Genomic DNA, 57,671 nt, shown 5'->3' with positions numbered 1-57,671 from the left:
TTGGCGCATCAAATGCAGCTCTGATAATAGCATCTTTTTCTGTTTTTTTTCTGAAATTTGTAAAAACATCGGGTATATCTTTTATTGAAAACGGTAAATCTTCTGCATGATATAAAGTACTTGTACTAAAAATTTTAAGTTCGCATTTTAGCTTAAATAATTCTTCCTGAACTTTGGCTTCGGTTTGCTTTTCTTCATACGAAACTTCCTTTTTGGCAAATACTTTTGTAGCTTTATATTGCTGAACAATTTTTGGAATTTCAACTTCGGGTCTTCCTTTTATAATCAATAAACCAGAACCTTTTGCTCTCAAATTTCTATCTAAATCTATAAGCGATTCTAATAAAAATTGTGCTCTAAAACTTCCTGTTTTTTTAAATCCAAATTCAGTGGTAACAAAATTTGATTCGTCAAAACAATACACCGGAATTATTTCATCACTTTGTGAAATAGCTTTGATAAGTGTTTCATTATCATGTAATCGTAAATCAGTTTTAAACCAAACTATTGATGTTTTCATATTTTTACTTTTTTTTCCTGTAAGGTTTTAAAAACCTTGTAGGTTTGATATTTATTTAGAATACCTACAAGGTCATAAAGACCTTGCAGGATTTACAATTCATTTATATTTTTCAAATAAAAATCGGCTTGTTGCAACAACGCTGTTTTGTCTTCAGGTTTCATTTTCCGCCAAACATTGTACATCATTCCGATTCGTGGATTTTTGCCTAATTTCTTTTCATTTCTATCATAAAAATTCCAATACAAGCTGTTAAAAGGACATGCTTTTTCGCCTGTTTTTACAGCTTTTTTATAAAAACAACTTCCACAATAATGGCTCATTTTATCGATATAGGAAGCCGAACTTACATAAGGTTTTGTTGCTACAATTCCGCCATCGGCAAATTGGCTCATGCCGCGAGTATTGGTAATTTCAACCCATTCAAAAGCATCAATATAAATTCCCAAATACCAAGCATCAACTTCATCTGGATGAATTCCAGCTAAAAGAGCAAAATTTCCAGTTATCATTAATCGTTGAATGTGATGTGCATAAGCGTAATTTAAAGATTGAGTAATCGCATCTTTCAAGCAATTCATTTTGGTTTTTCCTGTCCAAAACCAATTGGGTAATTTTTCTTGATTGTTGAAAAAATTGAGCTTAGCAAATTCGGGCATTTTGTTCCAATAAATACCTCGCATGTACTCACGCCAACCAATTATTTGTCGCACAAAACCTTCTAATTGATTGAATTCTATTTCACTTGGACGTTTTTTCCATTCTTCAATACATCGATCTATAACTTCTTGCGGCGAAATCATTTTTACATTCATCGAAAATGAAATTCTAGAATGATACAATGACCATTGGTTTGGTGACATTGCATCTTGATAACTTCCAAATAGTGGCAAACATTCGGTAGCAAAAAAATCTAAAAGTTGTAATGATTGCTCTCTGTTTATTGGCCAAACAAAGTTTTTAGAATCAATAGTTCCAATAGTTTTTACATCGGTTTTTGCTAATTCATCATAAATATTTGAAACATCATTATTGAAAACTAATGGCGAAGTTGATTTGTGATTTTTGGGTAATTTTTTTCTATTTTCTCCATCATAATTCCATTGACCTGTTAATGGTTTATCACCTTCCATCAAAATATTGTGTTTCTTTCGCATCGCACGATAAAAACTTTCCATTAGATAGATTTTCTTGCCTTCAAAGAAATCTCCAAGTTCGCTTCGAGTAGTAAAAAAATGCTCAGAATCTACAACAGAACTCGAAATTAAAATCGATTTACAAAGTTTTTTCAAATCCAAATCTACTCGATATTCATCGGGCAATTGGTATTCAAAATGAGTAAAATTTTGCTTAAAATTAGATTTTGAATATTTTTTTCAAAGGATTCTAAGTTATCATTATCATTTAGATAAACATAGATAACATTATGATTTTTAGACAATAATTCATTTTTAAATTCTTGCATTGCAGCGAAAATTCCAACAACTTTTTGAATATGATGATTAGCATAATCTGTTTCTGAACGAATTTCCATCATCACATAAGTAACCGAATCATCAATAGTTTTAAACCAGGAATGATTACTGTTTAATTGATCGCCGAGAATTAATCGTAAGGTTTTTGACATTTACTTTTTTTTGAACCATTAAGGAATTAAGAAAAATTAAGTTTTAAAAGTCTTAATGGAACTTAATATCTTAATGGTTTTAAATTATTTATTCATTCTGCATTTATCACTACAATACTTGACTTCGTCCCAAACTTTTTCCCATTTTTTGCGCCAAGCAAAAGGCTTTTGGCAAACAACACAGATTTTATTTGGAAGGTTTTGCTTTTTTACTCCTCGCATTTTTTGGTTTATTTGGATTACTAACGTGCTTTTTTAAAATTCTTTTTCCTTCTTCCTTTACGTCATCTTTCTTTCTAAAACTCCACACAATATCGCTTGCTTTTTTTCGAGTTTCATCAATATCTACTATTGGAAACGGATAATCTTTTCCTATTTCGCAGTTGTAAAATTGTTGTTCAATAGCGTTTAATTTCCAAGGTTCATGAATGAGTTCTACTGGAATTTCTTTTAATTCTGGAACCCATTTTTTAATAAAAATTCCATCAGCATCATGATCTTCAGAGTTTTTGATTGGATTGTAAATTCTTATTGTATTAATTCCGGTTGTTCCAGACTGCATTTGTAATTGAGGATAATGAATTCCGGGTTCGTAATCTAAAAATTGTCTTGCTAAAAAATGTAATTCGCGCCAATCTTGCCATAAATTGAAGGTGAAAAACGAAACCACCATAGCTCGCATTCTAAAATTTATGTAACCCGTTTGAACCAAACATCGCATGCATGCATCAACAATTGGAACTCCAGTTTTGCCTTCTTGCCAAGCTTTTATGTAAATTTCATTTTTAGGTTTTATCAAACCATCATAAGCTCTATTTACATTTTCAAATTCCATTCGGCATTCGTCTTCAAATTTTTGTATAAAATGACAATGCCAATGCAAACGAGAAACAAAGTTCAACATCGCTCGTTTGTTGGGCGAAGTTTCATAAAACTGATTGGTATATTGATAAACCATTCTCATACTAATGTTTCCATAAGTAAGATAAGGCGACAAACGGCTGCAACCAGTTCGGCTCAGGTTGGGTTTGGAAATAGACTTGCTATAATTTACATGACGTTCTTTTACAAAACTATCAAGATAACGCCAAGCCCAATATTCGCCACCTTGTTGGAAGTTTTTATTTCGGGTTGTAATCTCTTTTGGAAGTTCTATTCTTTTTAAATTTTGATACAAATTGTCTTCCAAATTTTCAAATTGAAACGAATTTAAATCAATTATTTTGGGTTCGGCACGCATTACTTTTTCCCAACGTTTATCCCATTCGCTTCTTGATTTTAACTTGCGTATCACACCGTGCATTTGAGATTGTTTCCATTGAATTTTATAATAATCAAAAAAGTTTTGCATAGCAATATCTCTATCAAACGTAATTTTATTGCCAATTTCTTGATGCGAAAAAACAGTTTTGATATCAAATATTTTTACCAATTCTTCAAAAACAGAGTGAACTTCGTTATGAAAAAAATAAATTTCAGTTCCAATTGATTTTAATTTAGTTCGCATTTCTTGCAAAGCTTCATAAATAAAACGCCAATGACGTACATCACTGTCTTCATAATTCATTACCGAAGGTTCAAAAAAGTAAATCAATAAAACCGGAATTTCTTCATTTTTAGCCAAATAAAGTGGTTCGTGATCTGTAAAACGTAAATCACGCTTAAACCAAACAATATTTATAGTTTTTTTTGTCAATTTTAAAGTAATGAAGTAATTTCTTTATCGGGTTTTGCGTAGCTTAATCGGTCTAATTGAATGGTTTTGTGGTAACTGTCTAATCCTGAACACGTGATAGTGTTTGCTTTTTCTAAATCAATAAATCCGTCTTCATGTAAACAATTTTCTGGTAAATAAATTTGAACAATTTCCCCAATAATAATTGTGGTGTTGTTGATTGAAATATCAATTTTTTCTTTAAAATCAATTCCTAATTGTAGATGACTCTCTGAAACAAATGGTGCAAAAAAATTATTTTTATATACCGGTTTTAAACCCGTTACATCAAATTCAGAAATATCTTTATCATATCGAGCCGATGTTTGATGTGCTTGTTTGTATAAATTTTCGTTGATATGATTTATTGTATAAAATCCTGTTTCTAAAATATTTCGCATAGTATCACGCTCTGGTGGACTTGGGCGAAAAATCATTCCAATCAATGGCGGATTGGCACCAATGTGAAAAATTGAACTAAAAATAGCAAGATTGGTTTTTTTATTTTCATCTGCTGTTCCTACCAAAGCAACACTTTTAAATCCGCCCAAACTATTGATTAAATGAACACGTTTTTGTTTTTCTAATTGTTCAATTTCTGCTTTATCTATATACATTTATCAAATTATTTTAATACAAAATACGAACCCATTTTTTTTCACTATTCAATTTAAAAGTTCCTATATGCTCTTTGTTCCACTCATTTGGTGCAATTAATGAAAGAACATTTGTTCCATCATTATTAGAATATAAATGATAAATTTCTCCAATTACTGGTTCAAACGAAAATTTTGCGTTATAAACCAATTCATTCCATTTGTATTCAATCATTAAACTTTCATATTGCTCTTTAAGCTCATTAAATTTATTTTCAAATTCCTTATTTACGTTGTTAATTCCTCTGCTTTTCCAAGAAACAACATCATCCATCTTTATAACTGGTGCGCCAACATTGGTTGAATAAGGCAATAAACTTGCATTGTAACCTTTGTCTTCTGAAAAAACAACGTTATCTGGTATTTTACTTTTCATTATATTAACGTTTTGATATTTTATTGTTGGAGATAATTCTTTGCCTATTACATTTAAAACGGTCAATGTTTTCATCACGTTTTGCAACGTGTTTCGTTTTACAATTTTCAACGCGTTCTCGCCACAATTTGTAACTGCTAAACTTTAATTCTTTTTTCATCAACGCTTTTACATCAGCTTCGGATAAACCAAATTGGAACTTTATTGCATCAAATGGAGTTCGATCTTCCCATGCCATTTCAATTATTCTATCAATCTGAATATCAGAAAGATTTTGTTTAATAGTATTTGATATTATTGGTTTCAAAATACAATTTGTTTAACTTTTAATAAAAATAATTAAACAAAATTACATAATTTATCTCAATTTAAAACTTTTTATTGATTAAGTTTTCCAAAAAATTTAATTTCAACTAAATTATAATATACTTTTGTTCGAAATAATTATTTTAATGAAATCAATTGAAGCAAATGGATACACAGTTTTTTTTAACAAAAATGGATACACTTCTTTAAACCATTATATTACCCAAAAAAACTATTCCACTATTTTTATAATTTCGGATACCAATTCTAATGAAAAATGCCTTCCAAAGTTTCTTCCATTGCTTGAAACAGACAAAAGTATTGAGATCATAGAAATCGAATCTGGCGAAACTGAGAAAAATATTGCAACTTGTGTTGAAATATGGACTATTTTAACTGAACTTGGTGCTGATAGAAAATCGCTTTTACTCAATATTGGCGGTGGCGTCATCACAGATATTGGCGGATTTATTGCTTCTACTTTTAAAAGAGGAATTGATTTTATAAATATTCCAACAACTCTTTTAGCGATGGTTGATGCCTCAATTGGTGGAAAAAACGGTGTGGATTTAGGCAACTTAAAAAATCAAATTGGCGTTATCAATGTGCCAAAAATGGTTGTTATCGATACTGATTTTTTAACAACTTTACCACAAAACGAAATGCGGTCTGGTTTGGCAGAAATGCTGAAACACGGATTGATTTTTGATAAAAATTATTGGAACGAATTCAAAGATTTAAGTCAAAAAGATTTTGCTGATTTTGACCAATTAATTCATCGTTCGGTGGAAATAAAAAACGAAATCGTACTACAAGATCCAACCGAAAACGGTATTAGAAAAGCATTAAATTTTGGACATACACTTGGACATGCAATAGAAAGCTATTTTCTTGAAAATGAAAACAAGAAAACATTGTTACATGGTGAAGCAATTGCGATTGGAATGATTTTGGAAAGTTTTATTTCTTGGAAAAAACAACTTCTTTCTGAAGACGAATTTAATGAAATTAAATCAACCTTAAATTCAATTTTTGAAATCATCCATTTTGAAGAAAACGACCTTCAACCGATACTAGATTTACTCATTCATGATAAGAAAAATGAAAATGGTGAAATTCAATTTGCTTTACTAGATGGAATTGGAAAAACACGCTTTAATCAAAAATCTGACAATGAATTAATTACACAAGCATTTGAAAACTATAAAAGTTAATATTTTTTTCATCTAAATTGTTGTATTTCGAATTAATTATTTTTTACATTTGCCCTAATGAAAAAATCGGTTAAGACTTCTGATTACAGTAACTACAGCAAGGAAATTAAACTTAATTTCAACACTTATACTACACATTTTTTTAGTTTAAAAAATGTAATAGGTTCACTTTGTTCAGAAATTGAGTTTCTATTCCAAGAAAAATTACCTATTATTTATGCTAACATTAGAGTTTGAATGATGGATTATTTTGTTTTTTTAAAATATCATAATCCTTTATAAATTTCAAATAACACTAATGAATACTAAATATTTCGACCTTATCAACCAAACTTACTATTTTCCACAAGAAGAGTTTACTTTAAACAAAGATAGTGCGTTACTATTTCATAACATCGATTTAATGAAACTGGTTGAACAATATGGAACGCCATTAAAATTCACTTACTTACCTCAAATTTCCAATAACATAAAAAAAGCCAAAAATTGGTTTAGAAATGCTATGGAAAAAAATGCTTATGAAGGTAAATACTATTATTGTTATTGCACAAAAAGTTCTCATTTTGAATATGTTATGAATGAAGCTTTCAAAAACAATATTCATGTAGAAACATCATCAGCATTTGACATCAACATTGTTGAAAATTTACTAGAAAATGGTAAAATCAACAAAAGCACATACATTATTTGTAACGGTTTCAAAAGAGATCAATACATTACTAATATTGCTCGATTGATTAACAATGGTCATAAAAATACTATTCCGATAATTGATAATTATGAAGAGTTAGATTTACTTCAAGCGGAGATTAAAGGTAAATTCAAAATCGGAATTAGAATTGCTGCCGAAGAAGAACCAAAATTTGAGTTTTATACCTCTCGATTGGGAATAGGTTACAAAAATATTTTAGCTTTTTATAAAAAACAAATTCAGGAAAATGATAACTTGGAGTTAAAAATGCTTCACTTTTTTATCAATACTGGAATTAACGATACGGCTTACTATTGGAACGAGTTGGTAAAATGTATTAAAGTTTACATTCAACTTAAAAAAGAATGTCCTTCACTTGATGGTTTAAATATTGGTGGCGGATTTCCAATCAAAAATTCTTTAGCATTCGAATACGATTACCAATACATGATTGATGAAATCATCAATCAAATAAAAATTGCTTGTGAAGAAGCCGAAGTTGATGTTCCAAATATTTTTACCGAATTTGGTTCGTTTACCGTAGGTGAATCGGGTGGCGCAATTTATCAAGTTTTATATCAAAAACAACAAAATGATAGAGAAGCTTGGAACATGATTGACAGTTCATTTATCACTACTTTACCTGATACATGGGCAATTAACAAACGATTTATCTTGCTTGCTATTAATAGGTGGAATGATACGTATGAACGCGTTTTATTGGGCGGAATGACTTGTGATAGTGATGATTATTACAATTCTGAACAAAATATGAATGCTATTTATCTGCCAAAATACAACAAAGAAAAACCTTTATACATTGGATTTTTCAATACTGGTGCTTATCAAGAAACTATAGGTGGATATGGTGGTTTACATCACTGTTTAATTCCACAACCAAAACATATTTTGATAGATAGAGACAAAAACGGAATTATAGCAACAGAAGTTTTCTCTGAGCAACAAACTGCCGAAGATGTATTGAAAATATTAGGTTACGGCAAAAAATAGTTCCATAAAAGAGTGTTATTTTTAACAGAATTAAATTATAAAAACTGTTTGCGGTTATAGAAAAAAAGTTTTTCTTTGAGCCATAAACTAAAAACATCCGAAGCAAATCCAATGAATTGGAATACAACGGAATAAAAAAAAAGAAGATGAGTAAAGGACCAATTAGTCAGTTTATAGAAAAAAATTACCTTCATTTCAATGCTGCGGCTTTAGTTGATGCTGCAAAAGGATATGAAGAACATTTGCTTGACAACGGAAAAATGATGATTACATTGGCTGGAGCAATGAGTACAGCCGAACTTGGAAAATCATTAGCCGAAATGATACGTCAAGACAAAGTGCATATTATTTCGTGTACTGGAGCAAATTTGGAAGAAGATATCATGAACCTTGTTGCTCATAATTCTTATAAAAGAGTTCCAAATTACAGAGATTTATCGCCACAAGAAGAATGGGATTTATTGGAAAACCACTATAATAGAGTTACCGATACTTGTATTCCAGAAGAAGAAGCTTTCCGTAGATTGCAATCACATTTATATGACATTTGGAACAATGCCGATTCAAAAGGAGAACGTTATTTTCCACATGAATTTATGTACCAAATGATTAATTCAGGCGTTTTACAACAATACTACGAAATCGATCCAAAAGATTCATGGATGGTTGCAGCAGCCGAAAAAAATCTACCAATTGTAGTTCCAGGATGGGAAGACAGCACAATGGGAAATATTTTTGCTTCCTATTGTATCAAAGGTACTTTCAAACCTACTACAACGAAAAGCGGAATTGAATACATGATGTGGTTAGCTGATTGGTACACAAACAATTGCGAAGGAAAAGGGATTGGTTTCTTCCAAATTGGTGGTGGAATTGCAGGTGATTTCCCAATTTGTGTCGTTCCAATGCTTTACCAAGATATGGAAATGCACGATGTTCCGTTTTGGAGTTATTTTTGCCAGATTTCCGATTCAACCACAAGTTATGGTTCTTATTCTGGAGCAGTTCCAAATGAGAAAATCACTTGGGGAAAACTAGATATTACAACACCCAAATTTATTGTAGAATCTGATGCAACAATCGTTGCACCATTGATTTTTGCATACATACTAGATTTATAAAAGATTTTTTTATGAGAAGAATTATTGTAGATTATGCTAAACTAACTGGTGATATTTTAAACCTATTAGTAGAAAAATTTCCTGAAGGATATGACGATTCAGATATTATTCGTTTTAGAAATGCCCAAAACGAGTTGATCGAAGCTGTTGAAGTTAGAACCGAAGACACTATTTATTTAGTGAAAGTAAGTACTAAATTGGCTAGCCGAATGGAGAAATTTGACGAAGAAGATGATCTTGATTCAGTAATCGAACCAATTGAACCAATTAAAGGTTTAGACGATGATGATTTGGCTTCTGATGATGACGATGTAGAGGTTGATCCGTTAAAAGACAAAGGCGGTTCTGACGACGACGATGATGATTTTACTGATAGCGACAACTTTGACGATGAAGACGACGAAGAATAAACGTTAAAATTCCAATATTTTAAGTCCCAAATTCCGATTGATAATTTACTCGGAATTTGGGATTTTTGTTTTATAAAACCTTTAAGTTTTGGATTTTTTTAATTGGAATTTTGTAGAAGATATCTTTCCTCAAAAACCTTTTGATGATGATTTTGATGACCAATAATAGTAAATCCCAAAGCACGAACTGACATTGGGTTATTTGACGCAATTCCTTTACATAGCAATTGTTCTTCCGAAAATGATTTAAACAAAGTCAAACTAGCTTGTCGAACAACCAACAATTCGGTTAACAAATCCTGAATGCTTCTTTGATTGGCATTGGCTTCGTCCACATAACTATTTTCGTCAAAACCTGGCAATTCGGTTTTATCGTTTCGAGCAAAACGCAAAGCTCTGTAAGCAAAAATTCGCTCGGAATCAATTAGATGCAACAATATATCTTTAATTGTCCATTTTCCTTCCGCATAGCGATAATCAAACTTGTCCATAGGTATTTCACGAACAAATTTCACCAATCGATGTACCGAAATTTCAAGTTCTTCAACCAAAGTATATTCATCTGAAACTTGTGCTAAATAATTAGCGTAAAACTGACCGTATTCGTCAGATTTTAATTGGAATATTTTCATAAATTTATTTTTTTAAGCCGAATTTCTACTCGCATTGGTATTCCCAAATAGCGAACGCGTTACTAATTTTTCATAAACTTCATTCAACGGTGCGTTATTTCCATTGCGGATTTGGGATAAAGCATACTGCTGAATTGTCAATAAAGGACGAACAATTTGTTCTCTCATGATAATGGAAGCTTTTCCGTCGGGATAGTTTTCCATTAATTCTTGATGACCAGCAATTTTGAGTAATAATCGTTTGGTTTCTAGGAATTCATCGTAAATAATTTGCCAAAAATCACCAAAAACAGCATCATCTTTCATGTAAGAAGTCAATGGAAAAAATGATTTTGCCAACGACATCATACTGTTTTCCAGCAATGTTTTAAAAAAAAGTGAGTTATCATACAACGACTGTACTTTTTCCCATTGATTGGTTTCCTCAAAATGTTTTAATGCCGTTCCAACGCCAAAAAATCCGGGAACATTCTGTTTTAATTGGCTCCACGAACCCACAAAAGGAATAGCTCGCAAATCGGCAAAGTCCAATTTATCATCTGCATTTCGCTTTGAAGGACGACTTCCAATATTGGTTTTTGAGTAATATTTCAGCGTACTCATTTGCTCCAAATAAGGCAAAAACTTCGGATGATTTTTAAAATTACTATATTTTTGGTAACCAATAGTTGCCAATTCATCGATTAAACTTTTATCCGAAGTCGATAAATTATTTTCATCTTTATTAAAAATTTGATTGGTAACGCCAGCACTTAAAAGATTTTCCAAATTGTGTCGGCACGAATCCAATGTTCCAAAATTAGAACTAATCGTTTGCCCTTGAACCGTTAACTGAATTTCTTGATTTTCAATGGTTGAACCTAGTGAAGCGTAAAATTTATGTGTTTTTCCACCACCACGAGCTGGCGGTCCGCCGCGACCATCAAAGAAAATTACTTTTATTCCATATTTTTTTGAAATTTCGGTAATGGTTTCTTTGGCTTTAAAAATACTCCAATTTGCCATCAAATATCCGCCATCTTTTGTTCCATCCGAAAAACCTAACATCACGGTTTGTTTGTCTTTTCGTTGTTTTAAATGACTTCGATAGCTTTTATTGGTGTATAATTGTTCCAAAACCAAGTGTGCTTTTTGTAAATCATCTACCGATTCAAAAAGCGGTACAATATCAACTGAAGGATTTTGCCAACCTGACAGTTTAAACATCGCAAAGGTTTCCATTACGTTCAAAGCACTTTCATTATTACTGATTATGTAACGATTTGCACCAAGCTCGCCATTTTTTTCCTGAATGGTTTTAATTGCTCGAATAGATTCTAAAGTAGAAATTGTTAATTCATCCTGAAAAATAGTTGGTTGCAAATCACAATTTATTTTTTCTAAAACCAAAAACTTTTCGTTTTCATTCAATTCAGAATAATTATTCGGAAAATCACTTTTAGTATTGGTAACAAAATGATTTACAATATTTTTAAAAACTTTGTTGTGAATTTTACTATTTTGGCGAATATCAAGCGATGCAAAATGAAATCCGAAATTATTCACTTTTTGTATCAGCGAATTCACTTTGTCAAGATACAACGATTGATGATGATTAATGATAATTTCACGGATTTTGAACAACTGATTTTTAAGCTCATCAATCGTGATAAAAATTTCGCCTTGAGAATAAAAAACGGAGCGATACAACTTATTTTCCAGTTCAAAAACCAAAGTATCAACACCATTAAATGTCAATTTTCTTCTTAAACTTCTGATTTCAAAATAGTAACATTTCAAAATAGAAGTTCGAAGTCTTTCGGCAACTTTTAATGTAATTTCAGTTGTCACAAACGGATTTCCATCTCTATCACCGCCAGGCCAAAATCCTAGACTAATGATTGAATTGTCTATAATTTTATTGTCGTAAATATTTTTTTGTAAATATTGCATCATTTCGCCAACGGTTTTATAAAACACGTTTTCGAGATACCAAATCAGGCTGACAGCTTCATCAAAAGGCGTTGGCTTTTCTTTTTTGATGAAAGGTGTTTTTCCTAATTGAGCTAAAAGTTGTTTTATTTTAATCAAATCGTTTTGACGAACAGCTTCGGTTAAATCGGTTATAATTCCAAGAACTGAACCTGGATAAAATTGTGTTGGATGAGCTGTTAAAACGGTTCGAACTTTAAAATCTTCTAGGAATGAAATTAGTTCTTCGCGTTTATTTTTGGCTTCGGTTTTTTCTTTTACATCTCGAAGCGAACCTCGACCTTCCATATTATTCACCACAGGAAAAGCGGCATCTTCAATTGCATCAAAAAGTACAATTTGTCGTTCTACATATTGTATAAAACGAAACATGAGATTGATTTTTTCTTCTTCGGAAGCATTGTCCAAATATTTTTCGGCAAAAAAATCTACTATTTGCTTTGGTGTCCAATTATTCTTGAAACCGTTATCGCAAACTTCTGCAAACAACGGTAGCAAAACTCCTGTATTATCAATGGCATCAAAAGGCAACGTGATAAAAACACTATTATAAATGTGGTATTTAGACAATACATTTTGATTGAAACGCTCGATTTTTGGTAAGGTATACATGGAAAATAATTTTGGCTTAAATTACTAAAAAAATCAATGCTTTAAATAATGGAGCAAAAAAAACTCCCAAACTTTCGTTTAGGAGTTCACTTATTTAGTTATACATTTTTTTTCTCAGTTCTTGAACTTTATCATCTTCAAGATATTCGTCAAATGTCATGTATCGGTCGATAACGCCATTTGGAGTGATTTCTAAAACTCTGTTGGCAACGGTTTGTGCAAATTCGTGGTCGTGAGTAGTAAACAAAACCGAACCTTTAAAGTTTTTCAACGTATTGTTGAAAGCCGTAATGGATTCCAAATCTAAGTGATTGGTTGGTTCATCAAGCATTAAAACATTGGCACGCATCATCATCATTCGAGATAACATACAACGTACTTTTTCTCCACCAGAAAGAACGGTACATTTTTTCAAAGCTTCTTCTCCTGAGAAAATCATTTTTCCTAAAAATCCACGAATATAAACTTCATCGCGTTCTTCTTCAGTTTTTGCCCATTGACGTAACCAATCTACCAAATTCAAGCTTCCGTCTTGAAAAAATTCGTGATTTTCATTTGGCAAATACGATTGAGTAGTAGTGATTCCCCAATCAAAAGTTCCTTCATCGGCTTTGATTTTTCCATTTAAAATTTCATAGAAAGCAGTTGTTGCACGAGAGTCTTTGGAAAAAACGACAACTTTATCGCCTTTTGCCATATTCAAATCTACATTTTTAAACAATACTTCACCATCAACTGATGCTGCTAGGTTTTGAACATGAAGAATTTGATCTCCAGCTTCTCTTTCTACATCAAAAATAATGGCTGGATATCTTCTACTTGACGGTTTAATTTCGTCAAGATTTAATTTTTCAATCATTTTTTTACGAGAAGTAGCTTGCTTTGATTTTGCCACATTCGCACTAAAACGACGAATAAACTCTTCCAATTCTGCTTTTTTCTCTTCGGCTTTCTTATTTTGTTGTGCTTTTTGACGAGCTGCTAGCTGACTAGATTCGTACCAAAAAGTATAGTTTCCAGAATAATGATTTATTTTTCCAAAATCAATATCAGAAATATGAGTACAAACCGAGTCTAAAAAGTGTCTGTCGTGAGAAACTACAATTACTGTGTTTTCATAATTTGCTAAGAAATTTTCTAACCAAGTGATGGTTTCAAAATCCAAATCATTCGTTGGCTCATCCATTACCAAAACATCCGGATTTCCAAAAAGTGCTTGAGCCAAAAGTACACGAACTTTCATTTTTCCTTCCATTTCACTCATTGAAGTGTAATGAAAATCGGGAGAAATTCCAAGGTTTGATAACATTGCGCCAGCTTCTGATTCAGCATTCCAACCGTTCATTTCTTCAAACTGAACTTGCAACTCACCTATTCTATCGGCATTTTTATCATCATAATCGGCATACAAAGCATCCATTTCAGTTTTTACGGCATACAGGACTTTGTTCCCCATCATTACTGTTTCCAAAACGGTATGCTCGTCAAACATGTTGTGATTTTGATTTAAAACCGACATACGTTTACCTGGTTCAAGAATAACTCGTCCCGAAGTTGGATCAATATCACCAGCAAGAATTTTAAGAAATGTAGATTTACCAGCACCATTTGCACCAATAACTCCATAACAATTGCCTTGCGTAAAGGTTGTATTTACTTCGTCGAATAAAATTCTTTTGCCGAATTGTACCGATAAATTAGAAACTGTAAGCATGAAATATATTTTATTAAATTTTGTGCAAAAGTACACATTAGTGATTAGTTTTTAGTGATTAGTGATTAGTTTTTTTAGGTTAATTTGTGACTTAAGCTGTATAACTTTAACTAATGCTTAACAGTAAAATCCATTTGGTCTAGATATTTTTGTTTACTTGAATCTATTGGAATGAAAATCAATTTTCTAAAAAAATATTTGTGTTTTACCACTATACTAGCGAGTTTAATTTCTTGTAACAGTAACAAAGAAGCTGAATTCGTTGCTTATTTTGGTGGTGAAATCATTAATCCAAATAATCCTTATGTGCTTTTTTGTAAAGACAACGAAGTGATTGATTCTATTAAATTGGATAATAATAATCGTTTCTTTATAAAATTTGATTCGTTAGCTCCAGGATTATACAGCTTTAAACATGAACCTGAATATCAATATGTTTTTTTTGATAAAAACGATAGCATTATGGTTCGTGTAAATTCAAGAGATTTTGACAACTCAATTGCGTTTTGTGGTCGTGGTGATTTAAAAAATAACTTCTTGATTGATTTATTTTTGAAAAATGAAAAAGATCGTAACAATATGTTTGACGTTTTTGGCTATGATTTGAATACGTTTACGCAAACAATTGATGCTTCAAATAAAAAAATTCAAACTTTTTACACCAATAAAAAAAATGAAATCAAATGGAGCGATGAATTTGATGTTATTGCTAAAGCTGCAGTTGATTTTAATTATTATTCAAAAAAAGAATTGTATCCAATGATCCACAAAATCAGAACAGGAAATGATGTTTATGAAACCATTCCAACTGATTTCTATAGTTTTAGAAAAAATATCGATTTCAATTCTGAAACGCTTTCAAGTTATTCTCCTTTTGTAATGTATTTATCGCACATGCTTAACAACATGGGCGGAATAAATTATCATAATCATTTTACCGAAGCAGATTTGGCATTAAAAACCAATATTAACAAACTGAACATTGCCGATACATTAATCAAGAATGAAAAACTAAAAAATGTTATTTTGAATAATATTGCTTTCACTTATTTGCTGGAAGATCAGAATATGGTTTATAATCAAGAATTTTTGAAAACTTATCATAAATTTTCTACCGATAAAAGCCATAAAAACGAGATCAGTAAAATTGGTAATGCGATTCAATCGCTAAAAGTTGGCAACACATTACCTGAAGTAGAATTAGTCGATAATACCGGTAAAATTGTTTCTTCAAATACTATAATCAACAAAAATACCGTAATTTTCTTTTGGACTTCCAGAGCAAAATCTCACCTTGAAGCAGTTCACAAAAAAATTGTTATCCTAAAAAAACAATATACCGATTATCATTTCATTGGAATTAATTTGAATGATTCTCAAGAACAATGGAAAAAAATTCTTTCCACATATCGTTTTAATAATGTTACTGAATTGCACGCGCCAAATTTTGAAGACATCAAATACAAATGGGCTATTAATAAAATTCACCGAACTATTATTTTAGATAAAAATGGTAAAATAAAAAATGCATTTACCAATATATTTGATTCACAATTTGAAGAAAATTTATAATAAAATCATCTTACTTTTATAAATAATAAAAACGGCTTTCAAAAATTGAAAGCCGTTTTTATTTTAAAATATCTTATTTTGAATTATTGATTTCCTTTAGCGTAATCAGCCAAAAACTGAGCTAATCCAATATCAGTTAATGGATGTTTTAATAATCCAAGAATTGATGATAATGGTCCAGTCATAACGTCAGCACCAATTTTAGCACAATTTACAACATGCATTGTGTGACGAACTGAAGCGGCAAGAATTTGAGTTTCATATCCATAATTGTCATAAATCTGACGAATTTCTTCAATCAAAGCCAAACCATCCGTTGAAATATCATCCAAACGACCAATGAACGGTGAAACAAAAGTTGCTCCAGCTTTTGCAGCTAATATTGCTTGACCAGCAGAAAACACCAAAGTAACGTTGGTTTTAATTCCTTTATCAGAGAAATATTTACATGCTTTTACACCTTCTTTTGTCATTGGTAATTTTACCACAATTTGCTCGTGTAATTCGGCTAATTCTTCACCTTCTTTAATCATTCCGTCATAATCGGTAGCGATAACCTCAGCGCTAACTTCGCCATCAACAATGTTACAGATGTCAACATAATGTTTTAAAATGTTATTTTTTCCGGTAATTCCTTCTTTAGCCATCAACGAAGGATTTGTTGTTACGCCATCCAATACACCAAGTGATTGTGCTTCTTTAATGTCGTTCAAATTGGCTGTGTCAATAAAAAATTTCATAGTTGTATTTGTATAAAAGTTGTGTTTACGTTTTTAACGGTGCAAAATTACGAAATCCATTTCAAAAGTCAATTACAATGTCAAAATTCAATTTCAATCTCAAAAATCAACTTTAATTACAAAAATCAATATTTGTGTTTTCAATTTTTAAATTTGAAGTTGATTTTTGATATTGTTATAACTTGTAATGGTTCATCAGCATTTTTTCATAAATTCTATCGGGTAAAACACGCTTTAGAACAATGGAAAACTTTTGCATAAAAGCACCAACTTTATAATGCAGTTTTGGATTTTTATCATTGATAATTTGATAAATTGCCATCGCCATTTCATCTGGATTACTTCCGCTGTCAACGTGTTCGTTCATTTGTTGTAGCGTATTTCCATAAGGTTTTTCATAAGCCGAACCTTGAATAACTGGTGCATGATAACGTCCAGAAGCAATATTGGTTGCAAAATCGCCTGGCGCAACATTAACTATGTTTACACCAAAGTTTTTCACTTCCATACTAATGGCTTCGGTGATGATTTCGAGTGCGCCTTTTGATGCCGAATAAACGCCGCGATAAGGCAAACCCATATAACCCGCAATGGAAGTAATATTGATTATCAAACCTGAATTTTGCTCACGCATTTGTGGCAAAACCGCTTTGATAACTTCTATTGGCCCAAAGAAATTGGTTTCAAAATTATTTTTGATTTCTTCTGATGAAATTTCTTCAATTGGTCCAGTAATTCCAACTCCAGCATTGTTTATCACTACATCAATTCGCTTTGAAATTGAAGTTACTTTTTCTACCGCATTAACGATACTTTCTGTATTTCGAACATCTAATGCTATCAATGGAAATAACGAATTGGTTATTTTTTCAGGATTTCTACTCGTTCCATAAACTGTAAAACCTTTGTGAAACAAAAATTCCCCAATAGCTTTTCCTATTCCTGATGAACCGCCTGTAATTAAAACTACTTTACTCATAAAAATTGTGTCATATCTTGTGCAAATTGGAACGAATATCCATTATTATCAAAAATGGCAAACTCTCTCATTCCCCATTCAAAAGTTTCAATCTCACTACAAACTTCGGCTTTATCTTTAATCGAATACCAAAGTTCGTCTATATTATCAACCATGATATAAAATGTTCCCGAAAAACCTGGTTGTCCAAACGGTTCGTTACCTTCTGGAGTTGCTACTACAATTTCGCATTCATCTCTAAACAAATGTATCCATGGGTTGTTTTTATTAGTTTCATCAAAGGAAAAACCTAAGATATTACAATAGAATTCAACAGTTTTGTCGAATTCATTTGTCCAAATTATAGGCAGAATGGGTTGAAATTTCATAGAAAAAAATTTGTGCGTAAAGATAACTTAGTAACCGAAACGAAAGTAGTAAAAACAAAAAAATCTTCCTTTATTTGGAAGACTTCGTTTTTTAAAAAAAATGGCAAGCGACCTACATCGCACCGCTCAACCACATACCTTTGCTATGTTCCCATCCTGGAGGATTTTGCAGGAGCTGGTCGTGTAGGACTTGCCGTTGCAAATATACAATCTTTTTATTTTTTTGCAAGAATTTAAGAGCTTTATAAATATATTTGTGTGGATTAAATTATTTGACAAAAAATGAAAAAACATAACCTACTAATAACCATTTTATTAGGATTAACATTAGCCAATTGTGGCGACGACCGAAAAACAATAGAAGGCTATTTTAGCTTCAACGAAACCTCTTTTAAGCCAAAATATACCCAAAACGACAAGGTTGATTTGGAAATTTTAAATACCAAAGAAAAATCAATTGATAGTATTATTTTTTATGCTAATGACGAAAAAGTATTATCAGTAAAAGGAAATACAAAATCACAATTGGATTTAAGTAGAAAAAAATTAGGTTATCAACATTTGAAAGCTTTGATTTATTTTGAAGGCGATACTGTTTCTACCAAATCTCGTATTGAATTGGTTGCTGCAAATGCTCCAAAACTATTAAAATATGAAATTGTAAATACCTTTCCACATGACGTAGGCGCGTTTACACAAGGATATGAATTCTACAAAGACACTTTGATTGAAAGTACTGGTCGAGAAGGAACTTCTTATGTGGCAAAAACCGATTTTAAAACGGGAAAAGTTTATAAAAAAGTAGATTTAGACCAACGTTATTTTGGCGAAGGAATTACGGTTCTTAATGACAAAATTTATCAGTTGACTTGGCAAAATGTTGAAGGTTTTGTCTATGATGCAAAAACGATGAAAAAAATAAAATCGTTTCAATATGATAAAAAAATTGAAGGTTGGGGTTTGACCAATGATGGAAAATACCTTTATCAATCGGATGGAACAGAGAAAATATGGAAAATGGATCCAGAAACCTTGAAACTAATTGACTACGTTAACGTTTATACGAATGACAGTAAAATAAAAAGTGTAAACGAAATTGAGTGGATTAACGGAAAAATCTACGGTAATATTTGGCAAAGAGATGCAATTGCTGTAATTAATCCATCAAATGGTGCTGTGGAAGCTGTTTTAGATTTATCAGCTTTACGTGCAAAAACATCCGCTACAATTGATGATGTTCTGAACGGAATTGCCTATAATCCAAAAACAAAAACCATTTTTGTGACCGGAAAAAATTGGGATAAAGCATTTGAAATTAAGGTGAGTGAATAATTTTGCATTCTTTTATTTAGAATACAGATGATACTTATTTAACTTATTGTCATAGAATTATATAAAAAAGTCCCGAATTTTGATGGTAAAATTCGGGACTTTTTATTCTTTATTATTATTTCTTTTTCTTCATCTCAACAAATTCTTGTTTTGCTACATCATACGTCCAATTGTTTTGTTGTGTTTTGCCCTTTTGAGCAACTGAGCCATCAGGATTTAGAATGAATTCAAAACCTTCTCTTCTCACCTTTTCCTGTGTTTCAGAAGCTGTTTTATTTCGATCTAAGAAAACTTTTTCAACAATATTCGTCGTTTTTTGATAGTTTGAAAACACTTGTTTTTTATTAGGAATTTCATAAATCACCGAATAAATCGTCGTAATGTCTTCTGTTTTTATATCGGTTTTTGTATTACTTTTTTCTGTCCATTGCAATAAATATAATTTTGTTCCGCTTGAAGTAAAACTTGATAATTTTATATCTGAAGGTTTTACATCGCCAACCAATTCTTTTACGGTGATGGCGTCAGGTGCTTTTCCTTTTTCGGCAATGGTTAATTGAAATGCATTTCCTTTGATTTCGGCAGTCAAATTATCCACTTTAGCTGTAGAAGATGTAGTAGCGGTTTTGGTTGATTTTACAGGTGTTTTTTTATTTTGTGCAAAACCTGTAGTTGTTGATAATGCAATAGCTAAAAGAATTAGTAGTCGTTTCATAAATGGTTTTTATTTTAATAGATTGCCAATATACAAAATTATCTTTTCGACTATTGTTAAAATAAAAAAACCGAGCTATTGCTAACTCGGTTTTAAAATTAATCAATTTAAAAAACTAATTAGGTTGTGATTTGACAGCTAAATTGTATATAACCAAACCAAAACCTATCTTGTTTATTGCATCAGCAATATTATAAGCTACATCAACACTACCTGAACCTAATAGACTTGTGTACCAACCATCAGTTCCTAGCATGTAACCTAATGGATAAATTGCCCATCCAACTAATACGAACCAACATAAAATCTTGTGCGCCGCTAAAACGTTTCCACCAGCTGACTTTGCCAACTTCGAAGCTGCTCCAAGCCAAATGTCGTAAACAATAATAAAGTAAGCGACACCAGAAATAAAACCCCATAATGCTGCGCTTTCAGGAAATACAGCTTCTCCTAAATATCCTGTTACTAACATTACTACTGATAAGAAAATCATTCTCCAAAGTAGATTTGTTTTTGCACCAGCAACTTTTAAGATTAAATAAAATTCCAAACACATTAATGGAACTGTTAAAATCCAATCCACATACCTGAAAAATGTTGGTGATTCCTGAAATGCTGCCCAATAATCTCTCATGTAATAATAATGAACAGCAGCAATGAAAGTAATCAAACCTGAAACAAGAACAGACGTTCGCCATTTCCTATCAAATTGGTTTAACGATAAAAAGAAAAAAGCGGATGCAGCCATCATAGCCATACATCCGACAAAAAAAGTAAATCCTACATAATCAGTAGGCAACAATTTTGAAATTGTTGATTGAATTAGCAATAAATTTGTCATGGTAAAAATTTTTAAAAGTTAATTTGTTTAATTAATACTTCATAAAGTTAAACAAAAAATCATTTTGTTTAATTATATTTGAAATTATTTAAACAAAACAAAAGTTAAAATAAAGTGAAAAATCATTCGATATCAATATTAACAAGCTTTCTTGGACTTTGGTTAACTTCTTTTTTACAAGAAGAAAATCAAATTATAGTAGGAATTATACTTATTTTAACTTTCGGGATTATGCATGGCGCAAACGATATTGCCATTATAAATAAAATAAATACTGACAATAAAACATTAAATAGTTCAAAAATGATATTCAATTATGTTTTGACTGTAATAATTTCTGCTGTATTATTTTTTTACATTCCATTATTCACTTTGATTTTATTTATTACAGCAAGTGGATATCATTTCGGCGAGCAACATTGGAGTAGTATAATTTCAAATGAGACTTCAAAAATCAAAAGTGCTTTTCAATTATCTTATGGTTTATTTATTTTGTTACTGCTGTTTTATTTCAACAGTGCAGAAGTAATTATCATAGTAGAATCAATAGCATTACATAAATTAAATTCTAATGTAATAGAGTATGCATTTTATGTTTTACTAGTTTTATTAGCATTAAATTGGATTTATTTGTACACAAATGATAAAATCTTCAAATCGAATGCTATAGCTGAACTTCTTTATTTGATTGTTCTTTCAATTCTCTTCAAAGTATCAAGTTTAATTTGGGGTTTTGCAATATATTTTATCGTTTGGCATAGTGTACCATCATTAGTAGATCAAATAAAATTTCTTTATGGCGGATTTACAATAAAAAAACTACTTCAATACATAAAAACAGCTCTTTTATATTGGATAATTTCGCTCGTTAGTTTGGCAATATTTTACTCATTGTTTCATTCCACAAAACTTTTTGAGGCACTTTTATTTTCATTTTTAGCAGCAGTAACTTTTCCTCATACAATTGTCATTTTGAATATGTTTAAAATAAAAAAAGCCGAGTAACTAATTACTCGGCTTTTCGATATGATACTGAGAGTATTACTTCACTTCTTCAAACTCTACGTCTTGCGTATTATCGCCTTGAGCATCAGTTTGTGGTTGTGCTTCTTGTGGTTGACCTTGTTCGCCTTGAGCGTACATTGATTCTGTAGCAACTTTCCAAGCGGCATTAACGTTATCAAGACCTTTTTGAATTGCTTCTAAATCTTGATTTTGGTGTGCCATTCTTAATTCAGTTAAAGCTGCTTCAATTCCCACTTTATGATCATCAGATAATTTATCTCCTAATTCTTTTAACTGACTTTCTGTTTGGAAAATCATACTGTCAGCTTCGTTTAATTTATCTGCTTTTTCTTTAGCTAATCTGTCGCTTTCAGCATTCATTTCGGCATCTTTCTTCATTCTTTCGATTTCTTCTGCTGTTAAACCAGATGAAGCTTCGATACGAATATCGTGAGATTTTCCTGTTCCTTTATCAGTTGCAGAAACTTTGATGATACCATTAGCATCAATATCAAAAGTAACTTCAATTTGAGGAACACCTCTTGGTGCTGGTGGAATTCCATCTAAGTGGAAACGACCGATTGTTTTATTGTCTGCAGCCATTGTTCTTTCACCTTGAATAACGTGGATTTCCACACTTGGTTGATTGTCAGTAGCTGTAGAGAATACTTGCGATTTTTTAGTTGGAATAGTTGTATTTGACTCAATTAATTTTGTCATCACATTACCCATTGTTTCAATTCCTAATGATAAAGGTGTAACGTCTAATAACAATACATCTTTTACATCACCAGTTAAAACTCCACCTTGAATTGCAGCTCCAATTGCCACTACTTCATCAGGATTTACTCCTTTTGATGGTTTTTTACCAAAGAATTTTTCAACTTGTTCTTGGATAACTGGAATTCTTGTAGAACCTCCAACCAAGATTACCTCGTCGATATCTGAAACAGATAAACCTGCATCTTTCAAAGCTTTAGCAACTGGATCCATAGAACGTTTTACTAAAGTTTCAGCTAATTGCTCAAATTTAGCACGAGTTAATGTTTTAACTAAGTGTTTTGGACCTGTAGCTGTAGCAGTAACGTATGGTAAGTTGATTTCTGTTTGCGTTGAAGATGACAATTCAATTTTAGCTTTTTCAGCAGCTTCTTTCAAACGTTGTAATGCCATTGGATCTTTTCTCAAATCAATTCCTTCTTCAGAATTAAATTCGTTAGCCATCCAATCGATAATTACTTGGTCAAAATCATCTCCACCTAAGTGAGTATCTCCATTTGTAGACAATACTTCAAAAACTCCGTCTCCTAATTCAAGAACAGAAATATCAAAAGTTCCACCACCTAAATCGTAAACTGCAATTTTTTGGTCAATTCCTTTTTTGTCTAATCCATAAGCTAATGCCGCAGCGGTTGGCTCATTGATAATTCTCATTACTTTAAGACCAGCAATTTCTCCAGCTTCTTTTGTAGCTTGACGTTGCGCATCGTTAAAGTAAGCAGGAACAGTAATAACTGCTTCAGTAACTGTTTGACCTAAATAGTCTTCTGCAGTTTTTTTCATTTTTTGAAGTGTCATTGCTGACAATTCTTGTGGCGTATAAAGTCTTCCGTCGATATCAACACGTGGTGTATCATTATCTCCTTTTACTACTTTATAAGCAACAGTCGATGCTTCCTTAGCACTTTCTGAGTATTTATTACCCATAAAACGTTTGATAGACGCTATGGTCTTAGTAGGATTTGTTACAGCTTGTCTTTTTGCTGGATCACCTACTTTAATTTCGCCACCTTCTACAAATGCAATTACAGACGGTGTTGTTCTCTTTCCTTCTGCATTAGCAATTACAACTGGTTCTCCACCTTCCATAACTGACACACAAGAATTCGTTGTACCTAAATCGATACCAATAATTTTTCCCATTGTTATATTTAATTAATCTTAGAAAATTCTTTTTTAAACTCAAAATGTCAAAAGGCAATGATTGTGCCAATATCAAAATGCTAAAAAGATGTCAGTTTTTGACAAATTAAATATGACAAGATGGCATTGAAATATTTGATTTTAGATATCAGACTTATATCTAACTTATTACTTTTCTTTTAAAAAGTATTTTTTCGTTAAAAATAACAATCGAAATCAGAATTAAAACATAAGAAACAATATGTGCCGAAGTGATTTTTTCATGAAAATAAAATACTCCTAAAAAGAAGTTAATCAACGGATTGGTATACATTAAAATTCCAACTGTTGACGAATTCATTCCTTTTAAAGCATATAAATTCAAGAACAACGGAATGATGGTAAACAAAACCACAATTACAATCATTAAAATGTAAAATAATGATGCGCTTGGAGTTGTTCCGCTGTAGATTGGGAAAAATGGTGCTAAAACAATCGACGCAATCACCATTTGAATAGAAAGCACTATGAATTTATCAAACAAATTATTTTTACGCTGACTGATTAAATACAAAGCAAATGTTGTTGCAATAATCAAGCTATAAACCAATCCCGTTAAATCTCCATAAGACAAAATCGCACAACTGATAATACATAAAACTACCGAAAGCCATTGCCAAAAACTGAGTTTTTCTTTAAGTATGAAAAAAGCCAAAATTGTAGTTACAATTGGGCAAATTAAATAGGCAAACGAAGCTGAATTTAAACTCACGTGATTGACAGCAAACATAAATAAATACCAATTCATTACTAATAAAAATCCTCCGAGAATGGTCAATGATAAAAATCGAGTTTTCTCTTTTTTACTAAGTGATTTGAAAATAGTGAGATTTGTTTTTAGAATATCAAAGCGAATGGAAACATTGATAACCAAAAGTAAAGCCGTTGCCAAAAAAACTCTATAGAATAAAATATCCAACGATGGATAATCGTGTAAAGGTTTCAACGCCAAACTGAAAAATCCCCAAATGATGAAAGCCGAAAAAGCCGAGAGATAATATTTATTGATTTGCACAGAGTAATTTTTGATGCAAATGTAAAGAATAGAAATTATGTGTTTAGATAAATATTTGCAAAAAAAAATCCCAACTGTTACGTTGGGATTGTATCTTTAATCATTCATCGAAATTAGAAACTCGTCGTTGTTTCTTGTTTTCTTAATTTTATCATTTATAGTATCCATTGCTTCTACTGGGTTCATATCAGCTAAGAATTTGCGTAAAATCCACATTCTTTGAAGTGTTTTTTCATCAAGAAGTAAATCATCACGACGTGTACTTGAAGACGTTAAATCGATAGCAGGGAAAATTCTTCTGTTAGCAATTTTTCTATCCAATTGCAACTCCATGTTTCCTGTTCCTTTAAATTCTTCGAAAATTACTTCGTCCATTTTAGAACCTGTTTCGGTTAAAGCTGTTGCTATGATGCTCAACGAACCACCATTTTCTACGTTACGAGCAGCACCGAAAAATCGTTTTGGTTTTTGCAATGCATTGGCATCAACTCCACCCGAAAGTACTTTTCCAGAAGCTGGTTGAACCGTATTGTAAGCTCTTGCTAAACGAGTAATGGAATCCAAAAGAATAACTACATCATGTCCGCATTCTACTAATCTTTTTGCTTTTTCTAAAACGATATTAGCTATTTTTACATGTTCCATTGGTTCACGGTCAAAGGTTGAAGCAATTACTTCACCACGAACGCTGCGTTGCATATCAGTAACTTCTTCTGGTCGTTCGTCAATCAGTAAAACAATTAGATAAACCTCTGGATGATTTGCAGCAATGGCATTTGCGATGTCTTTTAACAACATGGTTTTACCCGTTTTTGGCTGCGCAACAATCATTCCTCTTTGACCTTTTCCTATTGGCGAAAACAAATCCATTACACGTGTAGAAACGCTGGCTTGTTTATCGGCAATATTGAATTTTTCTTTTGGGAAAATTGGTGTCAAATGTTCAAATGAAACTCTATCGCGAACCACTTGTGGATCATGACCATTGATTTTCAAAACTCTAACCAACGGAAAGAATTTTTCTCCTTCTTTTGGTGGACGAACAACACCTTTAACTGTATCACCTGTTTTTAATCCAAACAAACGAATTTGCGAGGTTGACAAATAAATATCATCTGGTGAAGCCAAATAGTTGTAATCCGACGAACGAAGGAAACCATAACCATCGGGCATCATTTCAAGAACACCTTCACTTTCTATAATTCCGTCAAATTCATAATCTGAATCTCGGAAATTGCTTTGCTTTTTTCCTTTATAGTTTGGATTGTTATTATTTGCATTCTGGTTAGCGTTTCCGTTACCGTTTTGGTGTTTTAGCTTTGGTTCGCGGCTATTTTCAGAATTTTGATTGGTTTTTGGTTCAGAAACGGTTGTTTCTTCGGTAGAATTTGAAGTTGTTGCCGTTTCTTCAGTTGCAACGTCTTGTTTGATTGGTTCAGGATTGTTTTTATTCTTTTTTTCGAATGGTTTCTTGAACTTTTGATTTTTATTTTGAACCGGTTGTTTTTCTTCCGTTGCTTCAAGTTTAATTGGTTCAGGATTTTCGGCAGCAAATAAATCGTTTTGATTGTTATCCTTTTCTTTTGCTGGAATAATTCTTGCTCGCTTGGTTTTGTTTTCGGCTGTTGTTTCAGTAGAAACCTTAGGTATTTCTTTTTTTTCTACTTCAGCAGATTTATTTTGATGCTCTAAAATTTGGGTTATGAGTGTATCTTTTTTAGCACCAGCAACTTTTATGGTTTTTGCTAATTTAGCAATTTCTTGAAGCTCAACAAGCTTCATTTCTTTTAATGCAGAAATATCAAACATGTATAATAAATGTGACTTTAAATTTGGGTTGACAAATTAAAAAATGTGTGGAAAAATTTTTAATTGAAATAGTCCGAAGGATGAAGTACTTACGGATTTGTTATGCAATAATACAAATAATTTTTTATCATACAATAGCATTTTAAAAAAAGAAACTATATTTTTGTGCATCAAATTTTGAAAATGTTTAGACCGCAGACTTATTATTTAATAGTATCACTGATAATTTCAGGAATAGTGCCGTTTTTTGCTCCGTTATGGAAAGATGCTTCGGGTACTTCTTTTTATTTTATGATGGATATTGTTTATGTAGCTTTATTTGGTTTGAGCGCAACTTTGTCGCTATTAAGCATTTTATCACACGCAAAAAGACAACAACAATTTGTCATGGGCAGATTGAATATGATATTGAATTTAATTTTATTAGGATTATTTGTGTATCGAACACTAAATGCATCTGGAGAAACAGCTATTTCTGAGAAAGGTGTTGGGATGTTCTTACCTATTATTTCTATCGTATTTTTGGTTTTGGCCAACAAAGCCATCAAAAAGGACGAAGATCTCGTAAAATCTGTGGATCGATTACGATAAACCTATAAACTTAGTTTTTTAGTGCTGCGAAAAACCCAAACGTAATGTTTGGGTTTTTTTTACTTCTTCCCTATTTCAATAATCTCTAAATTCTGGATTTTATCGCCATCAATTTCAAACCGTAGCATCGTTCTAACTTGGTGAAAACCATAAATGCCACAAGCACCGGGATTCATGTGAAGTAAATTCAAGGTTTTATCAAACTGTACTTTTAAAATATGTGAATGTCCACAGATAAAAAGTTTTGGCGGATTTTGCTGAATTTCAGCACGAATGGCTTGATTATATTTTCCAGGATAACCGCCAATATGTGTAATCCAAACATCAACTCCTTCACAAAAAAAACGATTGTTCAACGGGAATTCCATTCGGGCTTTGTCATCATCAATATTGCCATAAACAGCACGAAGTGGTTTTAGTTTTTTTATGGCATCGGTTACTGCCAAATCTCCAATATCTCCAGCATGCCAAACCTCATCGGCTTGGTTTACATATTTTAAAATGGTATCGTCAATATGACTGTGCGTATCGGAAAGTAAGAGGATTTTTGTCAAAACAGCAATTTTAAAACAAAGATATTTATTATCTGCATAAAAAAATCCGCCATTCAGCGGATTTTAAATTATTGTTTTAGTATTTCTAACAATGCATCTTTAATATGCAATAATTTAGCTTTCTTTTCATGTGCAAAATCATCTGAAGTTGTTTCAATTCCTGAATTAATTCGATGAATTTGATGCTCTAACTCGTGGTATTCATCAAATAATTTTCTAAAATGCACATCAGAAACTTTCAGTTCGTGAATTCGCTTCTGATATTCTGGGAATTCGTGTAATAAATCGTGTCTTTCCATATTCTTTGTTTCAATTAATTTTTTAATGACAATTTGGGTTAGCTTGAACAAACAAACTTTGTTCTGCTGGAGAAATAAAAGGTATTCCAAGTGACAAACCTCTTAGAATAAACAGTATTCCAATCCCAATAGTTATGATAGGAATTATTTTTTGCAATTTACTTCGTAACGGAACACTCATAAATCCCGAAGCATAAACCACAATGCTCATCAACGGAATGGTTCCAATGCCGTAAAGCAACATATAAGCAACGCCTAAAACTTCATTTTGCATAGCTATCGCTCCAAACAAAGCTGCATATACTAGTCCACAAGGCAATAATCCGTTTAGAAATCCTATTGAAAATAAGGCATCGAATGTTTTTCGTTTGAACTGATTTCCTAAACTACTTTTGATTGACGAAATAACTTTGTAAATTGGTTTTGAGAAATTATATCGGGCAAAAACTTTTTCGGGAACAATGGCAATAATAATCATCAAAACACCAACTGCTATCGAAATATTTTGCTGAAATCCGGCAATGAAAAGGCCTTTTCCTAACAATCCGAAAGCTAACCCGAGCAAAGCATAAGCCGTTAATCTTCCTAAATGATACGTTAAAATTTGTAGTGCTTTTTTGGTTGGATTTTTATGGTCAACAGGAATCATCATTGCTATTGGTCCACACATTCCAATACAATGCAAACTACTGATTAATCCAAAAAACAATGCAGAAAAAAGCATACTCAACTTTATAAATTAACCGTTTCTTTGTTTAAATAATCAACGCCTTCATAACTCCAATCTACAGAAATGTCCCAACGACCGTCAGCCAAATTATTTTTAGGTATGAGCAAATAAGGACTAGCCAACGAAATTGGAATTTCGAAATCTAGTTTCTGACTTGACGGTCTGTATAAGGACACTTTTCCTTGAATTTTTGTAAAATCATATCCTTTTGGAAATGCAATTTTTATGTTTGTTGCTTCATTGGATACGCTAATTCCTTCGGTAAGATTTTGAGCATTTTGCGCTTTTTTCATCTCTTTTTCAAAGGTTAGTTCTTTTTGATAATATTTTTCAACTACCAATTCATTATCATATTTGTCATTGGATTGCACTTTAAAAACGAAGTACAAAATAAAGCTCATGAACAATACAAAAGCAATGACAATTCCGGTTCCCCAATTTATTTTCATAATTTTATTATTTAGTCAAAACTTCTCGGACCAGTAAAATTAGTCGTAGTTGTTTCTATTAATTTATCGTTGTTGTAAACCTCAATTTTAAGCACTGTTTTTTCGCCGTCAAGTTCGTTCTCAGGTAATTTTACAAATAATGCGCCTTGAGTAATTCCTTGTTTTGGCACTTTCGTAAATGGATTTCCTACTAGAACTATTTCGCCTTTCGGTTCAACTAATTTGAAAGTTACGCTTTTAAATTCTGCGGTTGTTTTATTGATAATTTTATAATTGTATAAATTCACAATTTTGTTTCCTTCGTGTTGAAATAATTGTCCTGGCGCATGTAAAACCGTAGCTTCCACATCGTTTCTTAAAAATAACATTCCGATGAAAACTCCAATTAAAATGGCTAAAACCGCAATGTAACCTTTCATTCTAGTGGTTAGTTTGAATGGTTCTTTTTTGACAATTTCATCTTCGCTAGCATAACGAATAAGTCCTTTTGGCAAGCCAACTTTCTCCATAATGGTATCGCATTCATCAATACAAGCGGTACAATTGATACATTCTAATTGAACTCCGTTTCGAATGTCAATTCCTGTTGGACAAACGTGAACACAAACTTTACAATCAATACAATCGCCTTTACCAGATGCTTTTCGGTCTTCATTTTTATTGAATTTTCCTCTTCCTTTTTCGCCTTCACCTCGAACATAATCATAGGAAACGTTGATGGTTTTATTATCAAGTAAAACACCTTGCATTCTACCATAGGGACAAGCGATTATACAAACTTGCTCACGAAACCAAGCGTAAATAAAATAGAAAACAGCAGTAAAAATCAGTAACGCAATTAACGTGCTTTCGTTCTCAATTGGTCCTTCTTCAATAAATTGTATTAGTTTATCGCTACCAATGAGATACGCCAAAAACACATTAGCAATAAGAAACGAAATGATGAAAAAGATAAACCATTTGGTCAATCGTTTTCTAATTTTTTCAGAATCCCAAGCTTGATTTTCCAAACGCATTTGTTGTGCTCTATCGCCATCAATCCAAAATTCAATTCGGCGGAAAACCATTTCCATAAAAATAGTTTGTGGACAAAACCAACCACAAAATATTCTTCCAAAAGCAACAGTAAACAATGCCAATCCAACCACTCCAATAATCATTGAGATTACAAAAAGATGAAAATCCTGTGGCCAAAATGGAAAGCTGAAAATATTAAATCGTCTTTCTAAAACATTGAACATCATAAACTGATTGCCATTGATTTTAATAAATGGCGCAGCAATTAAAAATGCCAGTAAAAAATAGCTCAGTAATTTTCGCTTGTCATAAAAACGTCCAAAAGGCTTTTTCGGGAAAATAAAAACACGTTTCCCTTTAGCATCAATAGTTGAAATGCTATCTCTGAAACTTTCATCATGATGATTCTCTTCCATTTTGTTTCTTTTTATATTTGGGCAAGAAAGGTTTTGAACATTCGCCCAAAACCTTTCTTATTAATTATTTTGCTGCTACTTTTAAAGTATCAGTTGCTGTTGCTGTTGTTTCAGCTGGCGCAACTTCTTCAACCCATTTTTCACCTTCGGCAGGTTTTGCTCCGGCAGGTTTTGTTCCTTGTAGCTTCATGATATAACTGGCTACTTTTTGAATATCGGTAGATTCTAAAGTTTTGTTCCAAGCTACCATCGATGGATTGTTTTTACTTCCTTCGGAAATCAATTTGAATATATTTTTAATTCCACCACCGTTAATCCAAAATTCATCGGTTAAGTTTGGTCCAACAATTCCTCCACCATCTGCTTTATGACAAGCAGCACAAGCATTGGTAAAAATTTCTTTTCCTCTGGCTAAACTCGCTTCATCGGTAAGCAATACCACTTTGTCTAAAGTAATTTCTTCTTTTGGCGAATTGGCTTTCATTTTTTCCAATTCAGCATTAGCTAATTGTACTTCTTGCTCAAATTCTTCGGCTTGCGTATAAGCGTCCATTACGTGGAAACGAACCAAATAAATGACTGCAAAAACTGCTGTTGCATAAAATAAATTCACCCACCAAGGTGGTAAATCATTGTCTAACTCTTTAATACCGTCATAATCATGATCTAGCATTAATTCACCTTCTTGTTCGATTGGTTTTGAACGGGTTAATTTGCTCAATAGATTTTGAACAAACTTACTATCCGTAAAAGACACAGATTGTGCTTCTTCCAATTGTTTACGTTGTTCATCTGTTAGCAAATGATACGTTACTCTGTCCACAGCGCTAACTACAATTTCGATAGCTACCAATAAAAACAGAAATACAAATAGGAAAACCGAAACCATTGGATACTCAATAAAAGCGGGTTTGTCTCCTGAGTCGATGAAGTATTCCATTCCGCCAAAAACAATGGCAAAAATCAGTGGAACTCTTACGTATGATGGAAATAATTTTTTCATTTTTATAAATTTTAGTTTTACTAATTAGTCTTGCAAAGGCAAATCACTCACTTTCTCGATGGTTTCTTTGCTGTAGGTCATTGCCCAAACAGTGAACAAAACAAAAGCAGTAAAGAAAATAGTAAGGGAAATTATCGGGTAGATTTCTACGTCGGTAATACTTTCTAAATTGTGTTTTACAAACTTTAACATGACAATTATTTTTTAGCTTTAACTTGAGTATCGGTTCCTAAACGTTGCATATAAGCAATTAACGCTACCACTTCTCTATTCTTTAACGGAACAGTAGTTTCATTACCAAAAGCCTTTTTGATTTCGGCATTAGATAGTAATTTAGCTTCGATTTTAGACGCTTGTTCATCAGCCATTTTTAAGGCATTGGCAACTTCATCATCTGAATATGGAACGCCAAGTTTTACCATGGTTTTCATCTTATCTTGTAAGGTTGAATTGTCTAATTCGTTTTTAATCAACCATTGATAACGTGGCATAATTGAACCTGGAGAAATACTTTGCGGATCATAGAAGTGATTGAAATGCCAAACATCATCACGACCACCGTTGAATGGTTTTCCGGCAACACCTTCACGAGCTAAATCAGGACCAGTTCGTTTTGAACCCCAAAGGAATGGATGATCATATACAAATTCTCCTGATTTTGAATAATCGCCATAGCGTTCAACTTCAGAACGGAAAGGTCTAATCATTTGAGAGTGACAACTCACACAACCTTCACGAATGTAGATATCACGACCTTGTAATTCTAGTGGTGTATACGGTTTTACCGCAGAAATAGTTGGAATATTAGATTCTACAAAAATTGTTGGTAGAATTTGAACTGCACCACCAATTACAATTGCAATTGTAGTATAAATTGAGAATTGAACCGGTTTTCTTTCCAACCAAGAATGCCATTTTTCACCTTTTAATCTTTTTGGACTAATTGGAGCTAACGCCGGAGCTTGAGCTGCATCGTCTTGAATTGCTGAACCTTGTCTTACGGTTTGGATAATATTGTAAACCAATACCAAAACACCGACTAAATATAATGTTCCACCAATTGCACGCATCCAATACATTGGCATAATTTGAGTAACGGTTTCAAGGAAATTTCCATATTCAAGACTTCCTGTTCCGGGTTTGAACTGTTTCCACATTGAAGCTTGAGTAAATCCAGCAACATACATTGGTAACGCATACAAAATGATACCTAATGTTCCAATCCAAAAGTGGAAATTTGCCAATTTATCAGAATACAATTTGGATTTTGTCAATCTTGGCAACAACCAATAAATCATACCAAACGATAAGAAACCATTCCAAGCCAATGCACCAACGTGAACGTGAGCAATAATCCAATCGGTGAAGTGAGCAATCGCATTTACATTTTTTAATGACAACATTGGACCTTCAAACGTTGCCATACCATAACCGGTAATTGCTACTACGTAGAATTTTAAAACGGCATCAGTACGAACTTTATCCCAAACACCGCGAAGTGTCAACAATCCGTTGATCATTCCACCCCAAGATGGCGCAATCAACATTACTGAAAATACAACTCCGAGGTTTTGTGCCCAATCCGGTAAGGAAGAATACAATAAGTGATGTGGTCCAGCCCAAATATAAATGAAGATTAATGACCAAAAGTGAATAATAGAAAGTCTATAAGAATACACTGGACGATTGGCTGCTTTTGGAACAAAATAATACATCATTCCTAAGAAAGGTGTTGTTAAGAAAAATGCAACCGCATTATGACCATACCACCATTGAACCAATGCATCTTGAACACCTGCATAAACCGAATATGATTTCATTCCTGAAAACGAAACAGGTAATTCTAAACTGTTGAAAATATGCAGCACTGCAACTGTTACAAACGTAGCAATGTAGAACCAAATGGCAACATAAATATGTCGTTCACGTCTTTTAATAATAGTTCCAATCATGTTGATACCAAAAACTACCCAAATTAAGGCAATGGCAATATCAATTGGCCATTCTAATTCGGCGTATTCTTTTGATGTCGTGTAACCCAATGGTAGGGTTACTGCTGTAGCTACGATGATTAATTGCCAACCCCAAAAATGTAATTTACTTAAAAAGTCACTAAACATTCTGGCTTTTAGCAATCGTTGCATGGAATAATAAACACCTGCAAACATGGCATTACCTACAAAGGCAAAAATCACTGCATTGGTGTGTAAAGGTCTAAGACGTCCAAAACTTAAAAAGGAAACTCCACTGGTAACATTGGGAAATAAAAACATAAATGCTAGTATTAACCCAACCAACATACCAACCACACCAAAAACGATGCTGGCATAAATGAAGTTCCTTACAATCTTGTTATCATACTGAAATTGTTGCATTTCCATAATTATAATTGTTTTTCTTCGGTTATATTAATTTGATTTTTGTTAGTTTCTTTTTTTACTAATTCATCGTCAAAAAGCATTCTGACGGATGGAGTATAATCATCGTCATACTGACCACTTTTTACTGCTTTTATAAAAGCATACAAAAAGAAAACAGCAACGACTATACTGATTGATATTAAAAAATAGATGACACTCATACCTCTAATTTGTGTTAGACAAAGTTACTTCCACTGTTTTTCATAAAATATGACATTTGTCATACTTCATTTTTATTTTTTGTTGGCAAAAAAATTACTCATTATCGTTACAAAACCTACAATCGTTACTGTGCTTAACGGCATAATTATTGCAGCAACCAAAGGCGATAAATTTCCTGTTACCGCATAACTCAATCCTACAACATTATAGAGCAATGAAATCCCAAAACTCATGTAAATGGTTTTCATAGCATTTTTGGCATATCGCATAAAGAAGGCTATTTTTCCAAATTGTGTAGCGTCCAGAATTCCGTCGCAAGCAGGCGAAAACACATTCACATTTTCCGAAATGGAAATCCCTACATTACTTTGTGCTAAAGCTCCAGCATCGTTCAAACCATCGCCAATCATCATTACGTTTTTACCGTTTTGTTGTAAACTATTGATGTATGCCAGTTTTTGCTCGGGTTTTTGGTTGAATACTAAAGTTGTATTTGCTGGTAGCATTTTTTCCAGAATTCTTCGTTCTCCATCATTATCGCCTGATAAAACATAGAGATTGTATTTTTTAGCTAAATCCTCAAATAATACTTCCAACTCTTTTCGATACTGATTATTAAACACATAACTTCCTTTATAAATTCCGTTGATTTCAACATGAACTTTGGTTTTCTTATGTGTGTTTTCCGTCATGGTTTTCAGGAATTGTGACGAACCTAACTTTATCGTATTTCCTTCTATTGCTGCAAAAATTCCTTTTCCGATAATTTCTTCAAAACTAGAAACCTCCATTTTTTCCTGATTGGGAATAAAATCATATAATCTTCGGCTTAATGGATGATTGGAACCTCGGAGAACATTTTTCAACAGCTTGAATTCAAAGTCGTTGAGTTCATTTCCTTCATAAGTAATAGACGTTTTTTCGTTGGTTGTAATCGTTCCGGTTTTGTCAAAAACGATGCTGTCCACTTTGGCTAATTGTTCCACAACCAAAGCATTTTTTAGGTAAAATTTTCTGCTTCCTAAAATACGAAGCACATTTCCAAGTGTGAATGGCGCAGTCAATGCCAAAGCACACGGGCAAGCCACAATTAGAATAGCCGTAAAAACATTGAAAGCCGTAGTCACATCAATAAAAATCCAATAGAAAAACGAAGCGAATGCTAAAAGCAGTAATGCCGGAGTGAAATAGCGACTGATTTTATCGGTAATCGTTTTGTGTTGCTGTTCTACCTTTTTTTGAAATACATCATTGCTCCAAAGTTGCGTCAGGTAACTTTGGGAAACCGAAAATAAAACTTCCATTTCAATGACTTTTCCCAATTGTTTTCCGCCGGCAAAAAGTTTATCGCCTGATTTTTTCTCAATCGGAACGGCTTCTCCGGTAACAAAACTGTAGTCAATCGATGCTTTTTCGGAAATCAGAATGCCATCAACTGGAATAAGTTCTTGGTTTCGAATAAGTAACCTGTCGCCTTTTTGAATGTCATACACCTGAACCGCTTCTTCATTTCCATCGGGCAAAACTTTGGTAACTGCAATGGGGAAATACGATTTATAATCGCGTTCAAAAGACAAGAAATCATAGGTTTTTATTTGGAATAATTTTCCCAAAAGCATGAAGAAAATCAATCCTGCCATGCTGTCAAAAAAACCTTGTCCGTAATCGAAAACAATATCAACTGTACTTCGGATAAACATCACGACAATTCCTAAAGCAATAGGAATATCAATGTTTAAAAGTCCTGATTTTATACTTTTCCATGCCGAAACATAGTAACCCGAAGCCGAATAAATAAAGGTTGGCAACGATAATCCGAAAATCAACCAACGGAAAAAGCCGCGATATTGGTTAATCCAAAATTCTTCTACTTCAAAATATTCGGGAAAGGAAAGCAACATGATGTTTCCAAAACAGAAAAAAGCAACGCCAATTTTGTAAATCAAGGTGCGGTCAACTTTCTTTTTGCCTTCATCAAAATTTTCCAAACTGATATACGGTTCATATCCAATAGAACACAACATTTCGACTATTTTCTTTAGCGAAGTTTGCTCTGGATTGAACGTTATACGCACTTTTTTCTCAGGAAAATTAACCTGCGATGTAACTATTCCTTGTTGAAGTTTTTGTAAATTCTCCAAAATCCAAATACACGAACTACAGTGTATATGAGGAATGTAGAGTGAAACAATGTGAGTTGAATTCTCTTGAAATTCAAGTAGTTTTGAAACAATTTCTTCATTGTCTAAAAAATCATATTTTCCTTGTATGTCTTGTGGCGTTGCACCCGGCGATGCTTGAAAATCATAATAGCACGTTAAGTCATTTTGACTAAAAATTTCGTAAACCGTTTTACAACCGTTACAACAAAATTGTTTATCATCAAAAATTACCTCATTGTTTTTTATAATTTCATTACCACAATGGAAACAATTGGTTGTGTCCATAATTTGCTCATTTTACCTGCAACAAAGTTCAAACAACCGTTAATTTTAAAATATGATATTTGTCATACTTTAAATATATTTGCATAAGACAAAAAATTCTTCCTCATGAGTAAATGTGAACAGTGCATCGTTAGACAATTCAGTTCGTTAAAAGCCTTAAGCAAAGACGAATTGCTTAAAATGGCTGATTGTAAAACATCTTATACAATAAAAAAAGGGGAAACCATTTTTGAAGAAGGCGAAATAACCAACGGCATTTATTGCATTAAAGATGGTGTTTGTAAGATGACAAAACTCAGCGCGAACGGAAAAGATCAAATTGTAAAACTGGTCAAATCGGGCGAATTGCTTGGACAACGTTCTACCATTAGCGAAGAACCAGCCAATTTAAGTGCTGTAGCTTTGGAAGACATGGAAGTGTGTTTTATTCCAAAAACTGAAATCCTTCAATTCTTTACTCAGAATAATCAATTTTCAATGAATGTGATGAAAACCATTTGTGGCGATTTAAAAGAAGCCGATGATCACATGGTTTCTATGGCGCAAAAAAGCGTTAAAGAACGATTGGCAGAAACGTTACTCTATTTAGAAGATACTTTTGGAAAAAATGACGATAATACGCTAAAACTTCAACTATCGCGGGAAGAACTTGCTGGAATGATTGGAACGGCTACTGAAAGCTGTATTCGGTTACTTTCGGAATTGAATAAAGCTGGATTGATTGAACTTATTGGGAAAAAAATAGCCATCAAAGACCGAAACAAACTTCGCAGAATGTCGGAGTGATTAATGATTAGTGTTTAATGATTAATGGTTAATCATCTTAAAAAATTGAAGCGTTAGAAAAACTAAAACCTTATGCAAACTAAACAACGACATGGCTGTTTAACGGCTTGGCTAATCTTGATGATGATAGGCAATGCTGCCACTGCTTTATTATACCTTTTTGCAGAACCGAAACAACTGCCCAACTCGCCTATTGAGTTGAACCGAACGACTATGGTATTGCTTTGCCTTTTGTCTGTAATTAATCTTTCTTTTGCTGTTGGGTTATGGTATTGGAAAAAATGGGCCTTCTTTGGTTTTACATTAACGGCAGTACTGATGTTTTTTACTAATCTTAATATGGGAATAGACATTGCTAGTGCAGCTCTTGGATTAATTGGAATAGTACTTCTGTTTATGGTTTTACAAATTAAACACAACGGAATAAGCGGTTGGGACAATCTTGAATAACTGCTAGACTAACCTTTTACAACTAGCTCAAAACACTGCAATTCAGTAGATAAAGAAGTAAGACCAAAAAAAGTTCTTCTTCCAATATTCATAAATAACTACTTCAATGTTGTCAGAATAGTTACTATTTGGAATATCTTGATGAGCAAACAAATTTTAAAAAAGTAATGAACGTCTTAAATTAAATCCCTTGGGGTACCACAACCATACCGTTGCAATACCGTTGCCATACCGTTGCTATACAGTAACCTACTATTTGAATCGTACTAAAATAACTATACAGATTACTAAATAAATCCTATTATAGTTATACAACTATAATTTTTAATCCTAAACTTACTATACAATTGTTTTTTCATGATAAAAACTTATTATAGTTCTTCCATCTTTTGATTAATTTATCGGATTGCAAATGGACTTGATTAGGTGTTAAATAATCACAACGAAATCCAAAATAACTACAAGGAAATCCAAAATAATCACAAAGAAATCCAAAATACTCACAAAGAAATTGCAAATACTAACAAGAAAATCCAAAACACTCTCAAAGAAATCCAAAATACTCACAAAGAAATTGCAAATACTAACAAGGAAATCCAAAATATTCACAAAGAAATTGCAAATACTAACAAGGAAATCCAAAATATTCACAAGGAAATCCAAAAAAATCACAAGGAAATCGCAAAAAATCACGCTGCAAAAAAAACACAAAAAACGCTGTAACCCTCATTACAATTGATTTCTGACCAACCAAAAACCATCAGCAAACAAATTCTACTCCATAATTCGTAATTTTTATTTCGTAATCTTTAATTAATTCTCCCTTCAAAAAAACCTCTTAAATTTATATTTATCGTTTTAAATTAATTAGTAGATGGGTTGTAGCACTATGTTGCGCAAGGTTTACACAAAGTTTCACTATGTTATTGCTATGAATTGTTGTGTTTTTGATGGAACATATAATGTGGTGGTGGGATTTGGGGGAAATTTGTATATTTGTTTTGAAGCAGTTAGCGGGCACGGATTGCAAATCCTCGCTATCGGGTTTTACACCTCATCACAATAGTCGTTTGCTTCAGATTGACATTTGTATTTTTATAGCATTGCATAAAAAAGCCCGAAATAACTAAAATGTTATTCCAAAAAATAATCTCTTTAAAAGCAATTTTAAAGAGGTTTATTTTTTAGATATAATTCAAAACTTTAAACTTCTAACTATTTCACTATATTTGATAAAAGGATTGTGTGATTTTTTCATAGTATGACTTTGTAATTAAGCTTTATACAAACATTTTAGAAAAGACGTAATGAAACCTGGAAAAGAATACGAAAAATTTATTTATGAAAAGTTTAGAGAATTTTTTGTTGGTTTTGAAGTCAACTTAAACGATAAAATTTTAGGGAAATTAAGCGGCATAAAAAGAGAAATAGATGTATCTGTTAAAGGTAAAGTAAATGATTTTGATTTATTATATATTGTTCAATGTAAAGACCATATTAAGCCAGCAGACGTAAAAATCATTGGGGAATTCTCTTCTGTGATTAAAGATTTAGGTGCTTCGAAGGTTTTTTTAATTTGTAGTTCAGGTTTTACAAAAACCATCCATCAATACGCAAAAAATCTAGGTATTGAATTAATAACAATTGAAGATATAAATTCGACAAAGTGGAAGGCGGAAATCGAAATACCAATTCTATATATTTGGAAAAAACTAAGCATAAATTATAAACCACAAATTAAAGTTACTCCAGAACTAGCAGAAAGAAATAAAACCAAAATAATCCTATCTCAAAAAGATTTTGAATTTGTTAGTGTTGATAATGGACATACATCTATTAGACTTATCGATTATTTAAACGACAAGATTGGTGCTGAAAAAATTGATATTACAAAAATTACTTCTTTAGTATTAGACAATCCAAACTTATTGTTAAAATTTGCTGAATTATGGATTCCTGTAATTTTTACAATTGGTTTTGAAACAGGTGAAATATTCTACTTAAAGTACATTAAACCTTTAGAATACTCCCAAATAATTAACCATGTAACAAAAGAAATAATGCCTTTGAAAATTGGAGTAAACACTTTACACTTTAAATTTGATGATACATTTATTGAAATCAATATAAATGACTCCCCAATTTCATCACCTGTTTTAATTGAAGTAGAAGAGAATTTATACCCAATTAATGAAATAAATTTTGATTTTGGTGATATAACTATGAGTAAAGTCAACCCATAACAACCGTTACTATCGCAAAACCTCAATAAAAAACATTATTTCAAAATAATCCAAAAAACAAAACTCTAACGTAACACAATAGACAATAGCTCCAGGTCGACTTTTGTATTTTTATAGCATAGCATAAAAAAAGCCCGAAATAACTATAAAATTATTTTGGGCTTTTCTTGTGGTTTTAAATCGACTACAATACTTCTTTTAGAAAATTCAGAAAGGCAATCCATGAACGTTTGTCGGCTAGCTCGTTATAAGCTGCGCCTTTGCTATTGTCATCGCCAGCATCTTTATGTGTAAAAGCATGAACCGCATTGGCGTAATAAATCATTTGCCAATCGGCACCCGAATTTCTCATTTCGGTTTGAAAATTTTCAATTTCAGCTTTTGGTACAAATGGATCGTCTGCACCGTGTAATACCAAAACTTTTAGGGTAATTTTATCCGTAGCTCTAGTTGGTTCTTTACCTAATCCGCCATGGAAAGAAACTGCGCCTTGCACTTTTAAATTTCCTCTTGCTGCTTCAATCGCTCCTGTTCCACCAAAGCAATATCCCATAACGACCACTTTATCAGGATTAGCTCCTAATTTTATTAATTGTGCCAATGCCAATTGAATTCTGTTTTGATATTCTGTAAAATTATTTTTGAAAAAACCCGCTTTTTGTCCAGCTTCTGAGGTGTTCTTTGGACGGCTGTCTTTGCCATAAATATCGGCTACAAAAGCATAATATCCTAAAGCTGCTAATTTGATTGCTGTTTCTTTAGAATGTTCATCAATTCCCATCCACGCTGGAAGGATAAGTACTGCTGGTTTGCCATCTAATTCTTTTTTTGGTTTAATTCCAAATCCGCTCAGAACTTGCTGTCCATCATTGTACTCAAAGGGTTTCAATTGAGCTGTTGCCATCATTGGGAGAAAAATGATGCTTAGAAAAAATAATTTTGTCTTCATCTTTTTTTGGTAAATGTAAACATTAGTTAAACAAACAATTGTTAATCGCATATTAAAAAAGCCGACGTAAAAATACATCGGCTCGTTTATTTAAAATTCAAACTCTTACTTCTTCTTCTTTTTGGATTTTGACTTTTTCTTTTCTTTAGCTTTTTGCTTGGCTTTTTTAATTTTTTCTTTCTTTTTCTTTTTCTCTTTCGCTTTTTTGGCTCTTAGCTTTTCTTTTTCCTTAGCTTTTTTCTTTTTCTGTTTTTCCTTTGCTTTAGCTTTAGCCTTTTCCTTAGCTTTTTTGGACTGTATCTTTTTAGCAATGGCAGCAGCTTCTTCTAAAATATCCGATTGAGAAATTGCTTCGGAATCAGTATTTTCAACAACTGGCTGGTTTTCTTCCACTACATCATTAGCTTCTTCAACAATAGGTTGAACAACTTTAGTCGTTCTTCTTCTGGCTGGTTTTGGTTTTGCTTCTGTTTCTGATGTTTCAGTGTTTGGGGTTTCATTTGTAGTAATCACTTCTTTAATAGTTTCTGAAACTTCGCTGGTTTGTGTTGGTTTTCTTTTGATCATAAGAATAGAAATTTATAAACAAATGTATTATATAAAACGATACTCCAATGTTAAGTTTTCATTTTGAGTAAAAACTTAACATTGGAGTAAATTTTGTTTCTTTTTTTTGAAATTAAATTCCTATTTCTACTTGAAAACGCAAATACCAGTTGTTTTTAGTAGTTCCGTCGGCAAAATTTAATGTATCAAAATTCAATTCGGTTTGAAGTTTGAACGCATGTTCCCAAATGTATTTGGTTACACCAATAGAATATTGCTTAGTATTTGGTGCCAAGGCACGAATGTCATTGGCTACATTTTGAACTGAATAACGCGCAATAAATTCATAATTGGATTTTGTATTGTAACTGGCTTGATAGTCAAATCCGTTTCCAACATAAGCAAAACTGGTTTCAGTAATATCATCAGGATTGAAGGTTACCGCATTTTTATTAGTAGTTCTCGACATATAACTCATCATAGCAGCCCAACCGTTGTATTTAAACATGGCATCAAGCATAACGGATTTCATCGTTCGTGTATCAAATAAATCATTACCTAATTGACCTTGTGTTCTTCTCGCATGATTATTTTGTTGAAAAGCACCCGATACCATTAATTTTGGTTTCTTTTCGCGAACAATGTCTCCTTCAAAATTAGTTCCGTCTTTGGAAAATGCTCCAAAAGGAAAGGCTTCAACTTTTCCAGTAACAGCAACGCCATCATCAGGTTTTTCGGTGCTGTTTCGTCCTTCGCCAGTTGAAATTGCAGCTTTAAAATTATAAGAAAATTTATCTTTGAATTCATTCAAATTATGAACTTGAAAACCAAAATCTCTATCAACTGTAAATTTGGCATTATTAATTGTTCTATCCGTCAATTGCAAACCTCCAGAAGAGTTAATACGCTGACGATTTCCGGGTAATTTTGTTTGCCCAAAACTAAGATTCCAATGTCTATTTGGTCTATAAAAAACGACTGCATCACGAATAATGTTGATGTTTTCGCCTTCACGAATTTCACCAACATCACCTGGCGCAAAAGATAATTGAATGGCGTAAAGAAACTTCGGATTACCTACATACCCATCAAAACGCAAACGCAAACGACGGATTTGTCCATCATAAGCACCATTTTCACCATCGTTTTCAAGATAAGTTACTCGGTTTTGCATTCTAAAACGAATGTTCAATTGAAAAATACTATCTGGCGAAGTCAATCCTAAACCTTTTCCAAAACTATAATAAGGTAAAGCAGAAAGTTTTAAGTCGTTATCGTCTTTAGTTTGCTTTATGGTAACCTGTGAAGTTCCGATAAAGGATATAAAGAATAAACTTAGTAATAGTATTTTCTTCATTCTGAATTTGTATAATTAGTTAGTGTTGTTTACAAAAATTTGACGTTTTCTAAATGATTTAATAACAAACATCAATAAGTTATAAAAAAAGCCAACCATAACAGTTGGCTTGATAATGTATCAAAATATTATAAAAATAATTTTAGTAGATAATAAGTCAATGCTGCTAAAAGAGCAGAAACGGGAATAGTTAAAATCCAAGCCCACAATAGTTTTACGGTTACACCCCAACGAACAGCAGAAACTCTTTTAGTAACTCCTACTCCAATGATTGAACCTGTGATAGTATGCGTTGTTGATACTGGAATTTTAAAATGTTCTGTAGAAAATAAAGTTAATGCTCCAGCCGATTCAGCTACAACACCTTCAAAAGCGGTAACTTTAGTAATTTTGGAACCCATTGTTTTTACAATTTTCCATCCACCGCTTAAAGTTCCCAATGCAATAACAGTATAACATGTTAATGGAATCCAACCTGGCATTGTACCTTTGTCAATATCGATATGCAAGTCTAAAATTCCGCCAATAGATAATTCTGCATCTGGATTTGATTTTACATAAACCATTACCGCAGCAGCAATAATTCCCATTACTTTTTGAGAGTCGTTTCCACCATGACCAAGACTAAATGCTGCCGAAGATAATAATTGCATCTTCTTCAAAACTCTCTCGGCTGTAGCTGTTGAAAAACTACTGAAAAGTAAATTAAATATTGCCAAACTGTAGAAAATAAAAGCAACCAAAAACCATTTAATATTATGTGGTTCACTAATGAAATACCAAAATTTATTATGAAACATTGCCTTTTCTGGAACGTAATCAAATTTTAAAACCGAACTTAAAAACCATAATACTAAAAGCATCAATACTACAGTTAAAACTTTTGGCCCTATATTTTTCTTTGACGAATACATTAACCAAAGTGAAATAAGATAGGAAATTATCATTCCTAATAATGGAGCAAAAACAATAAATAAAATTACAATCATTACTCCAGATGGCAATAATTCACCTTCTTTGGCATCTTTTAACCAGTTTACAATTTTAAAACCATAATCTTCCACAGGAACATTGGCATCATAAAAACCATGCGCAATTGCTGCACCGGCAAAACCACCAATTAAAGTATGAGAAGACGATGATGGAATACCTTTCCACCAAGTCAATAAATTCCAAATAATTGCCGCAATAACTCCGGCAAGAATAACAACCAAATCAATACTGCTGGTATGAGCTGTTTTTGCAACCGTATCGGCAACACCAAACCCAAAAACCCAATAGGCCATAAAGTTAAAAACTGCTGCCCAAAGAACCGCTTGAAAAGGTGTTAAAACCTTAGTTGCCACAATAGTAGCAATTGAATTTGCCGCATCATGAAAACCATTGATGTAATCAAAAACAAGTGCTAAAAAAATGATGACAATTAATAATGTAAAATCCATAAATAATGTTTAATTTTTTAAAGATTAATTATGAATGTTTTACTGAAATTTGTTCCATTACGTTAGAAACACTTTTACATTTATCTGATGCAGATTCTAAGGCTGAAAGTACTTCTTTGTATTTAATGATGTTTTTTACATCGGTTTCATTCTCAAAAATATCGGCAACAGCTTTATCAAAAACTGAATCCGCTTTACTTTCTAATTTATTGATTTTTTTACAAGTATCTTTAATCGCTTTGTGATCTTTCATGTCTTTCAATTCTCTGATACCAACTTGTATCAATTGACATGCTTCCACATTAATTTCGGTTAATTTTCGAATAGATTTTGTAATTTTATCTACTTGATACAAACGCATTCTACTCGATGCTCCGTGCATGTAATCAGCAACGTTATCCATAGCTTTTACCAAAGCATGAATATCTTCTCTATCAAATGGAGTAATGAAATTTCTACTTAATTCTAAGTGAGTCTTATGAGTAATTTCTTCAAGAGTTGCCTCAAGTTCTTCTACTTTTTTGAAATATTCTTCGCGCTCAACTTTTGGTGCATTTACGGCTTCGTGCAAAGTTTCTGCTAGTAAAACTAAATTGGATGCTGCTTGTTCAAAAAGTGGAAAGAATTTTTTATCTTTTGGAACTAAAAACTGGAAGATGTTGTTTAATGTCATGACGTTAAAATTTGATGCAAATGTATTACTCTAATGTTAAGTGAATATTAAATATATATTTGTCATTTTAAATGAAATTTACAATTTGTTAACATTAGAAAATCATACTTAAATTAGTATAATTTTTGGCTTTGAAAACGTTTTCGTAGATTAGCAACCCGAATAAAACAACAGCAATATATTTTACAAAATGGATATCAACTTCAACAAAAACGAAGATCATAACAGACTTTTATTATCAGATTTAAAACAGCGTTTTGCCAAAGTTAAACTTGGTGGAGGCGAAAAACGTATTGAAAAACTTCATGCCGAAGGCAAAATGACCGCTCGCGAACGTATTGATTATCTGCTTGATGAAAAAGTAAAAAGTATCGAAATTGGTGCTTTTGTTGGCGACGGAATGTATGCTGAACACGGCGGTTGTCCATCTGGCGGTGTTGTGGTAAAAATGGGTTATATCAAAGGAAAACAATGCATTGTTGTGGCTAATGATGCTACCGTAAAAGCGGGTGCTTGGTTTCCAATTACTGGAAAAAAGAACCTTCGTGCGCAAGAAATTGCTATGGAAAATCGCCTTCCAATTATCTATTTAGTAGATTCTGCTGGAGTTTATTTACCAATGCAAGACGAAATTTTTCCAGATAAGGAACATTTTGGTCGCATTTTTAGAAACAATGCTATCATGTCAAGTATGGGAATTACCCAAATTGCTGCCGTAATGGGAAGTTGTGTTGCTGGTGGTGCCTATTTGCCCATCATGAGTGACGAAGCGATGATTGTAGATAAAACCGGAAGTATATTTCTTGCGGGAAGCTATTTGGTTAAAGCTGCAATCGGTGAAAATATTGACAATGAAACATTGGGTGGCGCAACCACGCATTGCGAAATTTCGGGTGTGACCGATTATAAAGCCAAAGACGATAAAGATGCGTTGGACAGAATAAAAAGTATTGTTGGAAAAATAGGCGATTATGAAAAAGCGGGTTTCAATCGTGAAAAACCACAAAAACCAGCCTTGGAAGAAAAAGACATCTATGGTATTATTCCAAAATCAAGAAGTGATCAATACGATATGATGGAAATCATCAAACGACTGGTTGACAATTCTGAAATGGATATGTACAAACCTGATTATGGAAAATCAATCATCACTTGTTATGCCAGAATTGACGGTTGGGCTGTTGGAATTGTTGCCAATCAACGAACAGTTTCTAAAACCAAAAAAGGAGAAATTGAATTTGGAGGCGTAATTTATTCCAGTTCAGCCGATAAAGCCACACGATTTATTGCCAATTGTAACCAAAAGAAAATTCCGTTGGTTTTCCTTCAAGACGTAACGGGTTTTATGGTTGGAAGTAAATCGGAACACGGCGGAATTATAAAAGATGGAGCTAAAATGGTGAATGCTGTTTCCAATTCGGTTGTTCCAAAATTCACCGTTGTCGTTGGGAATTCTTATGGTGCCGGAAATTATGCCATGTGTGGAAAAGCCTATGATCCAAGATTGATATTTGCTTGGCCAAGTGCGGAACTTGCAGTTATGGGCGGAACACAAGCAGCCAAAGTTTTAGCGCAAATCGAAGCTTCTTCCTTAAAAGCCAAAGGCGAAATTGTAGATGAAGTAAAAGAACAAGAACTGTTTGACAAAATCAAAGCACGATATGATGCGCAAGTTTCTCCTTATTATGCTGCGGCACGACTTTGGACCGATGCAATTATCGATCCGCTAGAAACCAGAACTTGGATTTCTATGGGAATTGAAGCGGCAAATCATGCGCCTGTTGAGAAAAAATTTAATTTGGGAGTTATTCAGGTTTAATATAGTTATACGCATCTATGAAAACTATAATCAAAATACTCTCATTATGCCTGATTTCGATTTCGTGTAATTCTTCAAAAAATATTGAATACAAAGTACATTCAGTTCCAAATGGCTCTCTAGTAGAATTTACAAATTCAAAGATTATGATTTTTGACTCGGCTTATAGTCAAAAGTATGATTACCGTAAATTTTTCAATCCTAGTATTTCTGACATTTTAATAATCAATAAAAAACTTCAGAAAAACTATTACAAATACAAAAAGAGAAATGATTTATATAATTTAATCAATTTAAGAGATGAAGTCTCTACAAAGGCTTACAAAGAAAATCTAATATTGGCTAGATATACACAGAAAAATTTTAATCAACTCGACAAACAATATGTTGGATTAATTGATAGTTTGGGAAGGAAAAGAATTCTCGTGAATATTGTATATAATGACGAAAAAAAAACAGTAACTGACTTAGAAAATTATTTCGTTGGATTATACGATGTGAGAATCAATGCTGAAAACTTATCTTTTGTGGATTATTATGAGTAAGTACAGTAAATATTAGTCATTTTTATTTTTATCAATTGGAAAATTTTCATCCCTAATGATAATTATCTTAATACACAGTATTTATGTTCAAAGTCATTAACTTCTTCAATCTGCAAAATAATATAAATATTAAATATCTGTAAATAATCTTGTCGCTCCGAGAAATGAGGAATCTTATAATATTTAGATGTAAACAACTATTGCTCAAAATCTTAAAATAAATTAATAATTTGCCAAAATTCAATAAAATAATTTTCCTAATTCTATTTTCCATTCCAGGAATAATAATTTCGATTTTTATTTCCTCTATTATTGAAAGCTTACTGATTCCTGATAGTTGTGACGATCATCATAGCGGTAATAATTGGTTAATCAACTTACTATACGATTTCCCAAGTTGGAATGGTTGTCATGCTTATCCTTCTACTTTTCAATTTGTTTTAATCTTCGGTTTTGGAATATATTTATCGTATCAATTTTGTAAACGTGTTTTAAAAATTTAATTTATTTAAAAAAAGACATTTTGGTACTATAAACATTAATAATCAAAATCTTATCATGTTTAATTTGATATAAAATTTTGAAATTCCACTTCACACAAAAACGAATACTTTCATCATTAAAAGTAGGTTCTTTTGGAAATTTTTCAGGAAAGATATTTAACTCATTACCTAATTTCAACAAAGTTAAAACAACCATTTCGGCATTTTGTGGACTTTTGCTTTCATTAAGTATATAATCGTAAATGTACTGTAAAGAAATACTCGAAGCTTTTGACCAAACTACAAGCTTCATTTTTTCAAAATCTTTTTTCTGACTTCTTCTGTAGTATAAACTTCTCCATCTTCTGAAACTTGAAGAATATCAAGTACTTGATTTTTAAACTCAGCTTGTGTCAAAAAATCACCTTGAACTGAATAAATATAACCATCAGCATTTAATAACTCATCAATTTTAGACAACAATTCTTCATTCTTAACGTCTAAAATTCGGTGAATAATACTTTTTCTTTGCGCTTCTATATTCATCATAAAATAAGTTTGTTACACAAATATATAAAATTTCAAGTTCTATATTTGCAAAATGATTGACCTTTGTTTCCACTCTTTTCAAACCAACATCTCCACCATTCCGTTACCGGAAAAATTCACTTTTCCTTTTTATTATGAACCGCACGAATTAAGCAGCATTGCAGCAAACGAACTGCAAAATTATCTGGAAACCCAAACCGATTTTGAGCATAACTTTGGTTTAGATGAAAAACAAAAAGGTCTGGAAATAGGGAAAATGTTTGGTGTTTTAATCGTTCAAAATCAAAATGGTGAACTCGGTCATCTTTGGGCTTTTTCGGGAAAATTAGCGGAAAGCAATCATCATCCAAAATTTGTCCCAACAGTTTATGATATGTTGGACGACAACGGTTATTTCAAAAAAGAAGAAGTCATTCTCAATCTGTACAATGCTGAAATCGAAGCTTTGGAACAAAACCAGAACTTTTTATCAGCCATTCAACATTTAGAACAAACCAAGTTACAAGCAGAAAAAGAAATTACTACTCAGAAAGAAAAAATAAAACTCGGGAAAAAACTTCGTGCTGAAAAAAGAAAAACAGCAACTCCGTCAAAAATCGAACAATTCAACAAAGAAAGTCAAGACGAAGGTATTTTGCTCAAAAAAATGACACAATATTGGAATTATAAATTGGAAGATGCCAAACAAAATTTAGTGCAGTTCACCAATAAAATCAACCAATTAAAAGAAGAACGAAAAGAAAAATCGGCTGCATTGCAACAACAACTTTTTACCGAATATGCTTTTCTCAATAAAGACAAGCAACTCAAAAGTTTAGCCGAAATCTTCAACGGAAATCCGCCAGCTGGTTCGGGTGAATGTGCTGCGCCAAAACTGTTGCATTATGCTTTTCAACATAACTTAAAACCTATTTGTATGGCAGAATTTTGGTGGGGAAAATCGCCAAAATCCGAAGTTAGAAAACACCAACAGTTTTATCCAGCTTGCATGGGAAAGTGCGAACCGATTTTAAAACACATGCTCAATGGCATTGAAACCGATAAAAATCCGTTTGAAATTAATCCAGCCGATGGAAAAGAACTCGAAATTGTCTTTGAAGATGAACACATTATTGCGGTTAACAAACCCGCCGAATTCCTTTCGGTTCCAGGAAAACAAATTACTGATTCAGTACAAACTCGAATACAATCGAAATATCCTAATGCTATGATTGTTCATCGTTTAGACATGTCTACTTCAGGTATTATTTTAATTGGTAAAAACTTTGAAAGTTACAAAAACCTTCAAGCACAATTCATCAAACGGAAAGTAAAAAAACGTTACGTTGCGTTACTTGATGGAATTTTGACTGCAAAAGAAGGAATAATTGAATTGCCTCTTCGTGTAGATTTAGACAATCGTCCCAATCAAATCGTATGTTTCGAACACGGAAAACCAGCAAAAACCGAATGGAAAACCATCGAAATTCGCAACAATCAAACCTTGGTTCACTTCTACCCGATTACGGGACGAACGCATCAGTTACGCGTTCATGCAGCGCACTATTTAGGATTAAATTGTCCAATCGTTGGCGACGATTTGTATGGAACCAAAGCCAATCGTTTGCATCTTCACGCGGAAAGTATTACTTTTAAACATCCTTTTTCGAAGGAAGAAATGACAATTTCCATAGAAACAGATTTTTAATTATGAAAAAAATAGTTTGCTTTTTCTTGATAGTTTTTGGCTTACAATCTCTTGTTGCACAAGAAACTTTTACCCGAAAAGACAGTCTTCACGGCGGACTGCGTTTTGAAAGAACTTGTTTCGATGTTATGCGCTACAATCTTGATATCATCGTTTTACCAAGAACAAAAAAGATTAAAGGCAATAACGAAATTGTTTTTAAAGTAGTTGAAAATACTAAAAAAATTCAAATCGATTTGTTTGATAACATGCAAATCGATTCCATCATTTGGAACAAACAAAAATTAGATTACAAAAGAGAATTCAATGCTGTTTTTATCTCTTTCCCATCTGAATTAAATAAAGAAACAACACAATCCATTCAATTTTTTTACCAAGGAAATCCTGTAGTTGCGAGAAATGCACCTTGGGATGGCGGTTTTGTTTTTACTAAAGATAAAAACGGAAAAGATTGGATTGGCGTTTCTGTGCAAGGCACTGGAGCAAGTTTATGGTATCCAGTAAAAGACACACAAACAGACGAACCAGAAAATGGCGCAAGTATAAAAGTAGCCGTTCCCAATGGTTTAATGAATGTTTCTAATGGAAGATTTATGGGTTCGGAAAAGCTAGAAAATGATTTCACCCGTTGGGATTGGGAAGTGAAAAATCCAATCAATACCTACAATATCACGCTAAATATTGGTGATTATGTTCACATTCATGACAATCACAACGGATTGGATTTGGACTATTATGTTTTAAGCTATAATGAAGAAAAAGCCCGAAAACATTTTGAAGAAGTAAAACCGATGATGGATTGTTTTCAGAGTAAGTTTGGCAACTATCCTTTCAAAGAAGATGGTTACAAACTAGTTGAAACTCCTTATTTAGGTATGGAACATCAAAGTGCTGTGGCTTATGGAAATAAGTTTTTAAAAGGATATCTTGGAAATGATTTATCTCGGACAGGAATTGGACTAACTTTTGATTATATAACCATTCACGAAAGTGGACACGAATGGTTTGGAAACAGCATTACTTCCAAAGATATTGCGGACATGTGGATACACGAAGGCTTTACACAATACACTGAAATTGTTTTTGTAGAATGTCAATTGGGCTACGAAAAAGCAATGCAATATGCCAAAGGTTTGCAGAAAAATGTTTTTAATAGCAGTCCTATCATTGGAAACTATGGAGTTAATAATGAAGGTTCAGGCGATATGTATCCAAAAGGTGCTTTACTTTTAAACACCTTGCGTCATGTTATCAATGATGACACAAAATGGTGGAAACTGATTTTGGATTATTCTACTACTTTCCGTCATAAAATCATTGATACCGAAACCGTAATTGCTTTTTTCAACAAAGAAAGCGGAATGGATTTAACGACTGTTTTCAATCAGTATTTGCGTCAAACTTCTATTCCAAAATTAGAATATAAAATCGAAAACAAACGTTTATTCTACAAATGGACAACTGATGAAACTAATTTTTTCATGCCTATAAATATTAAAATAAACGGAAAGTCAAAAAGAATTTATCCCGTAAACTCTTGGGTTAAATCGAATTTCAAAGTAAAACCAACGGATAAAATAGAAGTTAGTGATAACTTCTTTGTCAAAAAATCATTTGAAAATAATTAAAACATTTCATTAAAGTAACGTTTCATTACGTAAAATCTTTCCAGTTGGAGTTTCTTTAAATTTTGGAACAAAAACAATTTCTTTTGGTTTTTCATATTTGTCCAAATCGGCAAAAATGGCGTCATCAATAGCTTGTTTTTCGCCTTCAATAACCAAAATTACTTTTTCGCCTAATTCTTTATCTTCTTTGGAAGCAACAAAAAAACGAACGTCAATTTTTCCTGCTAGTTTTTCTTCAATTTGTTCAGGAATTAATTTAATCCCGCCACTATTGATCACATTATCCATTCGACCTAGAAAGACAAATTGATTTTCATTAATCAACTCTACAATATCATTCGTTACGATTACTTCATCCGAAATCCTTGGTGCGTGAATAACCAAACAATTTCTATCATCATAGGAAATCGTAACATCTGGCAAAACAGTAAATGCCTTCTCGCCTACTTTTTTAGCAGCAATATGTGTAATAGTTTCCGTCATTCCATAGGTTTCAAACGCTTCGGTCTTTAATTTAATCAATTGCTTTTCGAGCGAATTATTGATTTTTGCTCCACCAACAATCATTTTTTTAACGCGTTTTAGTTCACTAATAGAATTCTGAGCTTGCAGCGGAACCATTGCAACAAAATCATAATCATATTCGTTATTTCGCAACGGATGTGAACTTGGAGCAACAAACTCTAAATCCAAACCTAAAATCATCGCTCGAACCAACATCATTTTTCCCGCAACATATTTCACAGGAAGACAATGCAATGCTTTATTTCCGGGCTCTAAACCAAAAAAATCGCCTGTAGCCAAAGCCGAATTGACCATTGCTTGTTTGCTCACCGAAATGATTTTTGGCGTTCCAGTTGTACCCGAAGTTTGCATTTGGATAAACTCCTTGTTATCAAACCAATCCAGTAGAAAATCGCCCACTGGTTTTTCAAAATCTTCTCCTTCTTTTATAAAACTATAAGCAACGCGACACAAATCATCCTTGTCCAAATGAAATCCGTTTAGCTTAAATTTATTATGTACATTTTCATAAGTTACTGTCATGATTTCCAATATTTTGAATAGGTTCAACTTCTACTATATTTATTTTTCCAGTTAATTTCTCTTTCCAATCGGTCCATTTGTATTTCTTACTAAAAAGGAACAACAATAAAGGAAATATAACAAAAACCGGAATTAAAACTTCCAATCCTGCCGAAGGTTCTGAATTATCTTTTAAAATTGATTCGGTTTGAAAGGCAGACCAATCGGATGTAATTAACAAAGCTGCAATTAGATTATTAGCCGCATGAAAACCCAATGCCAATTCCATTCCTTCATCCATCAATGTAATTATTCCCAGAAAAAAACCTGTTCCGATGTAATAAATCATTACGATATACCCAAGTTTTTGCACTTCAGGATTAGCGATGTGTAACGTTCCAAAAATAACCGAGGTAATAAATAATGGAAGCAATTTACTTTTACTCTTTTGATAGAGTTTAGAATAAAAATTAGTTTCAAAAAAATTAAGTTTTGTTAAAGTCAAATCAAGTAATAAAAGAAATAAAACTGATAGACAAAATACTATTATTTGGGAAAATGAATACCATTTTGAAGTTAATTGAATATCAATAATTGATCCTATAACAATGTATATTGGAACAAATAGAAAAGTATAAAAAACGCCACTAATGAACTTTTTTTGCAACGATACGACAGCAAATCCTTGCATCAAATAACCTCTAAAAACATATTCTTCAGTACTAGTTTGAATTGGAATCAAAACAATGGCTATAACCGCCAAAATAGCAAAAGGAATGGGTTTAAAATTTATTTCAAAACCTTCTGGGTTAGCATAATACATAATCACAGTTGAAGCGATTGTAAAAATACCCCAAATGGAAAACGAAAAGAAAAAACGCTTCCAATCCATTCTGCTTCTAGATGTTGTAACCGATAAAAAAGTTTGTTTGTGAAGGTATTTTATAACCAAATAAATTGCCAAAAATGCAAACGCAAAAGACAGCATTAATAAGAACAATGATAAATTTGGATTAAGGAAACTCATCAATGATTTTTCATCAGTTGGAAACGATTTTCCGCTCGAAAATGATTTAAACGCAATGGCAATCATAAATGGAATTTGTCCAATAAACGATGCACAAATTACAATTACAGAACCAACAATGTATTTCCAAAACTTATTTTCGGGTGTGACCGCATTTTCTAAAAACATACTCTAAATTTTATTTGTCTAATTTAATTTTTTTTATGCGAAAATATGGAACTTTGCAAAAAAAAATATGATTGAAGTACTTCATAATCCTAGATGTGGCAAATCAAGAACGTGTTTAGCTTTTCTTGGCGAAAAGAAAATTGATTACACTGTTATTAAATATCTTGATAATCCATTAAGAATAAACGAAATAGAAACTCTTTTGAAAAAATTAAATCTCAAACCCTTAGATTTAGTTCGTCAAAAGGAAAATATTTGGATAGAAAAATTTAAAGGTAAAAATCTAAGTGACAAAGCAATTATAGAAGCTTTGAGTCAATTTCCGATTTTAATAGAAAGACCAATTATTATTGGTAAAAATCACGCAGTTATTGCTCGTGATTTAAGCAAATCTGAAGATTCATTTAACAAACTTTTGGGAAACCTATCTTGAGTGAAAATGTATTTTTGCCATTGAATTTAACTTTATTTCAATGAAAAATATCAAACTGATAGTAGCAACTGCTCTTTTCTTCCTTTCATTTTTATCCTATGCACAACCCAATACTAGTCAAAGTAAACTGAAAGTTACTGGTAAAGTTATAGAAAAATCGACTAATTTACCACTTGAATATTCTACAATTACGCTTAAAAATATTGCCAATCCAAACCAAGTTTTTGGTGGAATTACCGATGCAAAAGGAGAATTTTCTGTTGATGTAAATTCAGGAAATTACAACATTATTATTGAGTTTATTTCGTTTCAAGCTAATGAAATCAGCAATAAAAGCATTACTCAAAACACCAATTTAGGCACTGTTTTTTTAGAAGATGGCGCTAAACAGCTTAATGAAGTTGTAGTTAGAGCCGAAAAAACTACCGTTGAAATTAAGCTTGATAAAAAAGTGTACAACGTTGGTAATGATTTAATGGTAAAAGGTGGAACGGTTAGCGATATTTTGGACAATATTCCATCGGTTTCTGTTGATGTTGAAGGAAATGTAAGTTTACGTGGAAACGAAAATGTAAAAATCCTTATTGACGGAAGACCTTCAAATGCAATTAGTGTTACCGATGCTTTGCGATTAATTCCTGCTGATGCTATAGACAAAGTTGAAGTAATTACCAATCCATCAGCTAGATATGATGCTGAAGGTGGTGGAGGAATTTTGAATATTATTCTAAAAAAAGGAAAAAACAATGGATTAAATGGAACCTTGATTGCCAATACTGGTTATCCTGAAAACCATGGCCTTAGCGGAACTATTAACTTTAAAGCAAAAGAATTTAACCTTTTTACCACTCAAGGTTATAGCTATAGACAAAGTCCAGGAAATTCGTTTACCAATTCAAGATATTTGAATGACGATAATTCTACGCGCGATTATATGTATGAAAACCGTGAAAACGAGCGTTTAAATAAATCGTATAACGGAAATTTTGGTTTTGATTGGTTTTTATCTGAAAGCTTGACTTGGACTAACATTGTAAATTATAGAAAAAGTAGTGGGAATAATGTTGACGATGTATTCCAAAATTATTATGATGGAAATTTTGTTTACGATTATACCAGAAATCGTGTAAATGAAGAAGATGGAAATAGCCAAAATATTGAATTCAGCACAAATTTTACTAAGAAATTTAAAAAAGATGGTCACAAACTAACTGTTGACGCATCGGTTTCTTCAAACGAAGATAAAAATATTGCTTTAATTACAGATAGTACAAACAATTCTGCAAATGTTTTTACCGACAATACTTTTAATGACCAAAAACAAAACAGAAATTTATTTCAACTTGATTATGTTTTACCAATTGCAAAAAACAGTCAATTTGAAGCCGGTTATCGTGGAGATTTTCTAACAAATACTACAGATTATAGTGTAATTACAAACGGAATTCCTTTACCACAGTTTACTAATATTTTGGAATATAAGGAAAAAGTAAATGCGTTTTATACTCAATTTGGAACCAAATTTAATAAACTATCAATGCTTTATGGATTACGTTGGGAAGACTCAAATATTGATGTAAACCAATTGGCTAGCAACGATTTTAATAATAAAAAATACAACAACTTTTTCCCGTCAGCATTTTTTACTTATGAATTAAATGAAACAAGTGATATTTCGTTTAGTTATAGCCGAAGAATACAACGACCAAGAGGAAGACAATTAAATCCATTCAACAATTTATCAAGCAACGTAAACATTTTCATTGGTAATCCCGATTTGGATCCAGCGTTTACCAATGCGTTCGATTTAGGATTTATAAAAAAATGGAACAAATTAACATTTAACACTTCGATGTATTTCAATGCTACATCTGATGCTTTTCAATTTGTTAGAAGACCAAACGGCGATTTCCAAGATGGTGTTCCAGTTATTATCTCTACACCTATCAACTTAGCAAAAGAATACCGTAGCGGATTTGAATTTACGTTAAATTATTCTCCATATAAATGGTGGAAATTAAACAGTAACTTCAACTTTTTCTACAACGAAACTGATGGTGATTTCAGTTACACGGATATCAACAATAATGTGGTATTTCAAAATTTTGACAATAAAGCAACTTCATGGTTCGCTAGAGTAAACTCAAAAGTTACTTTACCTTATAAAGTAGATTGGCAAACCAACATGACTTATAACGGTGCCCAAAAAACTGCTCAAGGAAAAAATTTAGGTGTTTTTGCTATGAATTTAGCTTTCAGTAAAGATGTTTTAAAAGAAAAAGCTACAGTTTCTTTAAATGTTAGTGATGTTTTTAATTCTAGAAAAAGAATTTCCGAAACTTTCCTTCCTGGAAATGTAGATTCGTATGGCGAATTTCAATGGAGAGAAAGACAAATTACACTTTCATTTACCTATAGATTTAACGTCAAGAAAAACGAAAGAGATAAACCAAGAAACGGAAATGGTCTAGATGATGGCGGTGATTTTCCTGGATAATCATCATAAGAACAAAAAAGTCCCGAAATATTTCGGGACTTTTTTTTGAACAAAATTTTAAAAAAATTATTGTTGCTTTTCTTTATTAGCTTTTCTTTCTTTTAAAAACTCTCTCATTCCACCAAAAACCCAATAAGGAATAATTGCTGTAATCAAGAAAATCATTAACCAAAAACCGATAGTTAAAACGGTTAAGAAAAGTAAGAAACCTAAATACTGTTGAAATTCAAACATGTTTTCCGGAATTTTTTTGAATTATACGCAAATGTATGAGTATTATTTAAGCTAACCAAAGAAGATTAGATATTTTATTAACCAATATTTACTAAAAATTGTTGAAAGCACTATTGTAACCCAAAAATA

55 protein-coding genes, 1 other RNA gene and 1 pseudogene (1 of these 57 running past the window's edge) are annotated in these 57,671 nt (G+C 32.3%); 18 read left to right on the top strand and 39 right to left on the bottom strand.

Features of this window, described 5'->3' with window-relative positions:
• The 7 genes and pseudogenes from IAI56_RS03905 to IAI56_RS03875 all read right to left on the bottom strand — a co-directional run.
• Positions 1–520 carry the start of a DASH family cryptochrome gene (locus IAI56_RS03905; protein ID WP_187656627.1) on the bottom strand. 773 nt of this gene lie to the left of the window's left edge, so only the first 520 of its 1,293 coding nucleotides appear in the window; it begins with the start codon at positions 518–520; its stop codon lies off the left edge, out of view.
• Between the two features lie 92 nt (positions 521–612).
• Positions 613–2,147 (bottom strand): annotated as a pseudogene (locus IAI56_RS03900) (cryptochrome/photolyase family protein).
• A gap of 84 nt (positions 2,148–2,231) precedes the next feature.
• Positions 2,232–2,369, bottom strand: a complete 138-nt coding sequence (locus IAI56_RS03895; RefSeq protein WP_187656626.1) for a DUF2256 domain-containing protein — start codon at positions 2,367–2,369, stop codon at positions 2,232–2,234.
• The gene (locus IAI56_RS03890) at positions 2,335–3,843 is read right to left on the bottom strand and encodes a cryptochrome/deoxyribodipyrimidine photo-lyase family protein (protein ID WP_187656625.1); all 1,509 of its coding nucleotides are present in this window, start codon (positions 3,841–3,843) and stop codon (positions 2,335–2,337) included. The genes IAI56_RS03895 and IAI56_RS03890 overlap by 35 nt, the downstream gene beginning before the upstream one ends.
• Before the next feature lie 2 nt (positions 3,844–3,845).
• The gene (locus IAI56_RS03885; protein WP_187656624.1) at positions 3,846–4,478 is read right to left on the bottom strand and encodes a flavin reductase family protein; all 633 of its coding nucleotides are present in this window, start codon (positions 4,476–4,478) and stop codon (positions 3,846–3,848) included.
• 13 nt (positions 4,479–4,491) lie between these two features.
• On the bottom strand, positions 4,492–4,893 hold the full coding sequence (locus IAI56_RS03880; RefSeq protein WP_187656623.1) for a DUF2452 domain-containing protein: 402 nt from the start codon (positions 4,891–4,893) through the stop codon (positions 4,492–4,494).
• A 4-nt stretch (positions 4,894–4,897) separates the two neighbouring features.
• Positions 4,898–5,200 (bottom strand): TIGR03643 family protein, encoded by a 303-nt coding sequence (locus tag IAI56_RS03875; protein WP_262896774.1) that lies wholly within the window; start codon positions 5,198–5,200, stop codon positions 4,898–4,900.
• A 145-nt stretch (positions 5,201–5,345) separates the two neighbouring features.
• On the opposite strand from IAI56_RS03875, the gene aroB reads away from it, so the two are divergent.
• From aroB to IAI56_RS03855, 4 genes are all read left to right on the top strand, one after another.
• Entirely contained in the window at positions 5,346–6,413 is a 1,068-nt protein-coding gene (gene aroB / locus IAI56_RS03870; protein ID WP_187656622.1) for a 3-dehydroquinate synthase, read from the top strand.
• A 298-nt stretch (positions 6,414–6,711) separates the two neighbouring features.
• Positions 6,712–8,115 carry a type III PLP-dependent enzyme domain-containing protein gene (locus IAI56_RS03865; RefSeq protein WP_187656621.1) on the top strand — a complete coding sequence of 468 codons (1,404 nt, stop codon included), beginning with the start codon at positions 6,712–6,714 and terminating at the stop codon, positions 8,113–8,115.
• Between the two features lie 146 nt (positions 8,116–8,261).
• Positions 8,262–9,236 (top strand): deoxyhypusine synthase family protein, encoded by a 975-nt coding sequence (locus IAI56_RS03860; protein WP_187656620.1) that lies wholly within the window; start codon positions 8,262–8,264, stop codon positions 9,234–9,236.
• Between the two features lie 11 nt (positions 9,237–9,247).
• Complete coding sequence (locus IAI56_RS03855; protein WP_187656619.1) at positions 9,248–9,646, top strand: DNA primase; 399 nt, start codon at positions 9,248–9,250, stop codon at positions 9,644–9,646.
• 98 nt (positions 9,647–9,744) lie between these two features.
• Here the strand turns inward: IAI56_RS03855 and IAI56_RS03850 are convergent, their stop codons facing one another.
• From IAI56_RS03850 to IAI56_RS03840, 3 genes are all read right to left on the bottom strand, one after another.
• On the bottom strand, positions 9,745–10,278 hold the full coding sequence (locus IAI56_RS03850) for a DinB family protein (RefSeq protein WP_187656618.1): 534 nt from the start codon (positions 10,276–10,278) through the stop codon (positions 9,745–9,747).
• A gap of 12 nt (positions 10,279–10,290) precedes the next feature.
• Positions 10,291–12,861, bottom strand: coding sequence for a phosphoenolpyruvate carboxylase (locus tag IAI56_RS03845; protein ID WP_187656617.1), 2,571 nt, complete (start codon positions 12,859–12,861; stop codon positions 10,291–10,293).
• 94 nt (positions 12,862–12,955) lie between these two features.
• Positions 12,956–14,575 (bottom strand): ABC-F family ATP-binding cassette domain-containing protein, encoded by a 1,620-nt coding sequence (locus IAI56_RS03840; protein WP_187656616.1) that lies wholly within the window; start codon positions 14,573–14,575, stop codon positions 12,956–12,958.
• Between the two features lie 171 nt (positions 14,576–14,746).
• On the opposite strand from IAI56_RS03840, the gene IAI56_RS03835 reads away from it, so the two are divergent.
• The gene (locus tag IAI56_RS03835) at positions 14,747–16,147 is read left to right on the top strand and encodes a TlpA family protein disulfide reductase (RefSeq protein WP_187656615.1); all 1,401 of its coding nucleotides are present in this window, start codon (positions 14,747–14,749) and stop codon (positions 16,145–16,147) included.
• Positions 16,148–16,230: 83 nt separating this feature from the next.
• Here IAI56_RS03835 and fsa read toward each other — a convergent pair whose 3' ends face one another.
• The 4 genes from fsa to ffs form a co-directional block, all read right to left on the bottom strand.
• The gene (fsa, locus tag IAI56_RS03830; protein WP_187656614.1) at positions 16,231–16,887 is read right to left on the bottom strand and encodes a fructose-6-phosphate aldolase; all 657 of its coding nucleotides are present in this window, start codon (positions 16,885–16,887) and stop codon (positions 16,231–16,233) included.
• Positions 16,888–17,062: 175 nt separating this feature from the next.
• Positions 17,063–17,866 carry an SDR family oxidoreductase gene (locus IAI56_RS03825; protein WP_187656613.1) on the bottom strand — a complete coding sequence of 268 codons (804 nt, stop codon included), beginning with the start codon at positions 17,864–17,866 and terminating at the stop codon, positions 17,063–17,065.
• Positions 17,863–18,234 (bottom strand): VOC family protein, encoded by a 372-nt coding sequence (locus tag IAI56_RS03820; protein ID WP_187656612.1) that lies wholly within the window; start codon positions 18,232–18,234, stop codon positions 17,863–17,865. Before IAI56_RS03820 ends, IAI56_RS03825 begins: the two co-directional genes overlap by 4 nt.
• 98 nt (positions 18,235–18,332) lie before the next feature.
• An RNA gene (gene ffs, locus IAI56_RS03815) (signal recognition particle sRNA small type) lies at positions 18,333–18,430 on the bottom strand.
• A gap of 86 nt (positions 18,431–18,516) precedes the next feature.
• On the opposite strand from ffs, the gene IAI56_RS03810 reads away from it, so the two are divergent.
• A complete protein-coding gene (locus IAI56_RS03810) occupies positions 18,517–19,566 on the top strand; it encodes a glutaminyl-peptide cyclotransferase (protein ID WP_187656611.1) in 1,050 nt (349 codons plus the stop codon).
• A 115-nt stretch (positions 19,567–19,681) separates the two neighbouring features.
• On the opposite strand, the gene IAI56_RS03805 is transcribed toward IAI56_RS03810, so the two are convergent.
• Both IAI56_RS03805 and IAI56_RS03800 read right to left on the bottom strand, forming a co-directional pair.
• A complete protein-coding gene (locus IAI56_RS03805; RefSeq protein WP_187656610.1) occupies positions 19,682–20,281 on the bottom strand; it encodes a hypothetical protein in 600 nt (199 codons plus the stop codon).
• Positions 20,282–20,396: 115 nt separating this feature from the next.
• Positions 20,397–21,122, bottom strand: a complete 726-nt coding sequence (locus IAI56_RS03800) for a bacteriorhodopsin-like (RefSeq protein WP_187656609.1) — start codon at positions 21,120–21,122, stop codon at positions 20,397–20,399.
• A gap of 114 nt (positions 21,123–21,236) precedes the next feature.
• On the opposite strand from IAI56_RS03800, the gene IAI56_RS03795 reads away from it, so the two are divergent.
• The gene (locus IAI56_RS03795) at positions 21,237–22,127 is read left to right on the top strand and encodes a Brp/Blh family beta-carotene 15,15'-dioxygenase (RefSeq protein ID WP_187656608.1); all 891 of its coding nucleotides are present in this window, start codon (positions 21,237–21,239) and stop codon (positions 22,125–22,127) included.
• A 36-nt stretch (positions 22,128–22,163) separates the two neighbouring features.
• On the opposite strand, the gene dnaK is transcribed toward IAI56_RS03795, so the two are convergent.
• The 3 genes from dnaK to rho all read right to left on the bottom strand — a co-directional run bounded on the left by dnaK (position 22,164) and on the right by rho (position 26,913).
• Positions 22,164–24,050, bottom strand: a complete 1,887-nt coding sequence (gene dnaK / locus IAI56_RS03790; RefSeq protein WP_187656607.1) for a molecular chaperone DnaK — start codon at positions 24,048–24,050, stop codon at positions 22,164–22,166.
• 160 nt (positions 24,051–24,210) lie between these two features.
• Complete coding sequence (locus tag IAI56_RS03785) at positions 24,211–25,104, bottom strand: EamA family transporter (protein ID WP_187656606.1); 894 nt, start codon at positions 25,102–25,104, stop codon at positions 24,211–24,213.
• Between the two features lie 96 nt (positions 25,105–25,200).
• A complete protein-coding gene (gene rho / locus IAI56_RS03780) occupies positions 25,201–26,913 on the bottom strand; it encodes a transcription termination factor Rho (RefSeq protein WP_187656605.1) in 1,713 nt (570 codons plus the stop codon).
• Positions 26,914–27,096: 183 nt separating this feature from the next.
• On the opposite strand from rho, the gene IAI56_RS03775 reads away from it, so the two are divergent.
• Entirely contained in the window at positions 27,097–27,504 is a 408-nt protein-coding gene (locus tag IAI56_RS03775; protein ID WP_187656604.1) for a DUF4293 family protein, read from the top strand.
• A gap of 59 nt (positions 27,505–27,563) precedes the next feature.
• Here the strand turns inward: IAI56_RS03775 and IAI56_RS03770 are convergent, their stop codons facing one another.
• From IAI56_RS03770 to IAI56_RS03725, 10 genes are all read right to left on the bottom strand, one after another.
• Positions 27,564–28,058, bottom strand: a complete 495-nt coding sequence (locus IAI56_RS03770; protein WP_187656603.1) for a metallophosphoesterase family protein — start codon at positions 28,056–28,058, stop codon at positions 27,564–27,566.
• Between the two features lie 68 nt (positions 28,059–28,126).
• Positions 28,127–28,357: an HP1242/YdcH family protein gene (locus tag IAI56_RS03765; protein WP_187656602.1), complete on the bottom strand. Its 231-nt coding sequence runs from the start codon at positions 28,355–28,357 to the stop codon at positions 28,127–28,129.
• 22 nt (positions 28,358–28,379) lie between these two features.
• The gene (locus tag IAI56_RS03760; RefSeq protein WP_187656601.1) at positions 28,380–29,081 is read right to left on the bottom strand and encodes a sulfite exporter TauE/SafE family protein; all 702 of its coding nucleotides are present in this window, start codon (positions 29,079–29,081) and stop codon (positions 28,380–28,382) included.
• Positions 29,082–29,089: 8 nt separating this feature from the next.
• Complete coding sequence (locus tag IAI56_RS03755) at positions 29,090–29,536, bottom strand: FixH family protein (RefSeq protein ID WP_187656600.1); 447 nt, start codon at positions 29,534–29,536, stop codon at positions 29,090–29,092.
• Between the two features lie 11 nt (positions 29,537–29,547).
• Positions 29,548–30,969, bottom strand: a complete 1,422-nt coding sequence (gene ccoG, locus IAI56_RS03750) for a cytochrome c oxidase accessory protein CcoG (protein WP_187656599.1) — start codon at positions 30,967–30,969, stop codon at positions 29,548–29,550.
• A gap of 64 nt (positions 30,970–31,033) precedes the next feature.
• Positions 31,034–31,972, bottom strand: coding sequence for a cbb3-type cytochrome c oxidase N-terminal domain-containing protein (locus IAI56_RS03745; RefSeq protein ID WP_187656598.1), 939 nt, complete (start codon positions 31,970–31,972; stop codon positions 31,034–31,036).
• Between the two features lie 24 nt (positions 31,973–31,996).
• On the bottom strand, positions 31,997–32,164 hold the full coding sequence (locus IAI56_RS03740; RefSeq protein WP_169522610.1) for a CcoQ/FixQ family Cbb3-type cytochrome c oxidase assembly chaperone: 168 nt from the start codon (positions 32,162–32,164) through the stop codon (positions 31,997–31,999).
• 5 nt (positions 32,165–32,169) lie between these two features.
• Positions 32,170–34,353 carry a cytochrome-c oxidase, cbb3-type subunit I gene (ccoN, locus tag IAI56_RS03735; RefSeq protein ID WP_187656597.1) on the bottom strand — a complete coding sequence of 728 codons (2,184 nt, stop codon included), beginning with the start codon at positions 34,351–34,353 and terminating at the stop codon, positions 32,170–32,172.
• A 2-nt stretch (positions 34,354–34,355) separates the two neighbouring features.
• Positions 34,356–34,553 (bottom strand): cbb3-type cytochrome oxidase assembly protein CcoS, encoded by a 198-nt coding sequence (gene ccoS, locus IAI56_RS03730; RefSeq protein ID WP_187656596.1) that lies wholly within the window; start codon positions 34,551–34,553, stop codon positions 34,356–34,358.
• 72 nt (positions 34,554–34,625) lie between these two features.
• Positions 34,626–37,001, bottom strand: coding sequence for a heavy metal translocating P-type ATPase (locus IAI56_RS03725; protein ID WP_187656595.1), 2,376 nt, complete (start codon positions 36,999–37,001; stop codon positions 34,626–34,628).
• 105 nt (positions 37,002–37,106) lie between these two features.
• Between IAI56_RS03725 and IAI56_RS03720 the strand changes: the two genes are divergently transcribed.
• The 4 genes from IAI56_RS03720 (at position 37,107) to IAI56_RS03705 (ending at position 40,480) form a co-directional block, all read left to right on the top strand.
• Positions 37,107–37,787 carry a Crp/Fnr family transcriptional regulator gene (locus tag IAI56_RS03720; RefSeq protein ID WP_187656594.1) on the top strand — a complete coding sequence of 227 codons (681 nt, stop codon included), beginning with the start codon at positions 37,107–37,109 and terminating at the stop codon, positions 37,785–37,787.
• 72 nt (positions 37,788–37,859) lie between these two features.
• Positions 37,860–38,237 (top strand): hypothetical protein, encoded by a 378-nt coding sequence (locus IAI56_RS03715; protein ID WP_187656593.1) that lies wholly within the window; start codon positions 37,860–37,862, stop codon positions 38,235–38,237.
• Positions 38,238–38,663: 426 nt separating this feature from the next.
• Positions 38,664–38,960, top strand: a complete 297-nt coding sequence (locus IAI56_RS03710) for a hypothetical protein (protein ID WP_187656592.1) — start codon at positions 38,664–38,666, stop codon at positions 38,958–38,960.
• 584 nt (positions 38,961–39,544) lie between these two features.
• Positions 39,545–40,480, top strand: coding sequence for a restriction endonuclease (locus IAI56_RS03705; protein ID WP_187656591.1), 936 nt, complete (start codon positions 39,545–39,547; stop codon positions 40,478–40,480).
• A 184-nt stretch (positions 40,481–40,664) separates the two neighbouring features.
• On the opposite strand, the gene IAI56_RS03700 is transcribed toward IAI56_RS03705, so the two are convergent.
• From IAI56_RS03700 to IAI56_RS03680, 5 genes are all read right to left on the bottom strand, one after another.
• Positions 40,665–41,429: a dienelactone hydrolase family protein gene (locus IAI56_RS03700; RefSeq protein ID WP_187656590.1), complete on the bottom strand. Its 765-nt coding sequence runs from the start codon at positions 41,427–41,429 to the stop codon at positions 40,665–40,667.
• 105 nt (positions 41,430–41,534) lie between these two features.
• Positions 41,535–41,996, bottom strand: coding sequence for a hypothetical protein (locus IAI56_RS03695; protein ID WP_187656589.1), 462 nt, complete (start codon positions 41,994–41,996; stop codon positions 41,535–41,537).
• Between the two features lie 112 nt (positions 41,997–42,108).
• Complete coding sequence (locus tag IAI56_RS03690; protein WP_187656588.1) at positions 42,109–43,332, bottom strand: porin; 1,224 nt, start codon at positions 43,330–43,332, stop codon at positions 42,109–42,111.
• Between the two features lie 128 nt (positions 43,333–43,460).
• Entirely contained in the window at positions 43,461–44,774 is a 1,314-nt protein-coding gene (locus tag IAI56_RS03685) for an inorganic phosphate transporter (protein WP_187656587.1), read from the bottom strand.
• A 28-nt stretch (positions 44,775–44,802) separates the two neighbouring features.
• Positions 44,803–45,447: a DUF47 domain-containing protein gene (locus IAI56_RS03680; protein WP_187656586.1), complete on the bottom strand. Its 645-nt coding sequence runs from the start codon at positions 45,445–45,447 to the stop codon at positions 44,803–44,805.
• A 190-nt stretch (positions 45,448–45,637) separates the two neighbouring features.
• On the opposite strand from IAI56_RS03680, the gene IAI56_RS03675 reads away from it, so the two are divergent.
• Together IAI56_RS03675 and IAI56_RS03670 are read left to right on the top strand one after the other, a co-directional pair.
• The gene (locus IAI56_RS03675) at positions 45,638–47,266 is read left to right on the top strand and encodes an acyl-CoA carboxylase subunit beta (protein ID WP_187656585.1); all 1,629 of its coding nucleotides are present in this window, start codon (positions 45,638–45,640) and stop codon (positions 47,264–47,266) included.
• A 17-nt stretch (positions 47,267–47,283) separates the two neighbouring features.
• Positions 47,284–47,811, top strand: a complete 528-nt coding sequence (locus IAI56_RS03670; RefSeq protein ID WP_187656584.1) for a hypothetical protein — start codon at positions 47,284–47,286, stop codon at positions 47,809–47,811.
• A gap of 504 nt (positions 47,812–48,315) precedes the next feature.
• On the opposite strand, the gene IAI56_RS03665 is transcribed toward IAI56_RS03670, so the two are convergent.
• Both IAI56_RS03665 and IAI56_RS03660 read right to left on the bottom strand, forming a co-directional pair.
• Positions 48,316–48,606 carry a type II toxin-antitoxin system RelE/ParE family toxin gene (locus IAI56_RS03665; protein ID WP_187656583.1) on the bottom strand — a complete coding sequence of 97 codons (291 nt, stop codon included), beginning with the start codon at positions 48,604–48,606 and terminating at the stop codon, positions 48,316–48,318.
• Entirely contained in the window at positions 48,603–48,842 is a 240-nt protein-coding gene (locus IAI56_RS03660) for a hypothetical protein (protein ID WP_187656582.1), read from the bottom strand. The genes IAI56_RS03665 and IAI56_RS03660 overlap by 4 nt, the downstream gene beginning before the upstream one ends.
• A 52-nt stretch (positions 48,843–48,894) precedes the next feature.
• Here IAI56_RS03660 and IAI56_RS03655 point away from each other — a divergent pair, with 52 nt between their 5' ends.
• Together IAI56_RS03655 and IAI56_RS03650 are read left to right on the top strand one after the other, a co-directional pair.
• Positions 48,895–50,529: an RluA family pseudouridine synthase gene (locus tag IAI56_RS03655; RefSeq protein WP_187656581.1), complete on the top strand. Its 1,635-nt coding sequence runs from the start codon at positions 48,895–48,897 to the stop codon at positions 50,527–50,529.
• A gap of 2 nt (positions 50,530–50,531) precedes the next feature.
• Complete coding sequence (locus tag IAI56_RS03650; RefSeq protein WP_187656580.1) at positions 50,532–52,157, top strand: M1 family metallopeptidase; 1,626 nt, start codon at positions 50,532–50,534, stop codon at positions 52,155–52,157.
• A gap of 9 nt (positions 52,158–52,166) precedes the next feature.
• Here IAI56_RS03650 and IAI56_RS03645 read toward each other — a convergent pair whose 3' ends face one another.
• A complete protein-coding gene (locus IAI56_RS03645; protein ID WP_187656630.1) occupies positions 52,167–53,207 on the bottom strand; it encodes an AMP-binding protein in 1,041 nt (346 codons plus the stop codon).
• The gene (locus IAI56_RS03640; protein WP_187656579.1) at positions 53,188–54,378 is read right to left on the bottom strand and encodes a CPBP family intramembrane glutamic endopeptidase; all 1,191 of its coding nucleotides are present in this window, start codon (positions 54,376–54,378) and stop codon (positions 53,188–53,190) included. The genes IAI56_RS03645 and IAI56_RS03640 overlap by 20 nt, the downstream gene beginning before the upstream one ends.
• A gap of 67 nt (positions 54,379–54,445) precedes the next feature.
• On the opposite strand from IAI56_RS03640, the gene IAI56_RS03635 reads away from it, so the two are divergent.
• Together IAI56_RS03635 and IAI56_RS03630 are read left to right on the top strand one after the other, a co-directional pair.
• On the top strand, positions 54,446–54,811 hold the full coding sequence (locus IAI56_RS03635; protein WP_187656578.1) for an ArsC/Spx/MgsR family protein: 366 nt from the start codon (positions 54,446–54,448) through the stop codon (positions 54,809–54,811).
• A gap of 40 nt (positions 54,812–54,851) precedes the next feature.
• Positions 54,852–57,308 carry a TonB-dependent receptor gene (locus IAI56_RS03630; RefSeq protein WP_187656577.1) on the top strand — a complete coding sequence of 819 codons (2,457 nt, stop codon included), beginning with the start codon at positions 54,852–54,854 and terminating at the stop codon, positions 57,306–57,308.
• Positions 57,309–57,374: 66 nt separating this feature from the next.
• Here the strand turns inward: IAI56_RS03630 and IAI56_RS03625 are convergent, their stop codons facing one another.
• A complete protein-coding gene (locus IAI56_RS03625) occupies positions 57,375–57,542 on the bottom strand; it encodes a hypothetical protein (protein WP_187656576.1) in 168 nt (55 codons plus the stop codon).
• Positions 57,543–57,671: the final 129 nt, after the last annotated feature.

The sequence above is a fragment of the Flavobacterium macrobrachii genome (assembly GCF_014486675.1).
Lineage (GTDB): Bacteria > Bacteroidota > Bacteroidia > Flavobacteriales > Flavobacteriaceae > Flavobacterium > Flavobacterium macrobrachii.
The sequence above is the reverse complement of the archived record's forward strand: the minus strand, read 5'-3'. Positions and strand labels throughout refer to the sequence as shown.

Excerpts from the sequence above, each read along its gene's own strand:
- IAI56_RS03765 (WP_187656602.1), bottom strand. The coding sequence starts at position 28,357 with ATGGAAAGACACGATTTATTACACGAATTCCCAGAATATCAGAAGCGA.
- IAI56_RS03690 (WP_187656588.1), bottom strand. The coding sequence starts at position 43,332 with ATGAAGAAAATACTATTACTAAGTTTATTCTTTATATCCTTTATCGGA.
- IAI56_RS03895 (WP_187656626.1), bottom strand. The coding sequence starts at position 2,369 with ATGCGAGGAGTAAAAAAGCAAAACCTTCCAAATAAAATCTGTGTTGTT.
- dnaK (WP_187656607.1), bottom strand. The coding sequence starts at position 24,050 with ATGGGAAAAATTATTGGTATCGATTTAGGTACAACGAATTCTTGTGTG.
- IAI56_RS03860 (WP_187656620.1), top strand. The coding sequence starts at position 8,262 with ATGAGTAAAGGACCAATTAGTCAGTTTATAGAAAAAAATTACCTTCAT.
- IAI56_RS03640 (WP_187656579.1), bottom strand. The coding sequence starts at position 54,378 with ATGTTTTTAGAAAATGCGGTCACACCCGAAAATAAGTTTTGGAAATAC.
- IAI56_RS03850 (WP_187656618.1), bottom strand. The coding sequence starts at position 10,278 with ATGAAAATATTCCAATTAAAATCTGACGAATACGGTCAGTTTTACGCT.
- IAI56_RS03720 (WP_187656594.1), top strand. The coding sequence starts at position 37,107 with ATGAGTAAATGTGAACAGTGCATCGTTAGACAATTCAGTTCGTTAAAA.
- IAI56_RS03810 (WP_187656611.1), top strand. The coding sequence starts at position 18,517 with ATGAAAAAACATAACCTACTAATAACCATTTTATTAGGATTAACATTA.
- fsa (WP_187656614.1), bottom strand. The coding sequence starts at position 16,887 with ATGAAATTTTTTATTGACACAGCCAATTTGAACGACATTAAAGAAGCA.
- IAI56_RS03805 (WP_187656610.1), bottom strand. The coding sequence starts at position 20,281 with ATGAAACGACTACTAATTCTTTTAGCTATTGCATTATCAACAACTACA.
- IAI56_RS03855 (WP_187656619.1), top strand. The coding sequence starts at position 9,248 with ATGAGAAGAATTATTGTAGATTATGCTAAACTAACTGGTGATATTTTA.
- rho (WP_187656605.1), bottom strand. The coding sequence starts at position 26,913 with ATGTTTGATATTTCTGCATTAAAAGAAATGAAGCTTGTTGAGCTTCAA.
- IAI56_RS03835 (WP_187656615.1), top strand. The coding sequence starts at position 14,747 with ATGAAAATCAATTTTCTAAAAAAATATTTGTGTTTTACCACTATACTA.
- aroB (WP_187656622.1), top strand. The coding sequence starts at position 5,346 with ATGAAATCAATTGAAGCAAATGGATACACAGTTTTTTTTAACAAAAAT.
- ccoG (WP_187656599.1), bottom strand. The coding sequence starts at position 30,969 with ATGGAAGAGAATCATCATGATGAAAGTTTCAGAGATAGCATTTCAACT.
- ccoN (WP_187656597.1), bottom strand. The coding sequence starts at position 34,353 with ATGGAAATGCAACAATTTCAGTATGATAACAAGATTGTAAGGAACTTC.
- IAI56_RS03655 (WP_187656581.1), top strand. The coding sequence starts at position 48,895 with ATGATTGACCTTTGTTTCCACTCTTTTCAAACCAACATCTCCACCATT.
- IAI56_RS03800 (WP_187656609.1), bottom strand. The coding sequence starts at position 21,122 with ATGACAAATTTATTGCTAATTCAATCAACAATTTCAAAATTGTTGCCT.
- IAI56_RS03635 (WP_187656578.1), top strand. The coding sequence starts at position 54,446 with ATGATTGAAGTACTTCATAATCCTAGATGTGGCAAATCAAGAACGTGT.
- IAI56_RS03825 (WP_187656613.1), bottom strand. The coding sequence starts at position 17,866 with ATGAGTAAAGTAGTTTTAATTACAGGCGGTTCATCAGGAATAGGAAAA.
- IAI56_RS03820 (WP_187656612.1), bottom strand. The coding sequence starts at position 18,234 with ATGAAATTTCAACCCATTCTGCCTATAATTTGGACAAATGAATTCGAC.
- IAI56_RS03630 (WP_187656577.1), top strand. The coding sequence starts at position 54,852 with ATGAAAAATATCAAACTGATAGTAGCAACTGCTCTTTTCTTCCTTTCA.
- IAI56_RS03665 (WP_187656583.1), bottom strand. The coding sequence starts at position 48,606 with ATGAAGCTTGTAGTTTGGTCAAAAGCTTCGAGTATTTCTTTACAGTAC.
- IAI56_RS03700 (WP_187656590.1), bottom strand. The coding sequence starts at position 41,429 with ATGAAGACAAAATTATTTTTTCTAAGCATCATTTTTCTCCCAATGATG.
- IAI56_RS03685 (WP_187656587.1), bottom strand. The coding sequence starts at position 44,774 with ATGGATTTTACATTATTAATTGTCATCATTTTTTTAGCACTTGTTTTT.
- IAI56_RS03845 (WP_187656617.1), bottom strand. The coding sequence starts at position 12,861 with ATGTATACCTTACCAAAAATCGAGCGTTTCAATCAAAATGTATTGTCT.
- IAI56_RS03740 (WP_169522610.1), bottom strand. The coding sequence starts at position 32,164 with ATGTTAAAGTTTGTAAAACACAATTTAGAAAGTATTACCGACGTAGAA.
- IAI56_RS03680 (WP_187656586.1), bottom strand. The coding sequence starts at position 45,447 with ATGACATTAAACAACATCTTCCAGTTTTTAGTTCCAAAAGATAAAAAA.
- IAI56_RS03725 (WP_187656595.1), bottom strand. The coding sequence starts at position 37,001 with ATGGACACAACCAATTGTTTCCATTGTGGTAATGAAATTATAAAAAAC.
- IAI56_RS03660 (WP_187656582.1), bottom strand. The coding sequence starts at position 48,842 with ATGATGAATATAGAAGCGCAAAGAAAAAGTATTATTCACCGAATTTTA.
- IAI56_RS03675 (WP_187656585.1), top strand. The coding sequence starts at position 45,638 with ATGGATATCAACTTCAACAAAAACGAAGATCATAACAGACTTTTATTA.
- IAI56_RS03650 (WP_187656580.1), top strand. The coding sequence starts at position 50,532 with ATGAAAAAAATAGTTTGCTTTTTCTTGATAGTTTTTGGCTTACAATCT.
- IAI56_RS03695 (WP_187656589.1), bottom strand. The coding sequence starts at position 41,996 with ATGATCAAAAGAAAACCAACACAAACCAGCGAAGTTTCAGAAACTATT.
- IAI56_RS03865 (WP_187656621.1), top strand. The coding sequence starts at position 6,712 with ATGAATACTAAATATTTCGACCTTATCAACCAAACTTACTATTTTCCA.
- IAI56_RS03670 (WP_187656584.1), top strand. The coding sequence starts at position 47,284 with ATGAAAACTATAATCAAAATACTCTCATTATGCCTGATTTCGATTTCG.
- IAI56_RS03885 (WP_187656624.1), bottom strand. The coding sequence starts at position 4,478 with ATGTATATAGATAAAGCAGAAATTGAACAATTAGAAAAACAAAAACGT.
- IAI56_RS03755 (WP_187656600.1), bottom strand. The coding sequence starts at position 29,536 with ATGAAAATAAATTGGGGAACCGGAATTGTCATTGCTTTTGTATTGTTC.
- IAI56_RS03840 (WP_187656616.1), bottom strand. The coding sequence starts at position 14,575 with ATGCTTACAGTTTCTAATTTATCGGTACAATTCGGCAAAAGAATTTTA.
- IAI56_RS03715 (WP_187656593.1), top strand. The coding sequence starts at position 37,860 with ATGCAAACTAAACAACGACATGGCTGTTTAACGGCTTGGCTAATCTTG.
- IAI56_RS03880 (WP_187656623.1), bottom strand. The coding sequence starts at position 4,893 with ATGAAAAGTAAAATACCAGATAACGTTGTTTTTTCAGAAGACAAAGGT.
- IAI56_RS03760 (WP_187656601.1), bottom strand. The coding sequence starts at position 29,081 with ATGCTTTTTTCTGCATTGTTTTTTGGATTAATCAGTAGTTTGCATTGT.
- IAI56_RS03705 (WP_187656591.1), top strand. The coding sequence starts at position 39,545 with ATGAAACCTGGAAAAGAATACGAAAAATTTATTTATGAAAAGTTTAGA.
- IAI56_RS03625 (WP_187656576.1), bottom strand. The coding sequence starts at position 57,542 with ATGTTTGAATTTCAACAGTATTTAGGTTTCTTACTTTTCTTAACCGTT.
- IAI56_RS03775 (WP_187656604.1), top strand. The coding sequence starts at position 27,097 with ATGTTTAGACCGCAGACTTATTATTTAATAGTATCACTGATAATTTCA.
- ccoS (WP_187656596.1), bottom strand. The coding sequence starts at position 34,553 with ATGAGTGTCATCTATTTTTTAATATCAATCAGTATAGTCGTTGCTGTT.
- IAI56_RS03745 (WP_187656598.1), bottom strand. The coding sequence starts at position 31,972 with ATGAAAAAATTATTTCCATCATACGTAAGAGTTCCACTGATTTTTGCC.